Source organism: Streptomyces sp. NPDC001530, assembly GCF_042894545.1.
Classification (GTDB): domain Bacteria; phylum Actinomycetota; class Actinomycetes; order Streptomycetales; family Streptomycetaceae; genus Streptomyces.
Window position 1 is genome coordinate 282,632 of the sequence record NZ_JBIAVS010000011.1, and the last position, 56,341, is coordinate 338,972.

The 56,341-nt window shown below is 69.4% G+C and carries 49 protein-coding genes and 11 pseudogenes (1 of these 60 only partly in view); 31 read left to right on the forward strand and 29 right to left on the reverse strand.

All coding sequences use genetic code 11. The features are described 5' to 3' along the window. The 11 genes and pseudogenes from ACFY0T_RS24175 to ACFY0T_RS24225 all read left to right on the forward strand — a co-directional run. Nucleotides 1-1,931 carry the 3' portion of a maleylacetate reductase and hydroxyquinol 1,2-dioxygenase domain-containing protein gene (locus ACFY0T_RS24175; RefSeq protein WP_388874127.1) on the forward strand. It extends 10 nt beyond the left edge of the window, so only the last 1,931 of its 1,941 coding nucleotides appear in the window; its start codon lies beyond the left edge, outside the window; its stop codon occupies nt 1,929-1,931. Nucleotides 1,932-1,945: 14 nt separating this feature from the next. After that, nucleotides 1,946-3,709 (forward strand): FAD-dependent oxidoreductase, encoded by a 1,764-nt coding sequence (locus ACFY0T_RS24180; RefSeq protein ID WP_388874130.1) that lies wholly within the window; start codon nt 1,946-1,948, stop codon nt 3,707-3,709. 8 nt (nt 3,710-3,717) lie between these two features. Continuing rightward, nucleotides 3,718-4,476 carry a CoA transferase subunit A gene (locus ACFY0T_RS24185; RefSeq protein WP_388874133.1) on the forward strand — a complete coding sequence of 253 codons (759 nt, stop codon included), beginning with the start codon at nt 3,718-3,720 and terminating at the stop codon, nt 4,474-4,476. 88 nt (nt 4,477-4,564) lie between these two features. Then, nucleotides 4,565-5,212 carry a CoA transferase subunit B gene (locus ACFY0T_RS24190; protein WP_388874137.1) on the forward strand — a complete coding sequence of 216 codons (648 nt, stop codon included), beginning with the start codon at nt 4,565-4,567 and terminating at the stop codon, nt 5,210-5,212. Nucleotides 5,213-5,223: 11 nt separating this feature from the next. Beyond that, nucleotides 5,224-6,414 carry a thiolase family protein gene (locus tag ACFY0T_RS24195; protein ID WP_388874140.1) on the forward strand — a complete coding sequence of 397 codons (1,191 nt, stop codon included), beginning with the start codon at nt 5,224-5,226 and terminating at the stop codon, nt 6,412-6,414. Nucleotides 6,415-6,500: 86 nt separating this feature from the next. Beyond that, nucleotides 6,501-6,647, forward strand: coding sequence for a helix-turn-helix domain-containing protein (locus ACFY0T_RS24200; RefSeq protein ID WP_388874143.1), 147 nt, complete (start codon nt 6,501-6,503; stop codon nt 6,645-6,647). 415 nt (nt 6,648-7,062) lie between these two features. Beyond that, nucleotides 7,063-7,299 (forward strand): annotated as a pseudogene (locus tag ACFY0T_RS24205) (ArsR/SmtB family transcription factor); the annotation flags it as partial. A 4-nt stretch (nt 7,300-7,303) separates the two neighbouring features. Beyond that, nucleotides 7,304-8,025, forward strand: a pseudogene (locus ACFY0T_RS24210) (cation transporter). An 82-nt stretch (nt 8,026-8,107) separates the two neighbouring features. Beyond that, the gene (locus ACFY0T_RS24215) at nt 8,108-8,749 is read left to right on the forward strand and encodes a class I SAM-dependent methyltransferase (RefSeq protein WP_388874146.1); all 642 of its coding nucleotides are present in this window, start codon (nt 8,108-8,110) and stop codon (nt 8,747-8,749) included. Between the two features lie 385 nt (nt 8,750-9,134). Then, nucleotides 9,135-9,509: a hypothetical protein gene (locus ACFY0T_RS24220; protein ID WP_388874149.1), complete on the forward strand. Its 375-nt coding sequence runs from the start codon at nt 9,135-9,137 to the stop codon at nt 9,507-9,509. Nucleotides 9,510-9,927: 418 nt separating this feature from the next. After that, nucleotides 9,928-10,479 (forward strand): AAA family ATPase, encoded by a 552-nt coding sequence (locus ACFY0T_RS24225; RefSeq protein WP_388874152.1) that lies wholly within the window; start codon nt 9,928-9,930, stop codon nt 10,477-10,479. A 21-nt stretch (nt 10,480-10,500) separates the two neighbouring features. On the opposite strand, the pseudogene ACFY0T_RS24230 reads toward ACFY0T_RS24225, so the two are convergent. Next, nucleotides 10,501-10,608: pseudogene (locus ACFY0T_RS24230) on the reverse strand (AAA family ATPase); the annotation flags it as partial. A 322-nt stretch (nt 10,609-10,930) separates the two neighbouring features. Between ACFY0T_RS24230 and ACFY0T_RS24235 the strand changes: the two are divergent. Next, nucleotides 10,931-11,890 carry an NAD(P)H-dependent flavin oxidoreductase gene (locus ACFY0T_RS24235; protein ID WP_388874155.1) on the forward strand — a complete coding sequence of 320 codons (960 nt, stop codon included), beginning with the start codon at nt 10,931-10,933 and terminating at the stop codon, nt 11,888-11,890. Nucleotides 11,891-11,966: 76 nt separating this feature from the next. On the opposite strand, the gene ACFY0T_RS24240 is transcribed toward ACFY0T_RS24235, so the two are convergent. Further along, entirely contained in the window at nt 11,967-12,122 is a 156-nt protein-coding gene (locus ACFY0T_RS24240; RefSeq protein ID WP_388874158.1) for a hypothetical protein, read from the reverse strand. A gap of 237 nt (nt 12,123-12,359) precedes the next feature. Between ACFY0T_RS24240 and ACFY0T_RS24245 the strand changes: the two are divergent. Beyond that, a pseudogene (locus ACFY0T_RS24245) lies at nt 12,360-12,524 on the forward strand (IS5/IS1182 family transposase); the annotation flags it as partial. Here ACFY0T_RS24245 and ACFY0T_RS24250 read toward each other — a convergent pair. Continuing rightward, nucleotides 12,496-12,933, reverse strand: a complete 438-nt coding sequence (locus tag ACFY0T_RS24250; protein ID WP_388874161.1) for a hypothetical protein — start codon at nt 12,931-12,933, stop codon at nt 12,496-12,498. The pseudogene ACFY0T_RS24245 and the gene ACFY0T_RS24250 overlap by 29 nt on opposite strands. A gap of 1,357 nt (nt 12,934-14,290) precedes the next feature. Between ACFY0T_RS24250 and ACFY0T_RS24255 the strand changes: the two genes are divergently transcribed. Together ACFY0T_RS24255 and ACFY0T_RS24260 are read left to right on the forward strand one after the other, a co-directional pair. Then, entirely contained in the window at nt 14,291-14,479 is a 189-nt protein-coding gene (locus ACFY0T_RS24255) for a hypothetical protein (RefSeq protein ID WP_388874164.1), read from the forward strand. A gap of 198 nt (nt 14,480-14,677) precedes the next feature. Further along, nucleotides 14,678-15,150, forward strand: a pseudogene (locus tag ACFY0T_RS24260) (DUF5753 domain-containing protein); the annotation flags it as partial. A gap of 1,344 nt (nt 15,151-16,494) precedes the next feature. Here ACFY0T_RS24260 and ACFY0T_RS24265 read toward each other — a convergent pair. Beyond that, nucleotides 16,495-16,719 (reverse strand): hypothetical protein, encoded by a 225-nt coding sequence (locus ACFY0T_RS24265; protein WP_388874167.1) that lies wholly within the window; start codon nt 16,717-16,719, stop codon nt 16,495-16,497. Next, nucleotides 16,716-17,330 (reverse strand): hypothetical protein, encoded by a 615-nt coding sequence (locus tag ACFY0T_RS24270; protein WP_388874169.1) that lies wholly within the window; start codon nt 17,328-17,330, stop codon nt 16,716-16,718. Before ACFY0T_RS24270 ends, ACFY0T_RS24265 begins: the two co-directional genes overlap by 4 nt. A gap of 766 nt (nt 17,331-18,096) precedes the next feature. Here ACFY0T_RS24270 and ACFY0T_RS24275 point away from each other — a divergent pair. Together ACFY0T_RS24275 and ACFY0T_RS24280 are read left to right on the forward strand one after the other, a co-directional pair. Then, nucleotides 18,097-18,435, forward strand: coding sequence for a hypothetical protein (locus tag ACFY0T_RS24275; RefSeq protein WP_388874171.1), 339 nt, complete (start codon nt 18,097-18,099; stop codon nt 18,433-18,435). A gap of 1,006 nt (nt 18,436-19,441) precedes the next feature. Continuing rightward, complete coding sequence (locus ACFY0T_RS24280; RefSeq protein WP_388874174.1) at nt 19,442-19,729, forward strand: hypothetical protein; 288 nt, start codon at nt 19,442-19,444, stop codon at nt 19,727-19,729. A gap of 60 nt (nt 19,730-19,789) precedes the next feature. On the opposite strand, the gene ACFY0T_RS24285 is transcribed toward ACFY0T_RS24280, so the two are convergent. The 5 genes and pseudogenes from ACFY0T_RS24285 to ACFY0T_RS24305 all read right to left on the reverse strand — a co-directional run bounded on the left by ACFY0T_RS24285 (nt 19,790) and on the right by ACFY0T_RS24305 (nt 23,526). Further along, nucleotides 19,790-20,248 carry an SRPBCC family protein gene (locus tag ACFY0T_RS24285; RefSeq protein ID WP_388874177.1) on the reverse strand — a complete coding sequence of 153 codons (459 nt, stop codon included), beginning with the start codon at nt 20,246-20,248 and terminating at the stop codon, nt 19,790-19,792. A 277-nt stretch (nt 20,249-20,525) separates the two neighbouring features. Continuing rightward, nucleotides 20,526-21,143: a hypothetical protein gene (locus ACFY0T_RS24290; RefSeq protein WP_388874180.1), complete on the reverse strand. Its 618-nt coding sequence runs from the start codon at nt 21,141-21,143 to the stop codon at nt 20,526-20,528. Nucleotides 21,144-21,488: 345 nt separating this feature from the next. Next, nucleotides 21,489-21,638 (reverse strand): annotated as a pseudogene (locus ACFY0T_RS24295) (IS5/IS1182 family transposase); the annotation flags it as partial. A gap of 369 nt (nt 21,639-22,007) precedes the next feature. Then, complete coding sequence (locus ACFY0T_RS24300) at nt 22,008-22,916, reverse strand: GlxA family transcriptional regulator (RefSeq protein ID WP_388874182.1); 909 nt, start codon at nt 22,914-22,916, stop codon at nt 22,008-22,010. Between the two features lie 10 nt (nt 22,917-22,926). Next, nucleotides 22,927-23,526: an isochorismatase family protein gene (locus tag ACFY0T_RS24305; protein ID WP_388874185.1), complete on the reverse strand. Its 600-nt coding sequence runs from the start codon at nt 23,524-23,526 to the stop codon at nt 22,927-22,929. A 129-nt stretch (nt 23,527-23,655) separates the two neighbouring features. Here ACFY0T_RS24305 and ACFY0T_RS24310 point away from each other — a divergent pair. After that, nucleotides 23,656-24,223: pseudogene (locus ACFY0T_RS24310) on the forward strand (transposase); the annotation flags it as partial. Nucleotides 24,224-24,374: 151 nt separating this feature from the next. On the opposite strand, the pseudogene ACFY0T_RS24315 reads toward ACFY0T_RS24310, so the two are convergent. The 4 genes and pseudogenes from ACFY0T_RS24315 to ACFY0T_RS24330 form a co-directional block, all read right to left on the reverse strand. Further along, a pseudogene (locus ACFY0T_RS24315) lies at nt 24,375-24,500 on the reverse strand (transposase); the annotation flags it as partial. Between the two features lie 74 nt (nt 24,501-24,574). Beyond that, nucleotides 24,575-26,722, reverse strand: a complete 2,148-nt coding sequence (gene helR, locus ACFY0T_RS24320) for an RNA polymerase recycling motor ATPase HelR (RefSeq protein ID WP_388874188.1) — start codon at nt 26,720-26,722, stop codon at nt 24,575-24,577. Nucleotides 26,723-27,699: 977 nt separating this feature from the next. After that, a complete protein-coding gene (locus ACFY0T_RS24325) occupies nt 27,700-28,272 on the reverse strand; it encodes a hypothetical protein (protein WP_388874191.1) in 573 nt (190 codons plus the stop codon). A gap of 472 nt (nt 28,273-28,744) precedes the next feature. Beyond that, entirely contained in the window at nt 28,745-29,866 is a 1,122-nt protein-coding gene (locus ACFY0T_RS24330; protein ID WP_388874193.1) for a DUF418 domain-containing protein, read from the reverse strand. A 374-nt stretch (nt 29,867-30,240) separates the two neighbouring features. On the opposite strand from ACFY0T_RS24330, the gene ACFY0T_RS24335 reads away from it, so the two are divergent. The 3 genes and pseudogenes from ACFY0T_RS24335 to ACFY0T_RS24345 form a co-directional block, all read left to right on the forward strand. After that, nucleotides 30,241-30,909 carry a response regulator gene (locus ACFY0T_RS24335; protein WP_388874196.1) on the forward strand — a complete coding sequence of 223 codons (669 nt, stop codon included), beginning with the start codon at nt 30,241-30,243 and terminating at the stop codon, nt 30,907-30,909. Continuing rightward, complete coding sequence (locus ACFY0T_RS24340; protein ID WP_388874199.1) at nt 30,906-32,018, forward strand: sensor histidine kinase; 1,113 nt, start codon at nt 30,906-30,908, stop codon at nt 32,016-32,018. The genes ACFY0T_RS24335 and ACFY0T_RS24340 overlap by 4 nt, the downstream gene beginning before the upstream one ends. Nucleotides 32,019-32,136: 118 nt before the next feature. Further along, nucleotides 32,137-32,352: pseudogene (locus ACFY0T_RS24345) on the forward strand (selenium-binding protein SBP56-related protein); the annotation flags it as partial. Nucleotides 32,353-32,600: 248 nt separating this feature from the next. On the opposite strand, the pseudogene ACFY0T_RS24350 reads toward ACFY0T_RS24345, so the two are convergent. Beyond that, nucleotides 32,601-33,042: pseudogene (locus ACFY0T_RS24350) on the reverse strand (transposase); the annotation flags it as partial. 204 nt (nt 33,043-33,246) lie between these two features. Here ACFY0T_RS24350 and ACFY0T_RS24355 point away from each other — a divergent pair. Both ACFY0T_RS24355 and ACFY0T_RS24360 read left to right on the forward strand, forming a co-directional pair. Then, entirely contained in the window at nt 33,247-34,539 is a 1,293-nt protein-coding gene (locus tag ACFY0T_RS24355; protein ID WP_388874201.1) for an MFS transporter, read from the forward strand. Between the two features lie 428 nt (nt 34,540-34,967). Further along, complete coding sequence (locus tag ACFY0T_RS24360; protein WP_388874204.1) at nt 34,968-35,708, forward strand: alpha/beta hydrolase; 741 nt, start codon at nt 34,968-34,970, stop codon at nt 35,706-35,708. Between the two features lie 307 nt (nt 35,709-36,015). Here ACFY0T_RS24360 and ACFY0T_RS24365 read toward each other — a convergent pair. Both ACFY0T_RS24365 and ACFY0T_RS24370 read right to left on the reverse strand, forming a co-directional pair. Then, nucleotides 36,016-36,865: pseudogene (locus tag ACFY0T_RS24365) on the reverse strand (methyltransferase domain-containing protein). Nucleotides 36,866-37,352: 487 nt separating this feature from the next. After that, a complete protein-coding gene (locus ACFY0T_RS24370; protein ID WP_388874207.1) occupies nt 37,353-37,658 on the reverse strand; it encodes a DUF4158 domain-containing protein in 306 nt (101 codons plus the stop codon). A 542-nt stretch (nt 37,659-38,200) separates the two neighbouring features. Here ACFY0T_RS24370 and ACFY0T_RS24375 point away from each other — a divergent pair. Together ACFY0T_RS24375 and ACFY0T_RS24380 are read left to right on the forward strand one after the other, a co-directional pair. After that, a complete protein-coding gene (locus ACFY0T_RS24375) occupies nt 38,201-39,400 on the forward strand; it encodes an NAD(P)/FAD-dependent oxidoreductase (protein ID WP_388874354.1) in 1,200 nt (399 codons plus the stop codon). Nucleotides 39,401-39,654: 254 nt separating this feature from the next. Beyond that, nucleotides 39,655-40,551, forward strand: a complete 897-nt coding sequence (locus ACFY0T_RS24380; protein ID WP_388874210.1) for an RNA polymerase sigma-70 factor — start codon at nt 39,655-39,657, stop codon at nt 40,549-40,551. Nucleotides 40,552-40,697: 146 nt separating this feature from the next. On the opposite strand, the gene ACFY0T_RS24385 is transcribed toward ACFY0T_RS24380, so the two are convergent. Then, on the reverse strand, nt 40,698-41,165 hold the full coding sequence (locus ACFY0T_RS24385; protein WP_388874213.1) for a hypothetical protein: 468 nt from the start codon (nt 41,163-41,165) through the stop codon (nt 40,698-40,700). 275 nt (nt 41,166-41,440) lie between these two features. Here ACFY0T_RS24385 and ACFY0T_RS24390 point away from each other — a divergent pair, with 275 nt between their 5' ends. From ACFY0T_RS24390 to ACFY0T_RS24400, 3 genes are all read left to right on the forward strand, one after another. Further along, entirely contained in the window at nt 41,441-41,812 is a 372-nt protein-coding gene (locus ACFY0T_RS24390) for a hypothetical protein (RefSeq protein WP_388874214.1), read from the forward strand. 331 nt (nt 41,813-42,143) lie between these two features. Continuing rightward, nucleotides 42,144-42,344: a hypothetical protein gene (locus tag ACFY0T_RS24395; protein WP_388874217.1), complete on the forward strand. Its 201-nt coding sequence runs from the start codon at nt 42,144-42,146 to the stop codon at nt 42,342-42,344. A 172-nt stretch (nt 42,345-42,516) separates the two neighbouring features. Further along, nucleotides 42,517-42,921: a hypothetical protein gene (locus ACFY0T_RS24400; protein WP_388874220.1), complete on the forward strand. Its 405-nt coding sequence runs from the start codon at nt 42,517-42,519 to the stop codon at nt 42,919-42,921. 59 nt (nt 42,922-42,980) lie between these two features. On the opposite strand, the gene argS is transcribed toward ACFY0T_RS24400, so the two are convergent. The 3 genes from argS to ACFY0T_RS24415 form a co-directional block, all read right to left on the reverse strand. Next, nucleotides 42,981-44,642 (reverse strand): arginine--tRNA ligase, encoded by a 1,662-nt coding sequence (gene argS / locus ACFY0T_RS24405; protein ID WP_388874223.1) that lies wholly within the window; start codon nt 44,640-44,642, stop codon nt 42,981-42,983. Between the two features lie 41 nt (nt 44,643-44,683). Further along, nucleotides 44,684-44,890, reverse strand: coding sequence for a hypothetical protein (locus tag ACFY0T_RS24410; RefSeq protein ID WP_388874226.1), 207 nt, complete (start codon nt 44,888-44,890; stop codon nt 44,684-44,686). 433 nt (nt 44,891-45,323) lie between these two features. Then, a complete protein-coding gene (locus ACFY0T_RS24415; RefSeq protein ID WP_388874228.1) occupies nt 45,324-45,755 on the reverse strand; it encodes a cupin domain-containing protein in 432 nt (143 codons plus the stop codon). Between the two features lie 153 nt (nt 45,756-45,908). Between ACFY0T_RS24415 and nsrR the strand changes: the two genes are divergently transcribed. Together nsrR and ACFY0T_RS24425 are read left to right on the forward strand one after the other, a co-directional pair. Continuing rightward, a complete protein-coding gene (gene nsrR, locus ACFY0T_RS24420; protein WP_388874231.1) occupies nt 45,909-46,352 on the forward strand; it encodes a nitric oxide-sensing transcriptional repressor NsrR in 444 nt (147 codons plus the stop codon). Between the two features lie 70 nt (nt 46,353-46,422). Next, nucleotides 46,423-47,619 carry a globin domain-containing protein gene (locus tag ACFY0T_RS24425; protein ID WP_388874233.1) on the forward strand — a complete coding sequence of 399 codons (1,197 nt, stop codon included), beginning with the start codon at nt 46,423-46,425 and terminating at the stop codon, nt 47,617-47,619. 89 nt (nt 47,620-47,708) lie between these two features. On the opposite strand, the gene ACFY0T_RS24430 is transcribed toward ACFY0T_RS24425, so the two are convergent. The 6 genes from ACFY0T_RS24430 to ACFY0T_RS24455 form a co-directional block, all read right to left on the reverse strand. Then, nucleotides 47,709-48,008, reverse strand: coding sequence for a GNAT family N-acetyltransferase (locus ACFY0T_RS24430; RefSeq protein WP_388874236.1), 300 nt, complete (start codon nt 48,006-48,008; stop codon nt 47,709-47,711). Next, a complete protein-coding gene (locus tag ACFY0T_RS24435) occupies nt 47,954-48,178 on the reverse strand; it encodes a hypothetical protein (protein ID WP_388874374.1) in 225 nt (74 codons plus the stop codon). The genes ACFY0T_RS24430 and ACFY0T_RS24435 overlap by 55 nt, the downstream gene beginning before the upstream one ends. A 204-nt stretch (nt 48,179-48,382) precedes the next feature. Then, nucleotides 48,383-48,853, reverse strand: a complete 471-nt coding sequence (locus tag ACFY0T_RS24440) for an ATP-binding protein (protein WP_388874239.1) — start codon at nt 48,851-48,853, stop codon at nt 48,383-48,385. Between the two features lie 44 nt (nt 48,854-48,897). Continuing rightward, complete coding sequence (locus ACFY0T_RS24445) at nt 48,898-50,226, reverse strand: IS110 family transposase (RefSeq protein ID WP_388874242.1); 1,329 nt, start codon at nt 50,224-50,226, stop codon at nt 48,898-48,900. Between the two features lie 234 nt (nt 50,227-50,460). Beyond that, complete coding sequence (locus ACFY0T_RS24450) at nt 50,461-51,360, reverse strand: transposase (RefSeq protein ID WP_388874245.1); 900 nt, start codon at nt 51,358-51,360, stop codon at nt 50,461-50,463. An 82-nt stretch (nt 51,361-51,442) separates the two neighbouring features. Then, a complete protein-coding gene (locus ACFY0T_RS24455; protein ID WP_388874248.1) occupies nt 51,443-51,685 on the reverse strand; it encodes a transposase in 243 nt (80 codons plus the stop codon). Nucleotides 51,686-51,854: 169 nt separating this feature from the next. On the opposite strand from ACFY0T_RS24455, the gene ACFY0T_RS24460 reads away from it, so the two are divergent. Further along, complete coding sequence (locus ACFY0T_RS24460; protein ID WP_388874251.1) at nt 51,855-52,541, forward strand: hypothetical protein; 687 nt, start codon at nt 51,855-51,857, stop codon at nt 52,539-52,541. A 12-nt stretch (nt 52,542-52,553) separates the two neighbouring features. On the opposite strand, the gene ACFY0T_RS24465 is transcribed toward ACFY0T_RS24460, so the two are convergent. Both ACFY0T_RS24465 and ACFY0T_RS24470 read right to left on the reverse strand, forming a co-directional pair. Then, the gene (locus ACFY0T_RS24465; protein ID WP_388874254.1) at nt 52,554-53,480 is read right to left on the reverse strand and encodes a hypothetical protein; all 927 of its coding nucleotides are present in this window, start codon (nt 53,478-53,480) and stop codon (nt 52,554-52,556) included. 357 nt (nt 53,481-53,837) lie between these two features. Next, a complete protein-coding gene (locus tag ACFY0T_RS24470; protein WP_388874257.1) occupies nt 53,838-56,288 on the reverse strand; it encodes a SpoIIE family protein phosphatase in 2,451 nt (816 codons plus the stop codon). Nucleotides 56,289-56,341 lie beyond the last annotated feature (53 nt).

Genomic DNA, 56,341 nt, shown 5'->3' on the forward strand with positions numbered 1-56,341 from the left:
TCGTCTACACCTCCCGGCCGTCCCGGGTCGTCTTCGGGGCCGGCACCGTCGGACGGCTGCGCGAGGAGGTCGAGCGGCTCGGCCGCTCCCGGGTGCTGCTCCTGTCCAGCTCGCACCCGGCACAGGCCTCCGCCCGCGTCCGCGAGGCGCTCGGCGACCTGCTGGCCGCGGAGTTCGACGGTGCGGTGATGCACACGCCGGTGGAGGTGACCGAGCGGGCGCTGGAGCTGCTGCGGGACGCGCACGCCGACTGTCTCGTGTCGGTCGGCGGCGGCTCCACGACGGGCCTGTCGAAGGCCCTCGCGCTGCGCACCGGCCTGCCCCAGGTCGTCCTGCCGACCACGTACGCCGGCTCCGAGGTGACCCCCGTGCTCGGCGAGACCCGCGACGGCCAGAAGGTCACCCAGTCCTCCCCGGCGATCCTGCCGGAGACCGTCGTCTACGACGTCGACTTCACGTCAACCTTGCCCCTGGCCCTGTCGGTCACAAGCAGCATCAACGCGCTCGCGCACGCCGTGGAGGCGCTGTACTCCGCCGACGCCAACCCGGTCACCGACCAGCAGGCCCTCGACGCGATCTCCCGTATCGCCCGCGCGCTGCCCCGACTCGCCGCCGATCCGGGTGATGCGGACGCGCGCGTCGATCTGCTGCACGCGGCCTGGCTCGCCGGCACGTGTCTGGCCACGGTCGGCATGGGCCTGCACCACAAGCTGTGCCACACGCTCGGCGGCAGCTTCGACCTGCCGCACGCCGAGACGCACACCGTCGTCCTGCCGCACGCCATGGCCTACAACGCGCCCGCGGCTCCGGACGCCATGCGCCGTATCGCCGAGGCCCTCGGCGCACCCGACGCCCCGGGCGGCGTGTACGACCTGGTCGCCTCCCTGGGCGGGCCCACCTCGCTGCGCGATCTCGGCATGCCGGCCTCCAGCCTTGAGCACGCGAGTGAGCTGGCCACCAAGACGCCGTACCCAAACCCGCGCGAGGTGACCTCCAAGGGCATCGCGGGCCTGCTGGACGACGCCTGGCACGGACGCCGACCGGCCCCCATGGCACCTCAACTCCCTTCCCCCGACCCCAAGTTGGCACGCCTGACCGAACAGGTCGTTGCCAGCCTCGCCCAGGCCCCCGATCCCCGCGTACGGGAGCTCCTGTCGGACCTCGTCCGCCATCTGCACACCTTCGTCGCCGCCAACGACGTCACCGAGTCCGAATGGCAGTACGCGATCGACTTCCTGACCCGCACCGGGCAGCTGTGCAGCCCGACCCGGCAGGAGTTCGTCCTGCTCTCGGACACCCTCGGCGTCTCCAGCGCCGTGGACCTGCTGACCAACTCGCGTACGCCCACCACCACTCCGTCCGCCGTCCTTGGCCCCTTCTACGTCGAGGGCCCGCCCGAGACCGCGCACGGCAGCGACATCGCCGCGGGGCTGCCCGGCACCCCGCTCTGGGTGGACGTGCGCATCACGGACACGGATGACGCGCCCGTCAAGGACGCCGTCGTCGACGTGTGGCAGTCCAACGAGGACGGCTTCTACGACGTCCAACTCCCGGATCTGGAGGGGCCGGTGCTCCGCGCCCGGCTGCGCACCGATGCCGAGGGACGGCTCACCTTCTGGTCGATCCTCCCCTCGGAGTACCCCATCCCCGACGACGGGACGGTCGGGGGGATGCTCGCCGCGGTCGGCCGCCACCCCTACCGGGCACCTCACCTCCACTTCATGATCGACGCGCCCGGTCACCGCAGGCTCGTCACCCAGCTGTTCGTGTCGGGCGGCGCCTACCTGGACAGCGACACCGTCTTCGGGGTCAAGGACGAACTCGTCGTCGACTTCACACCCCACAGCGGCCCCGCCCCGGGCGGCCGCCGCGTCGACGGCGACTGGCGCCGCCTCGACTACACCTTCCGCATCGCCCCCCAGGCCGACTGACCGAGGAGCGCCTCATGACACGTACAGACACCTACGACACCGACGTCCTCGTTGTCGGCAGCGGCCCCGCCGGCGGCTCCGCGGCCCTGCTGCTCGCCACATACGGGATACGCACCCTGCTGGTGACGAAGTACGGCTGGCTCGCCAACACGCCACGTGCACACATCACCAACCAGCGCACCATGGAGGTCCTGCGCGACCTCGGCGTCGAGGCAGAGGCTTTGGCCGCCGGCAGCCCGTCCCACCTCATGGGCGACACGGTCCTGTGCACCTCGCTCACCGGCGAGGAAATCGGCCGGATCCGCAGCTGGGGCACGGGGCCCGGCTCGGCCACCGAGTACGCCTCGAAGAGCCCGTGCCAGATGATCGACCTGCCGCAGACATATCTGGAACCGATCCTCGTCAACAACGCCGCGGTCCGCGGCGCCAAGGTCCGCTTCGACACCGAGTTCCTGAGCCTCACCCAGGACGAGGACGGCGTCACCGCGCTGCTGCGCGACCGGGTCCGCGGCGACGAATTCACCGTACGGGCACGCTACTTGATCGGCGCGGACGGCGGGCGCAGCACGGTCGCCGAGCAGATCGGGCTCCCCATCGACGGGCGCATGGGCAAGGCCGGCTCCATGAACGTCGTCTTCAAGGCCGACCTGTCCCGCTACTGCGCCCACCGGCCCAGCGTCCTGTACTGGGTACTGCGGCCCGGCGCCGAGACCGGCGGCATCGGCATGGGCCTCGTCCGGATGGTACGGCCGTGGAACGAGTGGCTCCTGGTGTGGGGATACGACATCGAGCAGCCGCCGCCGGACGTGGACGAGGAATCCGCACGGCAGATCGTGCGCGACCTCATCGGCGACCCGGAGCTGCCCGTCGAGATCACGTCGACCTCACTGTGGACCGTCAACCACAGCTACGCCACGGCATATTCGTCGGGCCGGGTCTTCTGTGCGGGCGACGCCGTGCACCGTCATCCGCCGTCCAACGGGCTCGGCTCCAACACCTCGGTCCAGGACGCGTACAACCTCGCCTGGAAGCTGGCCATGGTGATCCGCGGCGAGGCGGGAGCCGCGCTGCTCGACACCTACACGGCCGAACGGGCCCCCGTCGGGCGGCAGATCGTGGAGCGGGCCAACCTCAGCCGCGACCAGTTCGGCCCCATCTTCGCGGCACTCGGCGTCGGCGGCGGCCTCGATGAGGAAGCCATCGCCGAGGGGCTCGCGGCCACGCGCGCGAAGACCACCGAGGGCGCCAAGCGGCGCGGCCTGCTCGAAGAGGCCATCCAGCTCAAGAACTACGAGTTCAACGCGCACGGCGTCGAGATGAATCAGCGCTACGCGTCGGCCGCGGTCCTCGCCGACGGCTCTCCGACCGAGGCCTGGGAGAACGATCCCGAGCTGATCCACCAGCCGACGACACGGCCCGGCGCCAAAGTTCCGCACGCCTGGCTCGTCGACGCACAGGGACAGCGGATCTCCACACTCGACGTCGTCGGCAAGGGCAGCTTCACCCTGGTGACCGGTCTGTCGGGCGTCGTGTGGGATACGGCCGCGAAGGCCTGTCGGGACGAACTCGGCGTCCCGCTGAGGCTGGTGCGCATCGGCGCCGAGGACTCCCGTGACGCGTACGGCGAATGGAGCCGCGTCTGCGACATCGCCGAGGACGGTGCGCTCCTTGTCCGCCCGGACGGTCATGTCGCCTGGCGCCGGACCGCGGCCCCCGAGACCGCGGCGTCGGCGCAGGACGAACTGCTGGCCGCCCTGCGGCACGTGCTGCAGCGATAGGGGAAGCGATGGACAAGCAGGTGGCCACGGCCCAGGAGGCTCTGGCGGACGTGACGGACGGACAGTCGTTCGCTGTCGGCGGCTTCGGGCTCAGCGGCGTCCCGGACACCCTGATCAACGCCCTGTACACCACCGGGGTCTGCGGGTTGAGCGTCGTCTCCAACAACTGCGGCGTCGACGGCCGTGGCCTCGGCATCCTGCTGGCCGCGGGCCGCATCGCCCGGGTCACCGGCTCGTACGTGGGCAACAACAAGGAGTTCGCCCGCCAGTACCTCGCGGGCGAACTCGAGGTCGAGCTGACCCCACAGGGCACCCTCGCCGAGCGGCTGCGCGCGGGCGGCAGCGGCATCCCCGCCTTCTTCACCCCGGCCGGTGTGGGGACACAGGTCGCCGAGGGCGGGCTGCCCTGGCGGTACGCCGCCGACGGCAGCGTGGCGGTGGCGTCGCCGCCCAAGGAGGTGCGGGACTTCGACGGCACGCCGTACGTGCTGGAACGCGGCATCACCACCGACTACGCCCTGGTCCGGGCCGCGCGCGGGGACCGGCACGGCAACCTCGTCTTCAACCGCGCGGCACGCAACTTCAATCCGCTCGCCGCGATGGCCGGACGGATCACCGTGGCCGAGGTGGAGGAGCTGGTCGAGCCGGGAGTGCTGGATCCCGACGAGGTCCATCTGCCGGGCGTGTTCGTGCAGCGTGTCGTGGCGCTCACACCGGAGCAGGCGGCCGACAAGCCCATCGAGCGCAGGACGGTACGACAGCAATGAACCCGCACAGGGCCACAGAGATGAACTCGAACAGGGCCACAGAAATGAACCTGAGCAGGGCCACAGAGCAGAAGGCGGCGTGCACGTCATGAGCTGGAGCAGACACGAGATGGCAGCACGGGCCGCGCGTGAGCTGCGCGACGGCGACTACGTGAACCTCGGGATCGGACTGCCCACGCTGGTCGCCGACTTCCTGCCGCCGGGCGTGGATGTCGTGCTGCACTCCGAGAACGGGCTCCTTGGCATCGGCCCCTACCCGGCGCCGGACGAAGTCGACGCCGACCTGATCAACGCCGGCAAGGAGACCGTGACCGCAAGGCCGGGCGCGTCGTTCTTCGACTCCTCGCTCTCCTTCGGCATGATCCGCGGAGGCCACATCGACACCGCGGTCCTCGGCGCGATGCAGGTCTCGGTCCGCGGCGACCTGGCCAACTGGGCCATCCCCGGCAAGATGATCAAGGGTATGGGCGGCGCGATGGACCTCGTCCACGGAGCGCGCCGCGTCGTGGTCGTGATGGACCACACGGCCAAGGACGGCAGCCCGAAGATCGTCGAGGAATGCACTCTGCCCCTCACGGGCCGCGCGTGCGTGGACCGGATCATCACAGACCTGTGCGTCCTCGATGTCACCGCCCACGGACTCACGCTGGTCGAGACGGCACCCGGCGTGAGTGCGGCCGAGGTCCTCGCCCTCACGCCGGGTGCCGTCGACCTCCCCTCCCAGACGAGTACGTGAAGGAGCCCCTGATGATCGAGCGACCCCGCGACGTCTACATCGTCGACGCCGTCCGCACCCCCTTCGGCCGATACGGCGGCGCCCTGTCCGGCGTACGTCCCGACGACCTCGCGGCCGGCGTCCTACGCAGCCTCCTTGACCGCAGCCCGGAACTCGACCCGGCACGCATCGACGACGTGCTGCTCGGCAACACCAACGGCGCCGGCGAGGAGAACCGCGACGTGGCCAGAATGGCCGTACTGCTGGCGGGACTTCCCGTCAGCGTGCCCGGCGCCACGGTCAACCGGCTCTGCGGCTCCGGCATGGAGGCCGTCATCCAGGCGGCCCGCGCCGTCGCGCTCGGCGACGCGTCCATCGCGATCGCGGGCGGCGTCGAGTCCATGAGCCGCGCGCCCTGGGTACTGCCGAAGCCGGACCGGGCCTACCCCGCCAAGGACCAGCAGCTGTACTCGACGACACTCGGCTGGCGGATGGTCAACCCGCGCATGCCCCAGGAGTGGACGATCCCGCTGGGCAACAGCGCCGAACTGGTCGGAGCCAAGCACGGCATCACCCGCGAGGCCCAGGACGCGTTCGCGCTCGCGAGCCACCGCAACGCCGCCCGCGCCTGGCGGGATGGCCTGTACGACGCCGAGACCGTCCCCGTCGAGGGCGTCGAGCTGCCGCGCGACGAAGGCATCCGCGACAACACCTCTCTGGACGCTCTTGCGCGGCTCAAGCCGGCCTTCGCCCAGGACGGCACCGTGACCGCGGGCAACGCGTCACCGCTCAACGACGGCGCCGCCGCGCTCCTGCTCGCCGACGAGGAGGGCCTCGCGGCGATCGGCCGCGAACCGCTGGCACGGGTGCGGGCCGCGTCGGTGACCGGCATCGAGCCGCAGTACTTCGGCCTCGGCCCGGTGGACGCGATCCGTAAGGTGCTGGCCAAGGCGGGAGTGGACGCGGCCGACCTGCACACGGTGGAGCTGAACGAGGCCTATGCGGCGCAGGTGTTGAGCTGCCTCGCCGCCCTGCCCGAAATCGACCCCGCCGTCGTCAATCCGCGCGGCGGCGCGATCGCGATCGGCCATCCGCTGGGCGCGTCGGGCGCGCGGATCACCGCAGCCGTGGCCCACCAGCTTGCCTCGGCGGGCTCCGGGACGGGCCTGGCGGCCCTGTGCATCGGCGTGGGTCAGGCCCTGGCACTGATCCTGGAACGCTGACGAAGCCGTATCGCTTCTGTCTCTGTCCCCGCCGCTTGAGCTGACATCTTGAGCGCAGGTGCCTCCCTTCGCCTGAGCAGGCGGACATGTGCGAGGAGTACGGGGATGTCTGCCGGGCGGTGTGGAACACCGCCCTTGAGCGGCGCAGGCAGTACCGGCGGCGGGGCGGGTGGACGACTACGCCCCGCAGTGTGCCGAGCCGGCGGAGGCCAAGCGTGAGCACCCGTGGCTGAAGGCCGCGCCGTCGCATGCGTGCAGCAGACGTTGAAGGACCTGGACCGGGCTTGCCGGGAACACTGACGGCAGCCGGCCAACGTCTCTCGCACCACATCCCGCAGCTTCGGCTGCCCTCACGCACAGTCGCCGCTCGTATCACGGCTGGCCAGCACACGACCTGCGCCGCCGCGGGCGCTGCCCCAGCGACACCAGCCCCAGGCTCTTCCCCGGCGCACTGCCAGGACGTCCGATCAGCACGTCGATGCTCGCCCGACAACTCACCCGCCTCGGCATCACCGTCCGCCCGGCGCGGAACACCGCCCTGATGAACTGGCGGCAGAACTCCCCACGGTCGTCTGCAGCCGCCTCCTCGGCCTGAGCATCGAAGCCGCCGGACGCGAACCTCCGGTGCCCACCAGGCGGCATACGCGGCCGACCTCGCCCGCCGACAGTTCAGGATTTCCTGAATTCAAGAGCACCCGCCTGTCGAACCACCTGGCGTGCCTGCGCGACTGCGGCCTGGTCGTCACCGCGCCGGACGGCCGGCGCACCCGTTACGAACTCGCCGACCAACACCCGGGACACGCCCTGGACGACCTGCGCGCCGTGGTGATCGCCGTCGAGGCCGACCGCACTTGCGCTCATGCCGAGGAGAAGGGGTGCTGCTGAATGACTGCGACGCCCCAGCCCGGCCCGCCGTGACACACTGTCCCGGCGCATACGGCTGCTGGTCGCCGCGACCATCACCTACACCGCGCGACCATCACCTACAACGTCATTGAGGCGATCGTCGCCATCACCGCGGGTACCATCGCCTCCTCCACCGCGCTGATCGGCCTCGGCCTCGACTCCGTCGTCGAGGTCTCCTCCGCCGCAGCCGTCGCCTGGCAGTTCTCCGCCCGCGTCCACGCCACCCGTGAAGCCAGGGAGAAGCGCACGCTGCGGATCATCGCCATCTCCTTCTTCGCCCTCGCGCTCTACGTGACCATCGCCTCCATCCGAGCCCTGACCGGCACGGGCGAATCCGACCAATCGGTTCCCAGCGTCGTGCTGCCGCCCTCTCCCTGGTGGTCATGCCCTTCCTGTCCGCTGCACAACGCCGCGCCGACCGCGAACTCGGCCCCGCCTCCGCCGCAGCTGATTCCAAGCAGACCATGCTGTGCACCTACCTCTCCGCTGTGCTGCTGACTCGGCCTGCTCACCAACCTCGCCCTCGGCTGGTCCCGGGCCGACCCGATCGCCGCCCTGGTCATCGCCGCCGTCGCGGCCAAGGAAGGCCGCGACTCCTGGCGCGGTGACTCCTGCTGCCCTGCGCTGTCCACCGCATCCACCGTCGCGCCCACCGACACCCGCCCGGGTGCCTGCGGCTGCCGATCCGGCTGCGCCTGCCGCTGACGCGGCCGACCACCCGCAGCGGTCGCCTCCACCCGCACCGGGCGCGATGCTGAAGGCGAGGCGACGAGTGAAGAGGATGGCCATGGCAGACAGCCGCGACGAGAACGCGCGCATGCGCCGGATCTGGGAACGCGATGCGCCACGTTATGACGGATGGATGCGCCACTTCGACCGGTTCATGATCCGCGACGGCCGTAGCTGGCTGTGCTCCCAGGTCCGCGGCCGAGTGCTGGAGGTTGCCATCGGGACCGGCCTGAACCTCCCCGCCTACCCCAAGGACGCCGACCTGACGGGCGTCGACCTGTCCCCGGCGATGCTGGACCGCGCCCGCCGACGCGCCGCGGGCCTTGGGGCGGATGTCAGGCTCACCGAGGCGTCCGCCACCGAACTGCCCTTCCCCGACGCCTCCTTCGACACGGTGGTGTGCACGCTGGGGCTGTGCTGCATTCCCGACGACAAGGCGGCGGTCGCGGAGATGCGCCGGGTTCTCAAGCCCGGCGGCACTCTCCTGCTCCTGGACCACATCATCAGCGACCGCTTCGCCGTCCGCATGGGCCAGCGTCTCCTCGAACCGCTGACGGTCAAGCTGGCCGGAGACCACCAGATGCGCCGCCCGCTGCACCTGGTGCGACAGGCCGGGTTCACGATCACCCGCCGTGAACGGTCCCGCCTCGGCACGATCGAGCGGCTTGCCGCCGTCAAGCACCGCGCGCCCGCCACCTGACCCTCCGACCGCCGAGTGGCAGCATCGGCCGCCGCAACCCGTCACGTGGCGGAAGTGGGACGAGCGGCGGGAGACACCATGCAGCGCGAGGACAGCGACCTCGCCGACGCCAGCAAGACCACTGGCAGCACACACCCACACCGCCCACCCAGGCATGTACGGCGAGCAGCCTTCCGCCCGGCCGTCCACGCCGGAACTGTCTTCCGCGCGGCGGGAGTGAAGACCCGCACCTGGATGTCGACTTCAGCCCGCTGCGCGGCGACGGCCCGCCCCGAGCCGGCGGCTATGGCCAGGCAGCCTGACCCAGTCCTTCGGGTCAGCGCAAGGTAATCAGCCGTTAGCTTTCGCGCGGTCAGCCCCCCGGCGGATTCCGCACCTTCTGGCCGTGGCCGGCGATGCTGTCGGCGTACCTCGCCTGACCGGGGAACGTCAGCTGGAATCTCGGCAAGTACCACACGGCACGCTTCCAGCTCGTCCCCGCACCCCGCACTCCGCGCTGCACGTCGCCACCCCGGCCGTACGGCATCAGGAGACCGCCCGCACGAAAGGCACAGCGATCGGCGGCGTCAAAGTCTGCGACGAGGACATGCTCGCCACCGTCCTGCGCCTGCGCGACAACGAGCACCTGTCACTGCGTGAGGCCGCTTCCCGCCTTGTGATCCGCACCGGCAAGAAGCGCGGCCGGCATCCAGCCCTGGCGACGGTCATGCGCATGCTGCGCGAGCACGACGAAGCCGCCGCGCTGAAGTTGAATCCGTAAGCAAGATCATCCCATGATGGGTTTCTGGCGTATCTGGGTCATGCCCCGTGGCTGCCCGGAGTTCGGCGGAACTGAGGCTGCTTCAGGCTGAACTCCGGCCGCCGCGGGGGCTGAGCAGGCGCTAGAGGCGGGAGTTCCGGGGAGCGGGCTGCGCGGTGCGGAGGTCGGGGACGGGCCGAACGGGGCGTTTATCGGGGTCGTGAAGGTCAGGGTAGAGGCATTGGGTTCGTGCGATGTGCGCATTTCCTGGCTTCGACAACGTGAGCCGGCTCCGCTCGGCAGTGGGATTCGGCCCCACTTAGCGATCTTTCGGGCATGATCTGGCAATGGAATTTGGTCCCACCCAAACCGCGCGGCATGCTGATCCGACATGCCGGGCCCGGCCTGCGGGCATGGCAACGGGGCGGGGAGGATCGCGTTGATCGTCTGGGTGAACGGTGCGTTCGGCAGCGGAAAGAGCACGCTGGTGGACGAGTTGCGTCCGCGTTGGCCCGAGGCATTGGTCTATGACCCGGAGATGGTCGGATATGTGCTGCGGGAGATCGTGGAGGTGCCGACCGGCAACTTCCAGGATCTTCGACTGTGGCGGCGACAGGTCGCCGACCTGGCGGTGGGGCTGGTCGAGGAGTACCGCCGTCCGGTCCTGGTCCCCATGACCTTGGTCAACCCTGGCTATGTCGGTGAGATCTTCGGTGCGTTGAAGGACGCGGGCATTGACGTTCACCACTTCTTCCTCAAGGTCTCCCGAGAAGTCCTGGAGAAGCGGATCGACGGACGGAGCTTCACCCCGGACAACCCTGAGCAGGACGAGCGGGTTCGGCGCTGGTGCAAGGACAGGATCGCGCCGTGCATGGCCGCGGCCGACACCCTGCCCAGCGACACGGTGTTCCTGGACGGCGAGCTGACCCCGCAGGAGTTGGCCGACCAGGTGCTGGCCCGGGTCCGAGCCGGCGGGACATCCGGGGTGTGATCGCGGTGGTGGCGGCTGCGGTCAGCCGACGTCCTGCTCGGCCTTGGCGTGCGCCAGGCGGTAGAAGTCGGTGCCGGTTTCGATGATGTTGCCGCCGAAGGTGAGCCGGTCCACGATGGCCGCGAAGAGATCGACTTTGGACCTCGGCCGCATCGACGCCTCCTCCCGACGGAGAGCACATCGATGCTCCCACGCAAGAAGGGCGGTGGGGCCAAAACTCGCTCACATCACCCTGCTACCAACACCGGTGGAGCCAGTCCTGACCGTCAAGTGGAGCCACGAACCGCTGTCAAAGCCACTTTTCCTGAGGGTGTTGGTGGTCTGTTGTGATTCGCCAGTCATGGCCACCTGGCGGGGAGGTGGCTGGTCGCGGACGTCAGAGCGAGTGAGCTGTGCGGCAATGGTTCCTGGCTGATGGCCCAGAGCGCTGGCGGGGGCGATGATGACAGCTATGGCATTGTCGACGGCGTTCACGAAGTTGTTCGGTGTGCGGCATCCGATTGCTTTGGCGCCGATGGGTGGGTCGGCCGGCGGCGCGCTGGCTGCGGCTGTCTCCCGCGGCGGCGGGCTGGGGTTGCTGGGGGGCGGGTACGGGGATCGCGATTGGCTGGCCCGTGAGCTGCCGATCGTGGCCGGGGGCGGGAGGCCGTGGGGAGTTGGGTTCCTGAGCTGGGCGGCCGGTGTCGGCGCGGTCGAGCAGGCGCTGGAGTACGGCCCCGGGGCTGTGATGCTGTCCTACGGGGATCCGAGCCCGTTCGTTGAGCGAGTCCGTGCAGCTGGTGCGGCGGTGATCGTTCAGGTCACCGATCTGGAGGAGGCCCGGAGGGCGGTTGATCTGGGGGCCGACGTCATCGTGGCGCAGGGCACTGAGAGCGGCGGGCATGGCGCCCGACACGGGTGGTCCACGCTGCCCTTCGTGCCGGTCGTGGTGGACCTGGCGGCGCCGGTGCCGGTGCTGGCGGCCGGTGGGATCGCCGACGGCCGCGGCGTGGCCGCTGCCTTGGCGCTGGGGGCCGCTGGTGCGCTCATCGGCACCCGCTTCCAGGCCACGGCCGAGGCACTGGTCGATCCCTCGATCACTGAGGCGATCCTTCGTGGGCGCGGGCAGGACACGGAACGCAACAGCGTCCTCGACATCGCCCGGGGGTCCCCATGGCCGACGAAGTACACGGCTCGCTCCCTTGGCCATCCCTACCTTGATCGCTGGCGGGGCCGGGAGGCGGAACTCGCCGCGGACTCCGGGGCCCGAGATGCCTATCAGGCCGATGTGGCACGAGGCGATGTGCCACCGCTGCCGGTGTGGGCCGGCGAGGGCGTCGACCTCGTCAACGACGTGCCACCCGCAGCCGAGCTCGTCGCCACACTGGCCGCCCAGGCCGACAACGCCCTGGCGCGAGCAGGAAGGTACTGACAGGAGCGCCCCAGAAGCATGCACGCCGGGTCGCTTCTGTAACTGGCCGTCCGTTGGGGGTTCTTGGTGGTCGCTGTCAGTGGTCAGGGCGTTGTTGTTTTTGGTCATGTTCGAGGAGCGAGCGCGCCGCATGCGCGTGGCGGATGGCAGAGCCGGTGCTGATACCGAAGACAGCGGCCAGGTGCAGCGCGTCGGGCCCGCGGTTGAGAGCTTCTTCCAGCCGGCGGTCCACGCGGAGACGGTCGAGGGTGGCGTTGTGACCGCGGAACATGTTGGAAAGGAAGTAGCGCGGAGGTAGCGGGACAGGGAACGCAGCGAGATCAGGGCTTGCCGGCGGGCAGTGAGGCCAGTGATTCTCGGACGTCGTCGGGAGTGATCTCGCGCAGGTGGTCGTGGTGCGTGACCGCATGATGAGGACGGGCGCTGCGGTGCGGAGGTATTCGGCGTGGAACTCCGGGGGACTGACGCAAACCGGTCCCACGCGAAGGTCCGGGCGCTCGGCGAAAAGGCCGTGGCCACGCTGAACCCCTGGCGACTTGTGGGCAAGCTACGGTGCAGCACCACTCGCATCACCGGCTTGGTCCAAGCCGTCCTCGTCCTCCGCCTCAACGCCTCAACACGCGGGTGTACGTGAGTGACTCCCCATTGTCGTCGTTGTCGCGCCGCAATTGGTCGTCGCCTACGGGAACCACCGTCGTGGGGTCGCCCGGCACGCAGCTGTCAGCCGGGTGCGCTGCGGTCACCGTCGACTTGCCCAGCCGGATGCTGCCGAACTCGACGGAGACTAGTTTTGCCTGGAATGCGCAGTGGTACCCGGGCCCGTCCGCAGTCAGGGACATCACGACGTCTCCCACGCGGCCTTGTTTGATGACGAGCCTTCTGTTGTGGTCGGCGTTGATGGTGGTCTTCCAGGTGCCCACATACTGCCCCGGCACGTCGCCACTGACCACGCGTGACGGTGGCTGCTTGTGGGTGAAGGGGGCCATGCCGTAGACAAATGCGCCAAGGGTAATAGCCAGTACAGCAGCCGTTGCGGCCAGCACGAGTCCACGGTGTGGCTGTCGTCTGTGCGCAAGAACGCCACTTGTACCGATGAGCACAGGTGGCGGCGAGGTGGAAGCGACGGCTCGTCGAGCCGACTGGCCCGGGAGAGCGCTCCCTCGTGATGACGGATGGTCGTGGGATGCAGCGTCTTCTTCGCCCTCTGGTACCGGCGTCCCGGCCGCAGGTTGGCGCATGACGACATCCCGTCGGCGACTCACTTCCCAGACCCTCCTGCGCGAGGGGCAGTTGCTGGCTGGGCTGGGCGTGCCGGCCCCGGTTGTGTCGGCATATCGGTACGAGCGGACACCGATGACGGCAGCTGCGGCCCTCCGCGCCATGCTGAGTTCTCGAGGATGGGTCAGGACACTGGTTCGGGCGGGACGCTGATCCACTCCGATCGCAGCCGCAGCAGCCCGACGCAGCAGGTGGGGCCGTGTCATACGGCACCGTCCTGGTCCGCGGCCGGCCTCCGTAGGCCTGGGGAAGGCTCAGAATGACGAGACGGCCTTTGGCCGTGTGGAGATTGCGGCAACGGTCCTGTGCCGACGGGACGCTCCGGTGCCATGATCTCGCTCGAAATTCCCGGCACCTGATCGTTTGCCATCCCATTGGCCGGATGCTGGGCGCCTGACGGGGGATTGGGCTCGCCAAGGATGACTTCGGCCAGGCGAGAGTTCTTGAGCTGAACGAGGACCAACGGCGCCGAGGCTCCTGCGGCAAACACCGCGAAGCCACCACTGACTTGGCCCGAGACCCCCAGGAGCACTGCCACCCCGGCCCCCAACACGGTGTGCACCACAGCCGCGATGCACTCGCCCCCGACGTCATAGAACGCGCTGAACGCAGGAGGCCCCTCGGCTGCGGGATCTGCGGAGAGCCGATGCTGCCGCCGCCCGGCGAGCCATTCGGTCATACAGTCGTACGCATGTACGATCCCGCGCACTGTCCCGCCTGCGGCGCCGAGCAGAAGCACTGTCGCAGTGTCCACGTTTCCTCAGCCAATGCAGGGAAGACTTCACTGAGTTCCATCTCGAAGACTACGGACCTGTTCACTGCATCGCGGTGAGTTTGTCGAAGACGGCCCACAACCCGTGCTCGCTGTTGTCCAAGGGCTTGTCGAAAACCGTGAGCCTGTCCAACGGACGGTGTAACCAGGGTGGTTGGGGTGCGGTTGCGGCGTGTCACACCAACTGGGCGTCCATCGCAAGGGGATGGCCACGATGAATCCCGCACGTCCTGCACCTGCGCGCGCCCGCGAGCCATCACTCGGGCGCACCAGCGCTGCAACGGGGCCGTAGACTCGAACACCGCCTCCGTGCTGGGCGTGAGGCCGCCGACCAGAAGGGTGTGTTGTCTGTGTTCGAGGATGCCCCGATCTACCAACGCCTCGTTGCGGAGCGCGGTGACATTCCGGCGCAGGTGCGTGGCGAGGCCGAGCGGATCCGCAACGACCTTCAGCGGGTGATGCGGCCGCTGCAGGATCCGTACTTCACCGGCGGCCGTTCTGGTGCACCCATTGGTCCGGCGTTGCCGCCGCCACGCTGACCCCCCTCCCGTCCAGGCACGATGCCCGCCGACGGCACCCGACAACAGCCGACGGACCGTCAGAACCGTTGCCATCGTGCCGAACTGCCGTGCTCGCCCGCACAGTCGGCGGGCGGGGTCGCGGCAGGCCGGTCAGACGACGACTGACACCACCTCCCAGATCTTCCGCACGGAGCTCTCTGTCACCGCCGTGTACGCGGCATCCTGCAGACTCCGGACTACGCCCGGCACCTCTTCACCCGGTACGCCGAACTCCAGCAGTCGCCCCGGGACACCGACGAGGCCGTACGCTCCCGCATCAAGCGCCAAGAGGCACTGTACGTCCCCGCTAAGCCCTGCCGCCTGCTCCTGTGGGAGGCCGCACCACGCGCTCTGATCTGCCCGCCGTGTGTCCTGGCCGACAGCTCGACCGACTGTCCGGCGCCGTCGGCCTGGACACGGTCGAGTTGGGGATCATCCCATTCGGCGCCTCGCTCAAGATCCCGCCCGCAACGGCCTTCCGGGTCTACGACGACAGCCGGGTGATCGTCGCGACATGGCACTCCGGGCTGTGGATCGAGGGCGAGGCCAGCGTGAGCACCTACCTCCGCACCTGGAACACACTGCGGGAATCCGCCGGGCACGGCGCCGACGCGCACCGGGTCATCACTGCCGCAGGCCGCGCCCTCAACGTCGCCCGACAGCGGGAGCACTCCGTCCGGCGGGACACGCTGCGTGCGGGCCTCCGTCTCGAGAATTCCGCGAGCCGGGACGGGGCCCGCTCACAGGATGCCGGTGTCCCGCATGCCAAGGGATGGCGTCGTCGGCGCCGAGGAGTGCGGGGAACATTCGCCGGGTGCTGGTGGTTGAGGAGGGCGTGGTGGTGAAGGGGACAGTGTCCCCGGGCCTCACCTCTTGCCTATGAGGACGATCGTTCGGCTGAAGCCTCATGGAGCCTTTCGCCGCGTAGGCGACCGCCCTTCACGACCACACGCTCGTGCAGCCCCGGCCGGGACCCCGGTCGGGGCTGTGTGCGTATCAGTCTTCGGCGGGTCTGCTGGGCCAGCCCGTGGAGAGGCTGGGCGAACTGTCTGCGCCAGAGTTTTGCCTATCGTGGGGTCGGCGTTGCGCACGCGTGGTGGGGGCTGTGGTTGGCCCGACCACAGCCCCCACCACCTACCCGAGGGAGAAGAGCCTGTGTCGGCGGGGGCGGACCTGCTGTCGCGGGAGATCGCGGCCCGGATCCCGTCGGAAAACTGACGGTCTCGGGGCTGAAGTGCACAAGGCATTGGGCGTGATTGACCGTGAGCAAGGTGGTACCGATGCCCTCGCGGCCGAGGGCATCCGCCTGTTGTCGCTGCTGAAGACCAAGGATCTGTGGGCTGCTCCCGCCTTGACTGGCAGAGCTGACAGCCAGTCCGCCGCTTCCTCGGCGTAGGGGCGTGTCCGGTCCCGTGCCGGCGTCGACCAGAGCCTGACGGGGTGGGGAGATCTGGCTCCGCTCGTGATCGCCCGGACAGGCCGTAGGTGCGGTCGCCAGCGCCCTGGGGGCAGCGTCTCAAGAACGGTGGCTAGAGCGTCTGGCCTTCGCCCGTGTGAGCCAGTACCGCGTCGGCGTCGGCGGGTTGGTCCGGCCCTGCTGCTGCACGCGCTGTCGCTTTCAGACCAGCAGCCTTGGGGGCGAGTTCGCGGGGCCTGTCTTCCCGCAACGACCGGTCACCGTCCTCAATGGCCTGGGCGCAGACGGAGACACAGGTGAGCAGCGCGGCGTACGCGACGGCGAGCTGCTGCTCCGTGACCGTCGGAACGCTCCACCCCGCGCAGCTTGGCGGCGCGTCCGGCCTGAGTGCCCGGACTCCCGGCATGTAGCGGGTGGCCGGGACGGCAGGACGAGCTAGCTACCCCGCACAGCTCTGCACGGGCGCAACCCCCGGAGACCAGGAACCAGGAATTGACCCGGAGCATGCGGCCCCCACACCGTGGATCACACGGTGTGGGGGCCGGGTTGAAAGAATTCGCCGCATGCGTCACCCGGCTTACGGGGTGCTTCTGAGGGGGCGCAGTACAGCGGCGCCGGCGCGCAGGAGCGCGGATACGGGTGGGCCCACCCATCGGGTGAGGTCGCGCGGCAAGTCAGGGTCGAGCTCGATGGTCACTCGGACGTAGCGGGTACGCAGCTGAGTGACCTTGCGGTGACGGGGCGGCGCGACGTCCGGTTCGCGCTGCAATGCGGCTCGATAGGTGTCCTTGCGCTGATTCACACCGTGTCCTGACGCTTGATGAGCTCGTCTGCGAGGTCCATGTATGCCGAGCCTTTGACCTCGACCGGGCTGCCGAATGACTGGGCGTACAAGTCGAGCCGTGGAATATGGGTGGACAACACGTCGAAGCCCCGCTCGGTGAGAGCTTCGCGGGCGTCGGCATCGGGACCGGTGCGCGTGGCGTCGGGACGATTTGTGCGGTTCAGCAGGACAGCGGCGCGGGCCGGCCGGGCGCGCAAGGACTGTACGTCGCCCATCTCGCCGCCGATGGGTGCCATGCGATCCAGCTCAATGGGGGCGGGGGTCACCGGCACGATCCACTCGCTCGCGTACCTCATGATGCTCCGGGCGATGTGGGCGTGGTCCTCCATTTGCGGGGCGTCGAACACGACGGCCTGCCGGTTGCCGAGGAAGTCGTTCACGCGCCGGTGCACGTCGCCCACTGGAAGGGCGATCACAGGAAACGGGAAGCCGCCTGCCAATTCGCTCCAACGCAGCGCGGAGGAGGCGGGGTCACTGTCCACCAGCAGCGGTGCGATGCCGGACTCGTGAAGTGCGTGAGCCAACCAGACTGCGCTGGTCGTCTTTCCCACTCCGGGTTTCAGGTTCACAAAGGCATGACTCATCGACACAAGAGCCGACGCTAATGGTCGCGAGCGGCTGGCTGCCGTCGGCGCGGGGCACACAGCCTCACCGTTCACCCTCTGGCTCTGGTGAATCATTCGTATGGCCCAATGCGCAAGTCGCCAGGCCACGAGGGGGCCTTGCGCAGCGGCGGGTACGGCACGAGGACCCAGGGGTCACCGTCCCGCCCCTGGCGTGGTGGTCGCGGAGGACCCGGGGCACAGGCGGCACCGATGGCAGGGCCTTCGGCCGGCGTGACGGTCCGCCAGCCGGGCACCACGGCTTCCGCTGCTGGCCGGCCAGGTCCCGCCGCGCGCTCACAGTGCGATTGCATTGCCTGCGACGCCGGGCCAGTTCCTACCACGGTCAACGTCGAACGCAGCCTGACCAAAGGACCGCATCCGACGAGGCGAGAGCCCGTGCCGGCACCGTCCGCCGCTACCGGCGGGCTCCTCGTCTGGTCGCGCTTGCCGGGCGATCAGGCGGCCTTGAGTCCCTTCGCAGCCAGCCGGGCCGCGGATCGCCTGCCCGATGCCGCGCGATGCTCCGGTCACGAGAGCCGGCACTCATGTCCACCACCCCGCATTGGTAGTCACTACCACCTTGGTAGTGACTACCACTCCGGTAGGGAAGGAGGACCTCGTGCTCGTCGACCAGAACGGTCGGCTCGTCGCCGAGCGGATCGTCGCGTCGTCCGCCGCGTAGCCCCTGGTCCGCCGCATCGGCAGCGCGCTCATCGACTCGGCCGCGACGTTGACCAGTGGCGGCCACGGAGATGACCTGACGGCGAACGAGCGGTTCCTGCTCGCCCGACTCCGGGTCATGGTCTCGACGCCGGCCTTGCGGGCCAGGCGCCTGGACAACCACTACGCCCTTCAGCAGGCGATTGTCGACGCCCTCGGGGCCGATGCCACCGATCCCTACACGGCGTTCCACGCCCAAGCGGCGGCCAGCGCCTGCCTGGCCGCCATGCACACGGCATTGGTGCGCTGGGCCGAGGACGACGGACGGACCGAGCAGCCCGGCCTGATTGCGAAGGAGCTTGCCGCCGCCTTCGGCGAAGACATCGTCGACACCGGCCCGGACGCGTGAGAAAGACCTTCCGAGCACTCGTCCGAATCGACCGACGCCGGCCAGGTCGATCCTGCAGCCGCGCCCCACGACGCCTCGGCGAGGGCGAGATGGCCACCGCGACCGTCCCTTCCAGTACCTTCCGGATCACATGGCCCGGGTGGCGGCCAGGAAGCTGAAGAAGACGCTCAGTCAGCTGTCTGCCATGACGGTTATTGCCGAACGAACGAACTGTGCGGGCGGAGCGTAGAGGCGAGTGTGGGCGGCCTGGTGTACGTCTCGCATTTCAGGTAGGCGCCGTTCCCGTCCCTGAGGCAGACCAGGGTGTAGAACGCGCCGCCGGGGACGTCCGCAGGCACGGTGAACGAGATCGGGGCGGACGTACCGCACACGCGGCTGCTGCTTCTTTCCCCGAGGAGGTACTCGGCGCTGTCGAAGGTACTGACCAAGGTTGACCGGCAGGAGGTGGTGCTCACAGACCTCTGGGTCCCGCTCACTCCCACCGACCGGTTGGCCCAGGTCAAGGTGCCTCTTACATAGGTCTGGCCGTAGGTGACGTCGAAGGGGGTGGTGGGGTAAGCGGTCGTGGCTGCTGCGGCAGGAGCTGCCGCAGCAGGCGCGAGGAGAGCTCCGGCCGCCATGATTGTGGCGCCGAGGCTCGCAGCGACCTTCGTACGCATGCTGTCTCCAAACGGTGGGGAGCAAGCCGAGAAGCGGTCGCCCTAGTCTTCTCAGAAACCCCCGAGAGGTCTATGCCCCCACCACGGTTACTGTGAGGGCCCCTCGCCAGGCCAAGAAGGAGCCATCCCTTCGTCTTGCGCGCCGTCTGGCCAATCGAGTCATGGCTCCCTGGGCCGCGCCTCTCCAGTACGGCGTAGGGATGGCCGCGCCGGGTAGAACGAGCGGGGCACGTCCTTGCTCGGGGCGGTCATGGAGAAGGCGGCTGCCGCGACGACCCACGCCCCCCACGGGGAACGGCGATGTATATCGGAGGAGCCGTCAGCCGCGTGCGCGCTAGCGTGTATCAATGATCGACGTGCGGGTTCGGCATGCGTCTGGGACGGTCCTGGCGAGATCCCGCGGTGTGTCCTGGGACGAGTGGCTCATGGACATCGACGCGTCACAGTTCCCCCTGCTCGCCGGCGTGTGTCCCTACGCGGACACGGTCTTCAATACCTGGCAGACACCCATGCTGCTGGAGGAGTTGGCTCGTCTGCCCGTGGAGCGGATGGGGCCGTGGGTGGATGAGGTGCGGGAGCTGTGCCGGATAGCGGAGGAAGGCGCTCACCGGTACGTATGGTTCGTGGGCGACTGATCCGCATCAGCCCGTGGGCTGGCTCAACTGCGCCGGGCGGTGACAGGGGCCGGGTGAGGATCAGTCGCGCTCGACCAGGCGGGCGAGGTTGTCCAGAGCCATCCGCGTGCCCAACTCGTTGTCCTCGCGGGGCACTTCATCAGGAATACCCTCGTGCACGATGACGACGTCCGTCGCGTCGTCCACCGGGGTGAGGGAGGTGGTCATCGTCATCGTGCCGCGCAGCGCATCGTCGGACGTCTCGAACTCGAACACCTCCACCACCAGCTCGTTGGGAACGAGTCGCGCGAAGTGGCCGCGGTAGGTGTCCGTGTGGGCGTCCGACTTTCCTGAGCCGGCTGCGTCGTTGTAGGTGAGCGAGACGCGGAAGGTGCCCCCTTCGCGAGGGTCGAATGCGTGGACATGGCTGGTCATGCCGGCGGGCACTCGCCATGCCGCCACCGCGTCCGGGTCTATGAGCGCCTGATAGACGGCTGCGGGGGCCGCCTTGACGCGTCGCGAAACGTGCGTGGCATACATACCAGGCAACGTACTGCCTCTGCGGCCAAGTTGTGGCCGCTCGGGCAGGCGTGTTCGGCCGGTCGGGTCCAGGCACCGATCGGCGGCAGGACGCCGCTGGAGGACTCCTCGACGCCATCGCGGCGTCTGCGGCGATCCAGGGCGCCGGGCCCGGCTAGGCCTGTCGAACAGGAGCCCGGCAGCTCAGGCCCGGAGCCGGTCGCCTGGACTGCGTGGGCGGGTGCCGCGCCCTTTCGATGAGAAGCGGGCGCGGTCAGCGGGCGCCGTGGCGGCCAGGTCAGCTGGCTGCTGCCTTGGGTTGCGGCTCGGCCGCCGTCGGCTCCGCAGCGGCCGCGGAGGTGTAGAACACCGACGAGCCCTGCTTGGTGCGCTGAACGTGGCTCTTGGCGACCAGCCCTTCCACGGTGCTGCGCACGACCGTGGTCTTGATGCTGCGGTCGGGGTGGGCCTGCGTGAGTGCGGCGGTGATTTCGGCGGCGGAACGCGGCTCGCCTTCACGCTCCAGATAGCCGCGGATCAGGTCGACGAGGGACGGCTTGGCTGCTGCTGTGGGTGCCTTCGCGGAGGAGGTCTTGGCGGCGGGCTTGGCTGCCGTGTCCTTGGCGCTCGTGGCGGCAGCCTTCCTGGGCTTGCGCTGCTTGGGTTCGGCGGAGGCCTGGGAAGGCACGGTCGGCCTGGCCTGGGTGTCAGCCTCGACGGCGGTGCTCGCGCCGCCGAGCGTCTGCTGCAGGGCAACCAGTACGGCGTGGTCGCTCTGCAGGGCGCGCAGCTGCTCCTGCAGCACTTCGAGGTCCGCGCTGATACGTTCCTGCTCCTTGATGTTGCGTTCCAGATCGCTCGTTACCTGGGCGACGTACTGCGACTTCAGCTCTGTGGTGGCCTGGACTTCCGACATGACAGGGGCCTTTCTATCGGTGCGGCGGTGAGGGCCGGAGCCGTATCCGCGCGGGGAGGGAGGAAGGTGCCCCGTCCATGATGGCTGGGGAGCATCCTCAGGACACAACGGCCGCATTGTGTAGCAGTCTAGAGAGGGTACGCACGAGCGGAACAGAATTACTCACGGTGTCACTGGCCTCTGCTTCGCTGGACGATCTGGGACGGGAGGACGCGGAGGGCGAGGCAGAACTCCTGGTGTCGGCTGAAGACATCGAGCGGATGCGGGAGGTGCTCACCCGAGTACTGGCCTGTGGGCGGCAAGAAGCTTGTCCCCAGTGCGTCGGTCTGTAGATCCCTGCCCGCGTCACAGTCGCCGGTAGGCGATGAGGACGGCAGCGTTGCCGACGAAGGCGAGATGGTGTTCAGGCTTGCGTTCGTAGCGGCGATGAAGGCGGCGGCAGCCGGCCAGCCAGGACACTGTGCGCTCAACTACCCGACGATGTCGACCGAGTCGTTGCGCGTCGGCCGCCGCCCTGCGGGCGCCTGATCTCTCCGGACGGAACACCTAGGCACTCGCGATGGTGGGCCGGACCGGGCCCGCTTGCGTGGCCCTCCCGCACGGTCGTCCCTGCGCGGACCGATCGACTACGTCGCGGCCTGCCTCGCCTATGTCGCCATCACCCGCGCCCGTCACCGCCTCGACCGTGCGGGTCTGGCCTGGATCGACCACCGCACTGACGCAGCTCCAGAGTTGATCGAGAGCCCTTGCTTCTCTGTGCTGGAGCGGACTCCCCGTAGCGAGAGCATCGAACGTCGAGGCTCTGCCGGGAGGAGGCACGGGAGTCAGGTGCCCTGCCCAGGGGCGTTCGGTCGCCTGATGCGGTCAGGCGGTGCGGGCGCGGAGGCGCCGCAGCATGCGTGGGTCCGCGAAGCCGACTGAGTGGGCGGCGGCGTCGATCGTCGCGCCGTGGCTGATGAGGTGTTGGGCGCGTTCGAGGCGGAGGGTCTGCTGGTAGCGCAGGGGGGTGAGCCCGGTGGCGCGGCTGAAGAGGCGGGTCAGGGTGCGTTCGCTCACGCCGACGGCCGAGGCCAGGGCGGGCAGGGGGAGTGGTTGGTCGAAGCGGGCGTCGATGAGGTCCTGGGCGCGGTGGACGGTGTCGTCGAGGTGGGACCGGTGCCGGAGCATCGCGCTGGACTGCGGCTCATGGCCGTTGCGGCGGGCGTAGACGACCATGTCCCGGGCCACCTGGCCGGCGACGCCGGGGCCGTGCCGGGTCGCGACCAGGTGCAGGGCCAGATCGATGCCGCTGGCGATGCCGGCCGAGGTGATGACCCGGTCGTCGGTGGTGAACAGGACGTCGCGGACGACCACGGCCCTGGGGTGGCGCAGGGCCAGCTCGTCCTGCACGTCGTGGTGGGTGGTGCAGTGGCGGCCGTCGAGCAGGCCTGCCCGGCCGAGCGCCTCCGCCCCGGCGCAGACGCTGGCCACCGTCCCGCCCCTGGCGTGGTGATCGCGGAGGACCTGGAGACAGGCGGCACCGATGGCAGGGCCTTCGGCCAGAGTGACTGTCCGCCAGCCGGGCACCACGATCAGATCCTCGGGCGTGAGCTCGGGCCAGTCGAGCCCGGCCACCAGCGGGAGCCCCTGGGCGGTGGAGACCTGTGGCTGCTCGGCGACGTAAGCGAGCGTGTAGGGGTGCCCGAAGTCGGCGGCCGTGGAGAAGACCTGCGCGGGGCCGGCCAGGTCCAGCAAGTGGACTCCGGGCACCAGGAAGAAGACGACGTGGCTCACGATTCGGTCATCATGCCTGACGTCCTGCCGCGGCCTCCAGCTGGTCGACCGTCGCGATGGTGGCGAAGCGCCCGGCGAGCGCGTACTCGGTGCGCCTGATGACCTCTTCGGCAGGCAGCGTACGGGGGTCGGCCAGCAGCTCCTCGACGCTCTGGTCGGCGGGAGCGTCGCGGTGCGGGATGGGATTGGTCGCGGTCGCGTCGATGACGAAGGTGACCTGGTAGCCGAAGTCGCTGGCGACGCGGGTGGTGGTCTCCACGCACTGCTCGGTGCGGATGCCGCAGACGGTGAGCTCGCGGATACCGCGCTCGGTGAGGAGTTGCTGCAGGTTGGTGGTGGTGAACGCATTGTGGGAGGTCTTGTGGATCAGCGGCTCCCCATCCGCTCGCTCCAGCTCCTTCATCAGCCGGACATGGCCGAGGGCCGGGTCGAAGACATCGCCGGTGCCGGGCTCGCAGTGCAGGACCCACACCACCAGGTCCCCGGCCTGACGGGAGAGTTGGACCAGGCGGTTCACCTGGTCGGCGATCTTCAGGTCGGAGGTGGTTGTCCAGAGCGGACGGGCGCGGAAGGACTCCTGGACATCGATGACGATCAGTGCTCGGGTCATGTCACCAGCCTGAACCGCGCGGGCGGGACGGCGACAGGCCGCATCGGGTCCGGCAGCGGACCGATTCGGTCATCAGTGGGTCAGGCAGTTGAGCAACCGCGCCCCTTCGCCGAGTCCGGCATGGAGCGCACCCTCCCGATCGTCGAGGAGACGGTGATCCGCCTGGACATCGATCACCTGCCAGCGGAGCAACCCCAAGCCGGTCTGGCTAAAGCGGTGAGGCACCGACGCCGCCCCGGCAGGCACCGACCACCTGCGGCAGGCATACCTGCGGCGCTTCGGCATCGAGCACACCTTCCGCACCTGTTCAAACAGACCCTCGGCTGGACCTGCCCGAAGATCCGCACTCCAGAAAGCGGCGGACCGCTGGACATGGCTGATCCTCGCCGCCTACACCCAACTGCAGCCCGCCCGCCCGCTGGCAGCCGACCTGCGACGGCCATGGGAGAGGCCCGTCACACCGGACAGGCTCACCCCCGCCCGTGTCCGCCGCGACTTCCGGCACATCCGCCCCAAGACCGCCTGCCCGGCCAGAGCACCGAAACCCTCCCGCCCCGGCCCCGGACGACCTCCAGGCCGAAAGAACACCCGGCCCACCCCACGACGTGCACACACCCCGAAGACACAGTCAGCACAACAGCGAGCGAAGAGGCCGACCACCCCACGGTCCCGCCACACAGGTCAAAGATCAAGCTAGGGCGTGTTGTGAAAGTGCTGGTCGCAGCCACTCGTTGAGGACCGTGACCAGCACGGTCGCCTCGTAGCGGACGGCGAACTGTCGTATCGGGTGGCCATGGCCCGTACTCGGCGGGGAGGTCGCGCCACGGCGCCCCGGTCCGAGCCCGCCACCGGATCCCATCGATCAGTTTCCGCCTGCCGGTTGCCGGCCTACCCGCCCCGGGAACCGACAACAGCCGTTCCAGCAGCGCCCATTGAGCATCCGACAGGTCCCCACGTGCCACGAACCTGATCATCCCAGGCTGACCTCACCCAGGCCAGCCAGTTCCAAAACCCGAGTCGGGCGGCGATCACGTTGTCGTGGCCGACGTCAGGAGCTCGTGAGGATGACGAGTTGCTGGGTCGCTCGCGTCATCGCGACATAGCGGTCGACCGCTCCTTCGATACCCTTGCCGAACGCCTCTGGGTCGATGAGGACGACCAGGTCGAACTCGAGCCCCTTCGACAGCTCCGGGGTCAGCGACCGGACGCGAGACGTCGCCCGGAACGTGGGATCGCCGATGACGCAGGCGATCCCGTCGGCATGCGCAACGAGCCAGGTTTCGAGAATCGAGTCCAGTTCCGCAACAGATCCGTGTACGACGGGGACGTCGCTGCTGCGGATGGAGGTCGGCACATTGGCGTCCGGGAGCACGGTTCGGATGACCAGCTCGGCTTCCGCCATGACCTCTTCCGGCGTCCGGTAGTTGATGCGCAGCGAGGCCACGTTGATCCGGTCGAGCCCGATCCGATCGAGCCGTTCCTGCCACGACTCTGTGAACCCGTGCCTGGCCTGGGCGCGGTCCCCGACAATGGTGAAGCTCCGGGACGGGCAGCGGAGCAGCAACATCTGCCAATCCGCGTCGGTCAGTTCCTGAGCCTCGTCCACGACGATGTGCGCGAACGGGCCGGCGAGCAGGTCCGGTTCGGTGCCGGGCAGTGCGGTCTCGTCGATCAGGCTGTTCTGCAGGTCCCGTCCGCGCAGCATCGTCACCGCACCTTCGCTGTCGTCATCGGCCTCGAGCAGGTTGTCGATGACGCCGGCCATGCGCTCGCGTTCGGCGGCGACAGAGGCGTTGTGGCGACGCTTGCGCAGTGACGCCTCCGGGTCGCCGAGCCGCTGCCGTGCCGCGTCCAGGAGCGGCAGGTCGGACACCGTCCAGGCCTGTGCGTCCTCGCGCTGCAGCCTCTGAACGTCATCGGGGCTGAGCCAGGGAGCGCACATCCGCAGGTAGGCGGGTACCGACCACAGGTCTCCGACGAGGTCAGCCGCTTCGAGCAGCGGCCACGCGCGGTTGAGGGTCCTGTTCAGCTCCTTGTCGTGCAGCAGCGACCTCCGGAACAGGTCGGGCGAGACGTCGCCGTCGTGCTTGTCCATCAGGATCGTGAGCAGCTTCTCCCAGATCTGGTCGCGCGCTTCGTTGTGCGGAGTACCTGGTTCTGGTGCGTCGAACGCCTCAGCCCAATCGTCGGCGCTCAGCCAGATGTCGGACCAGTCGATCGTGACCGTCATCCCCTCGGTGGGCGGCTCTTCGTAGAACCTGACGGCTGTCTCGATCGCCTTCACCATGTTCGCGGACGACTTCAGGAGGGCCACGTTCGGGTCGGTCTCGATCGCTGCTCCGGCTCCCTCGGCGACGAGGTGACGCAGGGTGCAGGTCTGCACGCCCTCCTCACCGAGGCTGGGGAGGACGTCGGCGACGTAGGCCAGGTAGGGCTGGTGCGGACCGACGAACAGCACGCCGCCCCGACGGTGACCGAGGCGAGGGTCGGAGTAGAGGAGGTAGGCGGAGCGATGCAGAGCGACGACGGTCTTTCCCGTACCCGGACCGCCGTCGACGACGAGAGCGCCGCGGGATCCCGCCCGGATGATGGCGTCCTGGTCGGCCTGGATGGTGGCGAGCACGTCTCGCATCCGGGTCGACCGATTGCTGCCCAGGCTGGCGATGAAGGCGGACTGGTCGTCGAGCGCGGCGTGCCCTTCAAGGCCGTCATTGGTGAACACTTCGTCCCAGTAGTCGCTGATCCGGCCGCGGGTCCAGCGATACCTGCGGCGGCTTGCCAAACCCATCGGGTTGGCGTGGGTCGCTGCGAAGAACGGCTCAGCCGCGGGGGCGCGCCAGTCGAGCAGCAGCCGACGACCCGCGCTGTCGGTGAGGCCAAGTCGTCCGATGTACACGGGCTCGGGGTTGTCTGCGCTGACGATGTGTCCGAGGCACAGGTCCAAACCGAAGCGGCGCAAGGCGCGCAGGCGACCGGTCAGCCGGTGGACCTCCATGTCCCGGTCCATGGCCTGCCGGCCCATGCCGCCGGGCGCCTTGAGTTCGGCATCGAGGCGGTCGGACAGTTCGGCGATCGCCTGCTCGAGGCTCTCCGCGATGGCCGCGAAGTGCTGCTCGTCGCCGGCGATCAGCGTCGGGTCGGCCTTGGGGGAGAGGCTGTCGGGAAGGTCGAACGCGCTGGTAGTCAGGGGGTTCATGTCACCAGCTCCGATCCGAGGTCGCTCCTGCGAAGTCCGGCGGCGCGCACGCCCGCACTTCGGCGCCGAGTGCCCGCAACCGCAGCGCGAGTCCCACCACCGGCTCGACGTCACCACACGACCCATAAACCGACAACAACATACGCACTTCGTGAATCTCCCATTTCCTCAGGTTCTGGCCTCGGCCTGCGATTCTGCGGCACGACCCGGGTCTTGCCGCAAGCCCCCCGGTGCGCTATAAGTTGAGAGTGGCAAGGAGTGGGTGACCTCCTTGCCTTTGCCTTTTATCGCCCGCGGTGGACGGACAAGCCCTTCGCGAGGCGGCGCCACGTACGGCGCCGTCGGCAACCTCAACGAAGACGCCGAACGGGACCAGCTTGGCGACCTGCCCCCGCAACGTCTGGCCCACCTTGATGCCGTCGGCGAAACGTCTCGAAGGGGTCCGGCTGAGTCGCTCGCAGGGACAGCCCGGCTTCTCCGTTCCATGCCCAAAGTTCCGGGTTCTCGGTGGCGGACAGGGACAGCCAGACGGGGCCCTCATCCAGGTCAATAGCGGCCACTTCGGCGGTGATTAGTTCGCCGACCTCAACCGTGGCAGCCGTCCCATGACGCCAGGACAGGTCCAGCGGTCCAACCACCCCCGGGAAGCCTGGTCGTTCGACACTCCGCCCATGCCGTCCAGCCTCTCGTAAGGAGCCGTGCGTCAGCCCGGAGCTGCGCTTATGCGTGCACTGCCTGGCTCGCGAGCGTCGGCGTGACGGCGAGGGGATTGAAGTCGGGCGTCAGGCACCGACCGCTGTCGCGGCCGGTGCTCGGGCCGATCGCACCGCTGACTTTTGGGTAAGGCGGCGGGTCTTCAGGGTGACTGATGGGGCCGCCTCACCACTGGCGGGGAAGTTGGAGGGCGCCGGGCGTTGCAGTGGCGGCGGTCTGGGTGCTCACTCACTCGGGTTGCCGGCGATGGGCGCCTCCCGTTGTTATGCCGTGGGCACAGCCCACTCGACGGGGTCGCGGCCTTCGACGTCGTAGATCACCTGGTTGGGGCGGGTGCCCCGCTCAAGGGAGAAAGTGATCTTTCCTCGGAGGCAGGAGCCGGGCCTCACGGCGGCGCTATCGGTGGGGTACTCGGGTTTGGGCACGCCGGATCCGCTGATCAGCGGGGCTTGGATGCGGGTGGAGTCGGGGAAGCCGAGGGACCAGGGCGTCTGGGAAGACATCACCGTGGTGCTCGTCGGGTCGGCGCAGAGTCTGACATCGAGGGTGGCCCACACGGGGTGCGGGAAGTCGGAGACCTTGTCGGAAAGGCCGACGTCCTTCGCCGGCTGGGCGTAGCCCATGACGGTCGTGGTGCCGCTGATGTGGCTGCCGTCGGTGTCGGTGTCGCTCCAGTGGTGTCCGGCGCCGATCTTGAGCATCCGGGTGCTGGCGGCAGGTGTGGGCTTGGCTGCGGTCTTCTTCGGTTTGGCGTCTGGCTCGTCGGTGTGGCCGGGGCCTGAGCAAGCGGTGGCTGCGAGCAGCAGGATGGCGCAGAAGGCGGTGCGGGCGTGCATGGTTCCCCCAGGACTGACATGTGCTGAAGGTGCATCATCCGTAACGCGAAGGCTGTACGGGGGAGATGTGGCCTTCTTGTGACTCGTGGGGTGTGCTTTGGGTCCGCTCGCGGCCGACGGACGGTCCGGATCGCCTCCGGCAGGGGGCGGCCCTGTTGCGGGTGGGTAATGGAAAGTTTGGTCAATTCCAGCGACACGGGAAAACGCTCTGGAGTCCTCTGGAGACAACTGCCTGATCCATGGTTCCGCGGGCACCGCTGGTGCCGAGTATCTGTGCGTGCCCGCCGATGCGTCCGACATCGTGGTGTGCGTCATGGGTGGCGCAACAGCCGGGCCCAGTCGCTCACCACCGCGTGGAGGGCTGCCCACGATCCATCGAGCTCACCCGAGACGGGCTTGCGACCTCCGGCTCGGCGGCGCCGGCATCGCCCGTCCGTCGCCTCGGCACCGGGCCCGGGTCAATGCCGGCCTCCTACTTGACGTGCCGCGCAGGCTGTGTGGCGAGGTGGAGCAGGTGCTCCAGAGGGCCACGCCGGAACAGACGGGTCCACACGATCGCCAGCAGCGTGGCTGCCGCGATGAAGCCAAGCAGCGCGGGCAACGCGGACATGGTTTCGCCCTCGATCGCCGGTACGTACCAGACGTCAGTGAAGAACCACAGGGCGACGATGTGCAGGACGTACGCGGTCAGCGCCATCATGCCGACCGCCGCGATGGGCCTGGCCAGGCTCATAAGGCGCGGCATCCGGTCAGCGATGGTCAGGCACCCCGCCACCACCACAAGGGCGACGCCCGTGTTGCCGAGGATGGAGAAGGTCGTCTGGCTGTGCGGCGCCGCCACCAGCAGCCAGGCGAGCGGGGTGCGGGTCTCGGGTTCGCCGACGGTGTCGGACCACCAGGCGGACGACGCCGAACCTCCGTCCGTGGTGGCCGCGATGGTGGACAGAGCGTTCGGGACCAAGCGCAGGGCGAGCCAGGAGCCACCGTAACCGAGGAGTGCGAGTGCCCCGCCCACAAGAGCCAGTCGGGATCGTATGCCGGGCCGAGCGAGGTCGACCCGGGCTACTGCCATCCCCGCGACCAGGAACGGCATCCAGGTGAGCACCGGATACTCGCCTGTGAACAGCAGTTCGACGAAGCCGTCCGTGCCGCTGATCCAGGCCAGCGGATCCCGGGCGGTGACGGCATCAGCCCAGGTCCCTCCCTCGATCGAGCTTCTGATCACGTAGAGCAACGCAGGCATGATCAGCGCACCCGCGGCAGCGATCACCGCGAGCGCCTCCGCTCGCAGCCGGCACAGCGGGAGAGTGGTCAGGAAGAGCAGCCCGTAGAAGCTGAGGATCACGTCCACGCCGGTGCCCAGACCGGTCAGGATAAAGCCGAGCGCTGCCAGGGCGACGGCGCGGATCATGATCCTCGCTACGGACTGGCGGCCAGCGCGCCCCGTCCGCGGATGCGGACGCCCGGTGATGATGGCGAGCGAGAAGCCGGCGAGGAGCGCGAAGAGGGCGGAGGAGCGTCCCCGTGCCGTTTCCAGCAGGAATCCCACGGGGCCGCCCACGGTCACGTCGGGGCCGACGTGTGCGGAGTACATGCCGAAGACCGCGAGCCCGCGGGCGAGATCGATTCCGACAAGCCGCCCCGCCGACGGTAGGCCGGCCGGAGCAGCGGCAGGAGTGGGGGAGGGCTTACCGGCCGAGGCGGAGGGGCGTTCCCTCCAGCGCTCACCCGACACGTCTGTCGGCACAGCCGACGGTGCGTTCTGCATCATGTCTTGAGATGTGACCGGCCAACCGCCTTGGCCCACCCCGGCAGCTTTCCGAAGGCACCCCGCCAACCGGCCGAAGTAACCCCCGCCAACCGGCTGGGGCAAGCCCGCCAACCGGCGGGAACCGCAGGCGGCCCGCCGACGGTCGGCCCCCGAAGTGGTACGGATTCACCGGCGAACTTGCGACGAGTGGAGCGCACGTGATCCAGGTCCTGGTGGTCGACGACGAAGCCCTGGTCCGCGAGGGCTTCTCACACATTCTCAACGCGGCGGACGACATTGAGGTTGTGGGCGCGGTTCCGGGCGGCGAGGCCATCCGGACGGTGCGGGAGCTTCGGCCTGACGTCGTCCTACTCGACATCCGCATGCCGGACGTGGACGGACTCACCGTCCTGGCCGACCTCCGCCGCATCCAGGACCCACCAGTGGTGGCCATGCTCACCACGTTCGACACCGACGAATACGTGACGACCGCACTGCGCTCGGGCGCCGCCGGATTCCTGCTCAAGGACACCGACCCCGAGCAGCTGCCCCATCTCGTGCGTACGCTGGCCGAAGGCGGCCCCGTGCTGTCGTCCAAGGTCACCCGCACGGTGGTGGACGGCTACCTCGACGCCGGCCTGCGTGAGCCATCCGCCGTCCGCCTCACCGACCGGCTCACCGGCCGCGAGCGTGCCGTCCTCGTGCTCATGGCCGAGGGTCTGGCCAACACCGACATCGGCGACCGCATGCACCTGAGCACCGGCACCGTCAAAGGCCACGTCAGCGCCGTATTCAGCAAGCTGCAGGTCAGCAGCCGCGTCCAAGCGGCGTTGATCGCCGAGCGCGCGGGCCTGCTCACGCCGCCGAAAGACGAGGACGCCGGATGACCCCCCGAAGGCAGCCGGCTCTGCTCCTGGACGTCTCCCTCGTCGGGGTCTCACTGGCGGACGCATGGGTGCACATCGACGTCGGAGAGCAACCGGCCATGACCCTGGCGCTGCTCGCCGCCTTCGCACTCATGCTGCGTCGCCGACTGCCACTGACGACCTTCGTCCTCACCCTCCCCACCGCCCTGATCTCCGACGCCGCGTTCGCCACCACGGCCGCGCTGTACACGCTCGCCTCGCTGAGCCGCCACCGCCTTCTGCTGGCAGGGTGCGCGCTGTTCTTCGCGGTCGGCGACTTCCTGCCGTGGCCGTGGTCGTCCCTGAAGGTCACCGAACTCACCGGACCCGACAATCTCTTCCACCTCAGCTACACGCTGGCCACCGCAGCCGCCCCCGTCTTCCTCGGCCAGCTCGTACAGGCCCGACGCGACCTGTCCCTGCGGCTCGCCGAGATCTCCGAGGCCCGCGAGCACGAACGGCTGCTGACCGCCCAAAGCGTCCTCGCGAAAGAACGCGCACAGCTCGCACGGGAGATGCACGACGTGGTCTCCCACCAGGTCAGCCTCATCGCCGTACAGGCCGGGGCACTCCAGGTCGCCAGCCGGGACGCCGAAACCAGACAGGCCGCGGCCACGATCCGGCGGCTCAGCGTGCAGACCCTGGACGAACTACGGCACATGGTCAGCGTGCTGCGCGCCTCCGGCAGCCGACCCACGGAACTCACCCCCCAGCCCTCCCTCGCCGACCTGCAACGACTGGTCGACGCCAGCGGCATCGAAGCAAAACTGCACACGGACCTGCCGGAAGACCTCCCGCCAACCGTCCAGCGCGCCGTCTACCGCACCGTCCAGGAAGCCCTGACCAACGTCCGCAAGCACGCCCCCGGCGCCACGGCCACCATCCGCATCCACCACAGGGCCGGCACCGTCCACACCACCGTCGCCAACACCGCCCCCACCCGCCTCGCGCTCACCCTGCCCAGCTCCCACCACGGCCTCGCCGGCCTGCGCCAACGCGCCGAACTCCTCGGCGGCGCCGTCACATCCGGCCCCACGCCCGATGGCGGATACGCACTGCACCTGGAACTGCCCGACGAGCCGCATCAATGAGCGGCCGGGAGTTGGTCGCAGCAGGTACGTCCTCTGCCAGCCGGACATGACAGGACGGCACCGCTTCAGGCGCAGATCCCGAGGGCACATCCAGGGCACATGAGCCTGGGGAACCAGTGAGCTGTTCCAGTATGAGGTGAGTGATCCGTTGCGTCCGAGGCGGACTGCGTCGGTGCGTCTTGGTGGCATTGTGGGCCGGCAGCCGCATCCCGCCGAGCCGGACATTCCACTGACCGGCGGAGCGCAGATGGTCGAGGTCAGCCGCTACGGGCGGCACGTGGGACAGGTCCGTGGGCCGTCCGTACTCCCCAAGGCGAAGGCACGCAACGTGTGAACGCGTCCTGTGCCTTCGTCCGTGCTCCCCATTTTGTGCACGGGCCGCAGCAGTTGTTCGAGGACGCCCAGGCCAGCCGTGTGCTGGTCTCGGTGGAGTCGAGACAGGAGATCGACGGGGAGCGCCACCACCGTGTCATCGACGGCGACGGCGCGCTCATCGGCACGATCCGCAGAATCCCGCCGTCACGGCGGCCGCTGAAGCACACGTGGCGTATCGACCAGCCCGGGAAGCCGGAGGTTGTCGGCCCGAACACGTGGGCCGAGGGTCTGCTTCATCAGCGGAACGTGTGCTCCAGATCGAAGCGCCTCAGGAATGCCTGCCATCGGACATCGACGTCGGCGGTGGTCATCCCAGTCTTCGAGGACCACAGCCAAACAGCCAGCGGCTCGGCGTCGCCGGGCAGGCGGTCGACCTGGAGGCGGATCAACATGCCCTCGATGATCGGGAGTTCGCTGTCGTGGTCGATCCAAGCGGAACGGGTGGTGAGCCGGGGGTGGATCCGGTCCCAGGCCATCGTGCGGGCGGGGCCGTACCAGTCGGAGACCTGCACTGTGGCCGCGTCCGGTTCGCCCCAGGTCGACGGCCTGGCGAAGCGGGACTCCTTGCGGTGCTTCGGCGGGCGGCCCTCTGCGGCGGCGAGATGCACGGCATGGGGACGGGCCTGCGCATGACCTGATCCGACCGCAGCCCGGGTGCTCTCGGCCCTGAGCGACAAGTGGTGTCAGATTCCACGAACAAAGCCACCGCGGAGTGCACTTCCGCCGCGGGTCTGGAGAGACAAGGCCGTCCTGGGTATCGGCCCGGTGCTGTTGGGCCCCGCCCCGGAAGCGATGCGACCGCTCTGCGAAAACCACTTGAGGCGTCCTGCATGCGCTGGCACGGTGGCCCCTTGTGCCTGCAACAGATGCGCCAGAAAATCGAGATCCTGAACCACCTGAAAGCGACGCATTATCGGTATCCAGTACCGGCCTCGCGTCCGGGCAACCGCTCCGCTCCGCTCCCTTCCGGTGGTTCCTGGCCGGTCAGTCGATCTCCATGGCTGGCAGTGCCATGTCGCCTGTCGCCCTGGCCTTCGGCGTCTTGGAGGTCACCAACAGCGCGGCCTGGCTGTCCGCGGTCACCACTGCGGCCTTGGTCCCGATGGTCGCGACGCTCCTCCTCGGCGGCGGTATCGCCGACCGCTACCGGCGCGACACCGTGCTGTGCCTCACTAGCCTGGGCGCCGGCCTCACTCAGGTCGGCGTCGCGTTCCTCCTCCTGGCCCACCAGCACCCGGTGTTCCTGCTGCCGCTGTCTGCCCTCAACGGCATTTTTCAGGGACTGACCAAGCCCGCGTTGCGCGGCATCGTTTCGAATCTGGCGGCGGGACGCGGCCTCCAGCAGGCCAGTTCCCTGCTGGCGTCCGTCAGGAACGCCACTCGGATCCTGGGCCCGACCGCAGCTGGCCTGCTGACCGCCTCCGTCGGAGGCGGCTGGGCGATCGCCGCGGACGCCGCGTCCTTCCTCCTGGCGGCCGCCTTCTTCGCTCGGATGTCGCTGCCCGACCTGCCACCGCGCACCGAGGGCGGCCCGACGATGCTCGGCGAACTGAGGGAGGGCTGGAGCTACTTCAGCTCCAAGCCGTGGATTTGGACGGTGACGTTGGCCTTTGCCGTCTTCAACGCCGTCAACATGGGTGTCTGGCAGATCCTGGGCCCGGTGATGGCGAACGGCACGATCGGCGCTGAGGGCTGGGGACTGGTGCTGAGCGCCCGCGGCGTGGGGGCGCTGCTGGCCAGTGTGGTGATGGTGAAGCTGACGGTGCGGCGGCCGATGGTGCCGGCGCTGTCCTCGATGACGATGGCCGCCATTCCGCTGATCCTTCTCGGCGCCGGCGCGAACACATTTTGGCTGGCTGCGGCGGCGTTCGTGGCGGGAGTGGTCTCCGAGTTCTTCACCGTCGTGTGGGAAACGGTTCATAACACCCACGTCCCGGAGCGGCTGCTCTCCCGGGTCGGCGCCCACGACGAGTTCTGGTCCTTCGTGCCCATCCCCATTGGCCAGCTGTCCACGCCGGTCCTCGCCGCGGCGTTCGGAACGGCGGCGGTCGCAGTCACCGGCGGCGGGGTGGCGGCGGTGGCGATGCTGGTGCCGCTGCTGGTGCCGTCGCTTCGGCGGATCGAGATCAACCGGAAGGGCGATTGAACCCCAGTCGTAGAAGGGCGGCAGCTCATGACCGCCGCCAGCACGGCTGGATTCCGGTGCGGTACCGGTAGATGATCCCTTCGACGATGCGCTGGTGATCGGCGAACGGGCGCCCTGTGGCTTTGTTCACGAGAACTGACAGCGCCCCCAGCGCGCTTCGCCGTCGCAGGGCCTCGCCTCGGGAAGCCGCGATGAGGCCCCAAGTAGCTCTGCGTAGTGTTCCGACTCCTTGGCATCCGGCCACGGAGCCCGCGCAAGAACCCGTTTGGCGGACCACGGCGGCCCCTGCTACTTTCGCGGAGGCCGTGCGAGAGAACGAGGAGGTGGTACCCGTGAACGTATCGACATGGGTGCTCTCCTCCGGGGTCACGGTCGGGCGATAGGTCGTCCGGGAGCGCCGTTCAAGAGCACTCCCGAAAGGCACGACCATGGCCCTTCACTTCACTTCCGAACAGCGCCTCGACGACGGCGTCCTCGAACGCGCATTCACCCTCGGCGAGATCCCCGGCATCCTGTGGACGCCCGGATCCGCATCCGCACCGGCGCCGCTGATCCTGCTCGGCCACCCCCCGCTCGGACTGCACAAGATGTACCCCCGGCTGGTGGCGCGGGCCCGGCACGCCGCGGCGGATGGCTTCGCCGCGGCCACCATCGAGCTCCCCGGGAGCGGTGAACGTCCCCGTTGGGCCGCCGCCGAGCAGGCCCGCGCCGACCTGCGCCGGGCTATGGAAGCCGGCGAGCCGGTCAGCGACGAGATCATCGACGCCCTCATCCTCCCGCTCGTCGACAAGGCGGTCCCGGAATGGCAGGCCGCCCTTGACGCCCTCCTGTCGCTGCCCGAGATCGGCGGCCCGGTCGGGTACTCGGGGGGAGTGATCTCCATCGGCGTTCGCCTTGCGGTGGTCGAGCCGCGCATCGTGGCCGCCGGTTTCTTCGCCGGGAGTTTCGTGCCTCGCGCCATGTTCGAGGAGGCCCGCCAGGTCACCATTCCGCTGCACGTCCTGCTGCAGTGGGACGACGAAGGGAACGACCGGCAGGCGGCCCTGGACCTGTTCGACGCCTTCGGCTCCAAGGAGAAGTCCCTGCACGCCAATATGGGCGGGCACACCGGCGTCCCGCAGTTCGCGGGGGACGCCGCGGCGCAGTTCTTCACCCGGCACCTGAAGTGAGGCCGGGCCGTCAGGCCACCAGCAGACGGTAAGCCATGTTGGCCAGGATGCTGCTCGTCGAGGGCAGGTCCCGGCGCTCCTCTGCTGTTTATGCTGCGGGCCCCTGCCAACTCGGCAGGGGCCTGCACTGCCCGAAGCCATGAACTGTTCGATTTCTGCAGTGCTTCGGGTGCTGCCCAATCTCGTGTCCAGGTGCTGTCGGTTCTCGTGGACAAAGCCAGCCCTGCCTTCCCCGTGTTGCGGGGAAGGCAGCGCGCCAGGCGAGCCCGCTGTTCATCGGTCAGCAGGCGCATGCGCCCGCTCGTGGTCACCGAGGCTGGTAGGCGGTGGCCAGCACAGAGACGGTGACCTGATCGGGCAGGAGGCCGTCATCGTTCGTCTGCACGGCTCACATGGCGCGCGCTCGGCGTCATCGCCACTAGGTCCAGGGCATCTAGCCTGGATAGGCTGGCAAGGTACTCCACCTCTTCGGTAACGACGGCATCGAAGAAGGGGTCCAGCGCCTGGTGCAGGCGCTGTTCCTTGACCGGGTCAATCGTGACCATGGCAGGCACCCGGCCGCGCAGCTCGGCCAGGTGCCGCCTGGTGGGCCGGACCACGATCAACCGGCCGGTCGGGCGCAGCACGCGGTGGAACTCGGCCGGGTTGCGCGGGGCGAACACGTCCAGCACGACATCGGCAACCTGGTCGGCGAGCGGGAAGGGACGGAAGACGTCCCAGGTCGTCGCGGCGGCTCGGTCGTGGGCTCGGGCCGCCGAGCGCAGCGCGCGCACCGATGTGTCCAGACCCAGACCACGGGCGCCGGGCAGCCGGTCGAGTACGCCGGCCAGGTAGTAGCCCGTGCCGCACCCCACGTCCACAACCGTGGCCTGTTCAGACACGGCGTCGGCCGCCAGGCCGGCCACGGCCTGGCGGATGGGCGCGTAGGTGCCGGTGGACAGGAATCGGTCCCGAGCCCGAGCCATGGCCGCGTCGTCGCCGCTGGTGCCGCGGGTGCCCGTCAGTAGGCCGGCGTAGCCGTGGCGGGCGATGTCGAAGGTGTGGCCCACCGGGCAGCGCAGTGCGCCGCGGTCGGGATGCAGGTGGCGCGTGCGGCACGTTGGGCAGCGCAGCAGGTCGAGGGACAGTTCGAGGGCAGGTGGAAGCGACACGGGCACGAGGCACTCCTGGCAAGGGTGAAGGGAAGAGACCGTGCCTGCACGCGCGCTCAGAGCGTCACTGCCTCAGGAAGGAACGGGCAGCGTCGGGAACGTGGTTCACGCAGCAGGCACACCAAGGAGGGCGACGCCGTCCGGCATCGCCCTCAACGTCTTCCGGTCACAGGAAGCAGCAGTGCGGGGTGCTCATGAATGCCACATCACGAGTCTACGAGTATCGGCGAAGCCCCCTATGTCCGCCGAAGTTGAGAGACACGGCCTTGAGGTGGGGGGCGGTACACGGCCAGAGAACGGCTGCGAACGGCGCGGGTGTTAGCTTCTTCCCCGTGGCGGAACACCAGGACGAGACCAGGGCGGCCTACGACGGGGTCAAAGCGGCGAAACCGGCCGGGGACGCGAGTCATGCTCAAGGACGAGCCGGCATCCCAGCTCCTTCCGCGCTTCAGCGTCGTCCCAGGAGGTGGGGTCTGGTTGCTTCGTCCAGCTGTTAGTGCGGGGGCCCTTTTCGGGGCAGGCGCCGGGTCATGCCCCGGTGCCGCTGGATCGCCTTGCTCTGCCAGTCGTAGTCCGCCCACGCCTCCGCAGGCACCTTCACCTGCTGGGCCACGTACTCGACCGCGGCGTCCGGCACCTCCTTGGCCGACTCCGGGAACCGGGCCTCCGCCTCAAAGAACTTCAGCAGCAGCGCGAACCCGAGCCGGGTCGCCCCGGACTTGGTCCGCACCCGCTTCATGTCGTCTTCGAGCAGCGTCCAGACCTCGATCAGGTCCTCCGGCTCCCAGTCCTGCCGCACCCGTACCCCTCCGCCCCACCCGAGATCACTCGTTCAGCTCAACGAAACGCCCAGCGAGGGGAAACGACGACCACAGCAGTCACACAGCGCTACATGTCCGTTCGCCGTAGCGATACGAGAACAGGGCCGACTCGGCGGAACGCAGCCTGTTCCCCTTTGAGTTGCCTGACACGACCCCGCAGGGGAGGCTGCCGGGCAGGTGACCGTGGCCGATGCCGGTCACGGCCGCAGCGCCGCCCCGGCTCAGGCTGAAGGAACGGGGCCGGCACCACGTCGTGCCCGTCGGTCGGCTCCATGGATGTCGCCCGCGCGGTCACCACCGAGCCGTGTCAGGCCGAATACAGCGGGCTGGGCTCCACTCGCCCACTACCGCGAGAATCCCCGGCCCCTGCCCGACCTCGTCAGGGCCGCGTTACGCCACTCGCGGCGGAAGGGGCGGCGTTTCCGCCGCGTCCGATGTGCGCTACGTCTCATCCGCGAGCTGTTACACCGGATGGGCGGCTGGTGTCTCCATGCCGAGTCCATAACGCAAGGGAGACATGATGAACGGGAACGTCGAGGTAGTCGTGATCGGCGGCGGGTACGGGGGCGTGACGGCGGCCAATAGCCTGGCTCGGCGCGATGGCGTGTCGGTGACCCTGGTCAATCCGCGTCCCAACTTTGTCGAGCGGATCCGCCTGCACCAGCTCGTGACCGGCTCCGATGACGCGGTCGAGGGCTTCGGTGAGGTTCTGGGCGGGAACGTCCGGCTGGTGGTCGACACCGCGACCCGGATCGACGCTGCCGCCCGCCAGGTGTCGCTGGCGGGCGGTGGCACGGTCTCATACGACTACCTCGTCTACGCGGTGGGCAGCGGCGCCGCCGATCCCGGCGTGCCCGGAGCGGCGGAGTTCGCTCATTGGGTGTCGGACCTCGAGGGGGCGGAACGACTGCGGTCAGCGCTGGCCGCGACGCCCGCGTCGGCTCCGGTGACCGTGGTCGGGGCCGGCCCGACCGGCCTGGAGACCGCTGCCGAGCTGGCGGAAGCGGGTCACAAGGTCACCCTGGTCTGCGGCGACGTGCTCGGCCCCTCCCTGCATGCCCGGGTCCGCCGCCCGGTCGCCCGCCGGCTCGCCAAGCTGGGTGTGACCGTCCTCGAAGGTCCCCGCACGCGGGTGACGGAAGTGACACAGGACGCCGTACAGCTCGACGACGGCCGCGAGCTGCCCAGCGCGGTGACGATCTGGACCGCGGGATTCCGTGTCCCGGACCTGGCCGCCCGCAGCGGGCTGCGCACCGACGCCGAAGGCCGTCTGGTCACCGACGCGACGCTGACCAGTGTGGACGACGTGCGCATCGTCGCCGCTGGGGACGCGGCGGTGATGACGGACCAGCCGTTCCGGATGAGCTGCCAGGCCGCCGTGCAGCTGGGCCCGGCGGCCGCCGACACGATCCTGCGCCGGATCGCGGGGAAAACACCCGCTCCCGTCCGGATGTTCTTCGCCGGGCAGTGCCTCAGCCTCGGCCGAAACGAGGGCGTCACCCAGTTCTCCTACCCGAACGACAAGGTGAACGCGCTCCGCATCAGCGGGCGGCCCGGTGCCGGCGTCAAGGAGATCGCCTGCCGGTTCACCCTCAATAAGTTGGTGTCCGGGGCACGCAAGGCCAGTTCCCGCGGATCCCACGGCGACAGCACCGACCGCCTGGAAACGCCTCAGCCGGAACACCCCACGACGCCGCCCGACACCCGGCGCGCGGCCTAGCCGCCAAGTCCCCTTCTTGGGCCGGACCGACCGGTCCGGCCCAAGAAGGACTGAGCCGGAGTGACAAGCACCCAACGCCGCGGCCTCGTATGCCATGGCCGGGCGCCGGGGCGCCATCCCACCAGCCCCCCACCCCACGTGGCCTGATCAGTGGGGAGGTTGCTGCCGACAACCCCGTCATCGGACCGGGTACATGTTCTTTACGGCCTGCTTCCGGCACATGGGGCCAACCACGAGAAAGTGAAGCGCACGACATGAACGACCACGTCACCGACCCCGCGACCGAGGCCTTCGTCGCCCACCGCGACCTGCTGTTCACCGTCGCGTACGAGATGCTCGGATCGGCGGCGGACGCCGAGGACGTCCTCCAGGAGGCCTGGCTGCGGTGGGTCAAGGTCGACCTGGAGCAGGTGCAGGACCAGCGCGCCTACCTGGTACGGATCACGACCCGGCAAGCACTCAACCGGCTACGCACCCTCAAACGGCGCAAGGAGGCCTACGTCGGCTCCTGGCTGCCCGAGCCCCTGCTCACCGCGCCGGACGTGGCCGAGGACGTCGAACTGTCCGAGAACCTGTCGCTGGCACTCATGTTCATCCTCGAAACCCTCTCACCGACCGAACGCGCCGTCTTCGTGCTGCGCGAGGTCTTCGACATCGGCTACGACGACATCGCGGCCGCGATCGACAAGAGCCCCGCCGCCACACGCCAGATCGCCTACCGCGCCCGCCAACACGTCGACGCCCGCCGGCCGCGCACACCGGCTTCCCCAGAAGAAACCCGGGCAGCGTTGAATTCGTTCCAGTCCGCGCTCGTGACCGGGGACCTGCAGGGGCTGCTCGACGTACTCGCCCCGGACGTTGTTTTCGTCAGCGACGGCGGCGGCCTCAAGCTGGCGGCCTTGCGGCCGGTCGTCGGCGCCGACAAGGTGCTCCGTTACATGGCCGGCAGTGTCGACAAGGCCGGCGGCACCTTCACCAGTGAGCCCACGACGGTCAACGGCAACCCCGGACTCATCCTGCGCGTGGACGGCGTGATCGACGGCGTGCTGGCCTTCCGCGTGGAGAACGCCCGCGTCACCGGCCTCTACTACGTCCGCAACCCCGAAAAGCTCACCCGCGTTGAGTCCGAAACCCCCCTCACCTCCCGCTGACCCCCGCCGCGACACGGCCGACCGAGGTGCGCGGTAGCGCAGGCGTCGCGGAACAAGCCGCTGACCGCCGCCGAGAAGGCCAGTGAGCGCTTGGACTGGCCAACTGAGTGATCGTTGGAACCAGCCACTTGGGAATCCCGGGCAGGTCAGAAAGAGAAGTGCTTGGCCACTGCCCAGCCCCGTTCCGCGGATCTGCCGTAGAAGGACCGTAGGTCCTCGTGGTACTGAGCCAGGCGCTCCCGCAGCTCCTCATCCGGCTCTGACGAGGGCAGTTGCCGCCACTCCTGCCACTGGTCGGGGAACGACACCCTCTCCAGGTACGCCGCCGTGCGCGCCACGTCCGGTGGGTCGAGCGCCACATGGCCCGGGCCGCCGCCAGGTTCCGGTATGTGCCGGCCACCGAAGACGGGGAGCTCTCGGTCACCACCCGGCTCCGACCGGGGCCAGTAAAGCTCGTTGAGCTGGAAGAAGCCGCTCTCCAGCCATACTGCCTCACCTGCCCGGACCCGCCGGCGCAGCTCGTCGAACTCCACGTCGAATAGGGCCTCAAAGCCCTCCGCGTTCTCAGGCAGCTCGGAGGATTCGAGTCCTTGGAAGTAGATCCACATACTCACGCCCGGCACGCTACCCGGCACCACCGACGCCAGCCCCGCCAACGCACGGTTTGCCGACTGAAGTGCTCACTCACTCACACCGCCGTAGGGCGCGACGTGACCAGCACCGTTGGCGGGACTATGAAGGATGTCGTTGGACCGGAACCCCACCCCCACCGCTCCGAAGCCGAAGCCGTGATCCACCACACCGTGAGCGACCTGATGAGCCGCAGGCTCATCCACGCATCGACTCCCCACTGGCGTGATGCATAAGCCCGGCCCGGTCCCGGCAGTTGATGTCCACTCCGGGGTGGGCGGCCAGCCATGCGACCGGACGCCGCGTCAACGAGGTGCTTCAGGTGCGCTACGAGTGCATCTCCCGGCTGAACGGGCTGGCGCTGTTTTGGCACGACCAGACCAAGGTCGGCAACTACGATCAGGCCATCCGCATCCCCGACCGGCTCTCCGCCCGCATCGAGCAACGCCAGGCCAAGACTCGTACCCGCTTCGCCGGGCGCTACGGCCGCCCCCCAACCGCCCAGGAGCGCCGCCGGCTGGTGCTGTTCCCCAGCCGGATGCGCAACCCGGGCCGGCACACGGGCGTCAGCTACGAGTGGTTCGCGGATTCCTTCCGGGAGTGGATGGAAACGCTGCAGGTCGGACCGTAGTGCTGCACCAGGCCCGCCACACGCTGGCGACGAACCTGTTGAAGAACGGTGCCGACCTGGTGCACGTCAAGCGCTACCTGGGCCAGCTCTCCCGCGAGATGGCCGAGCACCACGTCCACCTGGCACACAACAACCCCAGACTGAATGCGGCTCTGGAGGCGGTATGGGTGGCCGGCCCCGGCTCCGCCGAACCCGGACTCCTGCTTTCCGGCGGCGAGCCCATGCCCCGTGTCCGGCGCCGACCTCGTCTACTGGCACCGCAAGCGCGAGCAGTGGCGCCTGCTAGCCGAGCGCGCCCCCGAACAGCACGACCGCCGACTAGCTGCACCAGGTGGTCGAGCCGACCGCCCGGGCGGTCGACGGCTTTGAGAAGGCCCTCGCGGCGGTCGGCCTGCTGGAGGAGGCCCGAGCCTTGGACCTGCGCCGGCCGCAGGACTTCTTCGGCCGCGTGTGGAGCTCTGCCTTTCGCGCTGCGGAGCTGGCCCAAAGCCAGGACGACCCGGAAGAGCCCGAGGAGCCAGAGGAAACATGACCACGGCCGCCGCCCTCGCCGCCCGCCAGGAGCAGACTCGGCACAAACTCGTCCAGGTCGAGGCCGCCATCGCGCAGCTGCGCCGAGAGCGCGGCCGACACGCCGCGCCATCGCTGCCCGGGCTGGTGTCTTCGCCACCTTCCTGTACGAGAACTCGAAGGCGCGCACCTGCATGCAGGCCGCCATCGCGGACAGCAGGAGCCGCCACGACCAATCCGCCGTTGAGACGCACGAACGGATCGAGGCGGCCTGGCGGGAACGCGCGTTGAACGCCGAGGCCGAACTCGCCCGCGCCCAGAAGGAGATCTTCACCGAGCGCCAGCGGATCGGCGAGTTGATGGGATGCCTGCGGGACTTCGGCCAAACGGTGCCCGGCGAGTCCGTCCAGGCCCTGGTGAGCGAGAACACCAACCTTGAGCACCGAGTCCAGCAACTCACCCGCGAGCACCGGCTCCCGCAAGAACGCGTCGAAGGCTCCCGCAGCAACCTCCGGTTCGCCGACAAGCGAATCGCCGACCTGGAAGCTCAGCTCCTGGAACTGCGGCCGCCCGCCTCCGACACCACTGGCCAGCCGTAGCGGGCGCGCGCCCGCAGGAGGTGACTGAGCGCGCTACTGGGTGGTCAGCGGTCGTCCGCTCACATCCGTTCCGGTGCCGAGACCCCGAGCAACTGCAGCCCGTTGCGCAGCACCAGCCTGCTGGCGTCCGTCAGCCACAGCCGGGCCCGGGTGCGGTCGTCCGGGGCCTCGCCGGCCCGCGGCAGGACCCGGCAGGCGTCGTAGAAGCGGTGGTACGTGCCGGCCAGCTGCTCCAGGTAGTGCGCCACCCGGTGCGGCTCGCGCAGCGTGGCCGCGGTGGCCACGACCTGTGGGAACTCGGTCAGCATGCCCAGCAGGTCGGCCTCCCGCTCGTGGGAGAGCAGAGAGGGGTCGAAGTCCTCCGGCGCGCCCTTCCCGATCCCGGCTTCCTCCGCCCTGCGCTGTACGGCGCACGGCCGCGTGTGCGCGTACTGGACGTAGTAGACGGGGTTGTCGTTCGACTGCCGGGTGAGCAGGTCGATGTCGAGGTCGATCATTGCGTCCACGCTGGCCCGCACGAGCGCGTACCGCGCGGCGTCCACGCCGACCGCCTCGACCAGGTCGTCGAGGGTGACGACCGTGCCCGCCCGCTTGCTCATCCGGACCGGCTCCCCGTCCTGGACCAGGTTGACCAGCTGGCCGATCAGGATCTCCAGGTGCGTGTCCGGGTCGTCACCGAAGCAGGCCGCCATGGCTCGCATCCGGCCCACATAGCCCGCGTGGTCGGCGCCGAGCATGATGACGACCCGCTCGAAGCCCCGGGACCGCTTGTTGAGGTAGTACGCGCAGTCCGCGGTGAAGTACGTCCAGGACCCGTCGCTCTTCACCAGGACCCGGTCCTTGTCGTCACCGAAGTCCGTGGTGCGCAGCCACACCGCGCCCTCGTCCTCGAAGACGTGACCGCCCTCCCGCAGGCGGGCGACAGCGGCGGCCAGGTCCCCCTGGTCGTGCAGGTCCTTCTCGTTGAAGTAGACGTCGAAGCGGGTACCGAACGCGGCGAGCGATGTCTTGATCTCGTCGAACATCAGCGCCGTGCCCTCAGTCCGGAAGACTGCGAGGGCCTCGGACTCCGGCAGTTCCAGGGCCCCGGGCTGCCGACGCAGCACCGCGGCGGCGATCTCCTCGATGTAAGCGCCGCTGTATCCGTCCTCGGGCACCGGCGAGCCCTGCGCCGCGGCGAGCAGCGAGCGGGCGAACCGGTCGATCTGCACGCCGGCATCGTTGAAGTAGTACTCCCGCGATACGTCTGCGCCCGCTGCCTCGAGCAGCCGGGCGAGCACGTCGCCCACGACCGCCCACCGGGCCCCTCCGATGTGCACCGGCCCGGTGGGGTTCGCCGAGACGAACTCCAAATTGAGCCGAAGGCCGCCGAGCCGGTCCGTACGGCCATAGGCGTCACTGGCCAGGACGATGTCGCGCGCCAGGGCGCCGATCGCCGCGCTCTCCAGCGTGATGTTCAGGAACCCAGGGCCCGCGACCTCGGCCTTCGCAACTCCGGCGGCCGCGCCCACCAGCGGGGCCAGCACCTCGGCGATGGCGCAGGCGGGCAGACCCGCGGACTTGGCGAGTTGCATGGCGACGTTGGTCGAGTAGTCGCCATGGCGGCGGTGGCGGGGGCGCTCCACGCGGATCTCCTCGGGCACCTCTGCTGAGATGCTTCCGGACTGGATGGCCGTGTGTACGCCGTCGGAGATGACGGCCGCGAGATCTGCTGGAGTCACGGCGGCGACGCTACCGGGGCGGACGCGATCGCAGACACCGATTATTCAGGTGGAGCCCAGCCTCCTCGAACCGCTCCGTGGCTCATCGCGATCCCCTCCTCGGTGCGGGCGGTAGCCCCGGTGGGCAGCGGGATCAGCCGCCCCGGGCGCAGGCGGCGGCGCTGCATGCGGCGGCGTCGCCAGATGGTGGCGGTGACTCCGGTGGCGAGCAGGGCGGAGCCGAGGCCGGCACACACCGGCTGCGGCACGCCGGGTGCGCTGCCGCGCTCGTGACCGCTGGCAGATGCGGATCCGTCGACATGGGCCGTTGGCGAAGAGGCTGCGGTGGGCGGCAAAGCGGATCTGCCTGCGGCAGGAGCAAGCGACTTGAGGGCCGGGTGGCCGACGGCCCCGGCTGTGCCGTGGAGTCCTGGTCTCCGCAGGGGTCTCCACCGCTGACAGCCGCGCCCCGTTCGCCGTCTGGGCACGTCACGGACGCGTACGTGACGTGCCGGCTACGGTCGCCCCCGAAGCGTACGGATCCAAGGTCGGTAAAGAACGGGATTCCACGTTGAGTCGGCCAAAGACTCCCAAAGCCGCCGAAGTGCCCGACTTCTTCGACTTCTTCGACGACATCAGGGCACTCCGAGCCGTTCACCATCGTTGTCGGTCTCGTTACCCCGCTACGGGGGCTGGCCCGGTTCAGGGCTGGCGCCGGCCGGGGGCGGGATCCCGGCTTCCGACGGGCTGGATCTGCATGCCGGGCCGGCGCTGGTGGACAGTCAGGTACGACATGCCCCGCTCGCCCGCGACGAGGGCGCGGGTGGAGCCGTGCGGCAGCCAGGTGAGGGTGCCTGCGCTCAGGGGGAGTGGTCCGTCGGAGGTGACCAGGATGCCGTCTCCGGTGACGACCAGCAGGAGGACGTCGAGGTCCGGTTCGGTATGGGTGTCGACGCGCCGCTCGGGCGGGATGCGGACGACATTGGCGTCGAGTTGCCGACCGGGTTCGGCCAGCCGCCACACCGCACCGGCTGATGCCCAGTCCAGCGCCTCCAGCGTTTGGGTGTCGAACAGAGCCCGGGGGACCGGCGCGCCGCCGTCCGGAGCCGGACAGCCGCTGTCTTCCACATTCATCAGGTGCCACCGTCCGATGTGCGTCGTCCACCGCTGGAGGGCGGGATTTTCGGGGGAGCCAACGCCGTATCCGGCACGTCCGTGACGCATTCCACTCGGCCACAGGCGTCCCTTAAATAGGAATCTAACATGCGTATTTGATAGCGTTCGGCTGTGCGATTGACCAAGTTCACCGACCTGGCGCTGCGTTCCGTGATGCGCCTGGCGGTTTCTGCCGACGGCGACGCTTTGACCACGCGCGAGGTGGCCGAGGCCATGGATGTGCGGTACGCGCACGTGGCCAAGGCGATCACGCGCCTCCAGCACCTGGGAGTGGTGGAGGCCCGGCGAGGCCGCGGCGGCGGACTGGCCCTGACCGACCTCGGTCGGCGGGCCTCGGTGGGCTGGCTGGTGCGGGAGCTCGAGGGTGAGGGCGAGGTCGTCGATTGCGAGGGTGACCCGCCGTGTCCCCTGCGAGGAGCCTGCCGCCTGCGGCGGGCACTGCGCGACGCCCAAGAGGCGTTCTACGCCTCCCTCGACCCGCTGACCGTCTCCGACCTGGTGGCCTCGCCCACCGGACCTGTGCTGGTCGGACTCGTCGGGCGCCCTCCGGAGTAAGCCACCCGCACCCCGGCGTGCGCCGGCTCGCACTTAAATGCGCAAATCATCTACCAATTAAGGAGGCGTTGTGCTCTCCGAGCAGTCCACCCCCGTCATTCGGACCACCCTTCCGGTGGTCGGCGCCGCCATCGGCGACATCGCCGAGCTCTTCTACCACAAGCTGTTCGACGCTCACCCAGAGCTGCTGCGCGACCTGTTCAACCGCGGCAACCAGGCCAACGGAGAGCAGCAGAAGGCACTCGCCGGGTCCATCGCGGCGTTCGCGGGACTGCTGCTGGAGAAGCCGGACGCCCGCCCTGACGCGATGCTGGCGAGGATCGCGCACAAGCACGCCTCCCTCGGCATCACCTCCGACCAGTACAAGATCGTCCACCGCCACCTCTTCGCGGCGATAGCCGAGGTGCTCGGCGAAGCGGTCACCCCCGAGGTCGCCGCGGCCTGGGACGAGGTCTACTGGCTGATGGCCAACGCCCTGATCGCCATCGAGGCGCGCCTCTACCAGGAGGCGGGCGCCGCGGAGGGCGACGTCTGGCAGCGCATGGAGATCGTGGAACGGCGCCAGGAGACGCCCGACGTCGTCTCGTTCCTCCTGCGGCGCGCTGACGGCCGCCCGGCCGCGTCCTTCCGGCCGGGGCAGTACGTCAGCGTCCAGGTGGATCTGCCCGACGGCGCCCGACAGATACGCCAGTACAGCCTCTCGGCCGCCCCCGACCAGCCGCACTGGCGGATCAGCGTCAAGCGCGTCCGCGACGCGGCGAAGCCGGACGGCGAAGTCTCGTCGTGGCTCCACGAGCACGCGCGGTCGGGCGACGAGCTCACCGTGTCCGCGCCGTTCGGCGACCTGGTCCTGCCGGAGAGCAACGGCCCGCTGCTGCTGGCGTCCGCGGGGATCGGCAACACACCCATGCTGGCCATGCTCGACCACCTCGCCTCCACTGGCTCGGGTCGCCCCATCGTCGCGGTCCACGCCGACCGCTCGCCGGCCGACCATGCGCACCGCGATGAGCAGCTCGGGCTGGTGCGGGCGCTGCCGGCCGCGCGGTTCCACCTGTGGTACGAGGTGCCCGGCGACCAGGTGCCGGAGGCGGAGACCGGTCAGGCGAACGTGGGCGGCCTGGAACTCCCGGCGGGGCTGACCGCCTACCTGTGCGGTCCGCTGCCCTTTATGCGCGCGGTCCGTGGCGACCTGTTGCGCTGCGGCGTGCCCGCGGAAGCGATCCACTACGAGGTCTTCGGCCCCGACCTCTGGCTGGGACACCCGTAGGGCCGCATCCGCGGAGAGGGCCTGAAGGGCGCGCGACGTAGGCACTGAGGGGAAGGGAGTGAGGGGGCGCGCCCGAAGGTGTCGATGTCTTAGGACGTCGGCACCCAGTAGCGGCGCTTGTCACCGACCCTGTCGTTGAACCGGCCCCCGTTCGCTTCGATCACACACTGGGACGGGGAATTCGTCTCGTCGCAGGTCACGAGGGCCTGCCTGATGTCGAGCGAACGGGCGATCGGCAACGCTGCGGCGAGGGCCGCGGTTGCGTGTCCCTGGCGCCGCGCGCTGGGTCGCACGTCGTAACCGATGTGGCCGCCGGTCTTCTCCAGGGCCGTGGTCAGATGGTGGCGGATGGTCGCCTGCCCAGCATCTGTTGGCCCTCGGCCCACCACAGCGTCGTCATCGGCACGAACCAATCCGCTCGCCCGGCTGTTTCGTCCCGTTCGCTCAGCACGCTTGCCACGTAGGCGGCGAAGGCTGCGGCGTCTGTCAGGGCTGGTGCGTCAACGTCGGTGACAAACCATGGTGTTGGGTAGTCGTGATCTGCGTGGAACTCGCTCAACGCCGCCAGGAAACGACGTCCGCAGGCTGACGGTCGCATCGATCAGCTCAGGCCCCCGTCATGGTGCCCGTCCTGCTTGTCGTGGGCCCGGCCGTTATTCAGCAGACGGCCGGGCCCCGTGCTCGATGGTCAACTTGCCCCGGGGAGTCTCCCGTTGTCCGGGAGTCGGTTTCCCCGGGGTGTCGTCGGATGAATCGAGGCGGTCTAACTGGTGGGAGTCCTGCGGGGTTTGTCGGGGGGAGTCTTGGGGTGCTTGTTCGGCCGGTAGCTGGGGCCGTTCAGGATGACCTGGTGGCTGGCGTTGATCAGCCGGTACAGGAGGGACTCGGCCATGACGGGGTTGAGGTTGCGGGGATACCAGTCGCTGGGCGCCCGGTTGCTGGTGACGATCAGGGACCGGCCCTGCCGTTCAGAGACGAGTTCGTAGAGGTCGTCGGCCTGCGGTGCGATCAGCCGGCGCATGGCGAAGTCGTCGAGAATGAGCAGGTCGGTGCGGCTGAGTTCGCGCATCCGCCGGTCCCAGGTGCGGTCCGCATGGCCGCCGGCCAGCTCGGCCAGGATCTGGCTGGTCTTGGCGAAGCGGACATTCGCTCCCTGCCGGATGGAGAGGTGCCCGAGGGCCTGGGCAATGATGCTGATCGGAAAATCGATCTCCTGGTGGGCAGGCGGCAGCATCCGGGCCGCTTGCGGACCGGATGTCGGGATCGGACGGGGGTCGGTCAGACGGTTGTGGGGGCGAGGGTGACCTGGTGGCCGAGGGCCTGGAGCTGGCGGACGAGGTCACGGGTTCTGCGGGCGGGGTTGAGGCGGCGCTGGTGCCAGTCGGCGCCGAGTTCCTGGTAGGAGGCGTCCGGGTCGTTGATCAGATGCCAGCTGATGACGAGTATCGAGCGGGCGACTGCGACCAGGGCTTTGGCGTGGCCGCGGCGTTTGACGATGCGGCGGTAGCGGGCGCCGAGGAAGGTGTCTGTGCGGGCGGCGGCGTTGGCGGCCTCGCCGAGGGCGCCCTTGAGCCAGGGGTTGCCCTGCCCGGCCGGGCCCGTGGTGTTCTTCGCCCCGGACTGGATCGTCCGCGGGCATAACTTCGCCCAGGACACCAGGTGTTCAGGGGTGGGAAAGCGGCTCATGTCGGTGCCGATCTCGGCGAGAATGATCTGCGCGGAGGCTGGCCCGATACCGGGGACAGCGTCCAGTTTCTCGGCCACGATCCGCGCACTCGCACCAACCGTGGGCCCCGTTCCCGTTCGCGGGCCGTCGTGCGGGGTGGTGATCTCTTGCAGGGTCTGGACGATGAGCCGGTCGAGAGCGTCGATCTGTGCGGTGAGATGGTCAACGGTGCCCAGCAGTACCCGCAGCAGCCGGGCGTGGTGGTCCTCGAACTGCCCGGTCAGAGCCTCCGCGAGGGCGGCCTTCTTCTTGACCAGGTTGCCCTTGGCGAGCTCCGCCAGGGTGCGGGGGTTGCGTTCGCCGGCGACCAGGGCGTCGAGCATGGCCCGGCCCGACATGCCGAACAGGTCCGAGACGACACCGGACAGCTTGATCTGCGCGTCCTGCAGAGCCTTGTCCACCCGGTGCTTGTGCCGGGTGCGTTCCTGGACGAACACGGTGCGGGTGCGGGTGAAGTCCCGCAGCTGCCGCACGGGTTTCGGTGGCACGAACGAGGCGCGGACCATGCCGCGTTCGGCGAGTTTGGCCAGCCAGACCGCGTCCAGCTTGTCGGTCTTCGGCCGGCCGGGGACGTTCTTCACGTCCCGCGCGTTGACCAGCCAGCACTCCAGGCCCCGGGCATCCAGCAGGTAGAAGAACGGGCGCCAGTACGAGCCTGTCGCCTCCATCACCACCCGCTCGACACCCTGGCAGATGAGCGTGTCGCCGAGTTCGAGGATCGCGTTCGTGGTCGAGGCGACGGTCCAGACCTTCTGGACGCGGCGGCCCTCGATGGTGTCGTGCGGGACGCGCAGGCAGACCATTCCGGATGCCTTGGCGATGTCGATCGCCGCGACCCGCGCGACCGTTCCGTCGTCGTGGTCTTCTCTCAACTCCTCCATGATGTGCCCCCTGTTGCAGTCGTGCGGGCGGGGCTGTCCGGGGAGCCTTGAGGGGAACGGAGAAGCTGATCGGCGTGCTCGAGGCGACAGTGTGCGGCCCCTCGGACGGCTCCCTCACCAGACTCCTATGCGGGCTCACAGCCCAAACATCAAGCGGCGTCGGCAGACAGCCCCCTACCGATTTTCACGCCTGCGAGGCGTCACCGCAGGTGAACGGACGACTCCTATGGTCTGTCAAGAGGTGGGAGTGGGGCGGGGAAGGTCCCTCACGAGTCCTCGAGGGACATGATTCTTTAGGTCAGACGCCTGGGGCGTCGACAGAGGCGGCCTTCCCCGCTGTTGTGCATGCTGGTCGTGTGGAAGCACGGGGTCAAGTCGGGGTGATCTGCTGCATGCGGGCGGGGGCGGGGTAGCGTCGGAACCGGGTGCGGCGGACACGTGAGGTTGGGCACGGTCGTCTGGCTGAGGGTCTCCTGCGTCCTGAGGTGGTGCGGTGGACTCGAGCAGACGGAACACTTGTCGCGCGACGGCTCGTTTCAGGCACCGTTTGATGTCGCGGGCGGTTTTGCCCTCGGCTGTGCGGCGGGCCGCATAAGCCCTGGTGGGGGCGTGGTGCTGCAGCCGGGACAGCACGATGGTGTGGAGTGCCCGGTTCAGCTGGCGGTCACCGGAGTGGTTCAGGCGGTGTCGGGTGATCTGACCGGAGCTGGCGGGGATCGGGGCTGCCCCGGCCAGGGACGCAAACGCGGCTTCGCTGCGCAATCGCCTGGGGTGGGACCAGGAGATGATGATCTGTGCAGCGGAGACGACGCCCACGCCGGGTTGTTCCAGCAGCGCCGGCGCCGCGTCCAGCACCAGTTCTTCCAGCTCGGTCTCGAGGTCCGCCGCTTGGGCCTCGAGGAACAGGGCCTGGCGGGCGCTGATGCGCAAGGCCCGGACGGTGGCACGGTGTTCGGCGCTGTGGCTCGGCACGGTGCGAAGCCGTGTGCAGCGTTCCAGTTGTTGGTCGGTGGTCATGCCGCGGAAGTGCTGCCGCAGCTGTTGCGGCGCTCCGACGAGAAGAGCCTTGAGCTGGCAGATCGCCTTCGTGCGTGCGACCACGGTGCCTTGACGGGTGGTCAGCAGTACCCGCATGGCTTCACGGTCGCCGCGGCGGCGGGGCTGGGCCAGATGTTCCCGGGCCAGGGCCTCGCGGCCGGCGCGGACCGCGTCCAGCTCATCGATTTTGGCGCCGTTGCGGCGTGCCGGTCGCTTGGGCCGGTCGATCTCGACCGCGCTCGCCCGCGTCGACCTCGGCCTGACTGACCCGCAGCCGCAGCGCGGTCTTGGTCAGGTCGAAGTCTTTGGCGACCTGGCCGACCGAGCGGTCGCCGCGCCGGCACAGCTCGACGATCTCGGCCTTGAACTCCGGCGTGAACGAACGGCGAGGCCGAGGCTTCTTCTTCCCCGTGCTCTCCATTACGGACATCCTTCCGGGGCAGAACCCCTGATCTCAGGTGTCCGCCAAAGCGGATCAAGCCCAGGCCTTTCGAGTGATCGCGCTGTGTCACCGAGCGGCGCCCGCGGCTTCCCGTGATTCGTATGCGAGGTTGAGGGCCGAGCCGACCGGGAATGGAGGTGCCGACGCCATGACGTCTGCGATGGCCCGTGGCCTTGCCGCGGCAGCGGTGATCGTCGCGCTGGTGGCGACGGCGGCATGTAAGAACGATGAGACTGGCGGTGGATCGACACAGCAGACCGCTCCGCAGCCGACCGGCACCGAGGAGACCGGGTCCCAGGAAACCGGGTCAGGGGAGACGACCCCGGCCGATGCCGGCGCCACGCTGGCCTCGCTGTTCCCGGGCAGCGACTCCGGAGGGGGATCCGCTTCGGCGATCCACGTGCCGACCGCGAAGGTGGGCGAGCCGGCCGGTGGGAAGGTGGACTTCGTCAGCACCACCAATCAGCCCATGACCCTCCAGGACATCGTCGCCACCACGGACACCGGGGAGACATCGATCACCCAGGACGGCTGCTCCGGCGTCGAGGTGCCGCCCGGCGGCAGCTGCCAGGTAGAGCTCGAGCACACCGCATCGGAGCCGGGGCCGTTCACTGGGCAGCTGACCGCCGTGACCTCCGAGGGAAGCACGATCACCGCGACCATCTCGGGGGAGGCGGTCGGTTCCTCGACCACAGGCTCGTACACCCCGGAGTCCACGACCCCGCCCGCGCCTACGACCTCGAACCCCGTGCCCAGCGATTCCGAGACCACGGAGCTGCCGACACCCCTGCCCGATGACACGAACACCGACACACCCGAACCCGACATCTCCTGAGCGCCGCCGTCCTCACGACCGGATCTCCACCCGCAGGGTGTCGTCGTCGGGCAGCACCACCACCATGCGGTCCTTGTAACGCGACGCATATGAGACCAGATAGAAGCGGGTCGGCGACTTCGCGAGCATACGGAAGCCGCGGTACTGGTATCGGTACGGCCCGGTCCCGCTGCCCAGGTCAGTGAACCCGATGCTCTGGGCATGCTGGGAGAGGGGCACACGCGAATGGATCAGCACCTGCGGGCTGTCCAGATAGCCCCCCTCCGCGTTCCTGACGGCGTCGGTGCGACCTGCCTCCGCCGTGTACCACGCCACCTCGAAGAACAGGCTCATCGTCAGCAGCCCGATGAGCAGGGCACCGCTCGCCAGCCACAGCCGGTCGCCGGTGCGGGCCTGCCGGTTCCGCACGCCCCTGCCCTGCCCCAGGCGCAGCTGGACGGCGAAGAAGGCCAGCGTGGCGCCCAGGGCCACCACCAAGGGCGACAGGAACTGACGCCACCAGCCTCCCGGGAGCGAGGACAGCAGCTGGTCCCAGAAGAAGATCGGAAAGCCCAGCAGCACCAGGACCAGGCCGACGGAGAGCAGCCAGCGGATCACCGTACGGCGCCGGGCCGCGTGCTCCGGCACGGCCAGCGCCTGTCCCACCCAGCCGAGCACCAGCAGCACGATCAGCCCGCAGACCAGCAGGAACCACAAAGGGAGGAAGATTGCTTTCGGGCTCTTGGCCACGATGCCCTGGAAGGAGAACTGCAGATCCTGGGAGGGCACGCCAAGGGTGGCGTAGTACGCCTGGGTGTAGGTGCTGCCGAAGTAGTAGAGCAGACCGATGACGACGGTTCCTGGCGCCGCGATGTATGCCGCCTTCTCCAGGAACGCGGACTTCGGTGGGCGTGGAGGCGGAGGCTGTGGGTCGGGCGGCGGCTCCTGCGGGGCGGGCATGGCCCCAGTCTGTTTGCCGGTGACCCGGCCCGCACGCGAGGCGGCTCCGTCCGACTGACCGGGCGCAGTCTGTTGTTGGTGGTGGTCGTTGTGGGGCGGGGAGGGTTTTGTTCCGATACCCGGGGTGGTGGGGGTGCGGGGTATCTGTGGGTGGTTGATGTTCCGTGGGCGTCTGGCCTGCGGCTGTGAGGTCCTGTCGGGTTGTTCCGGTGCCGTGGTGTGTCGGGTCGTGACTGGCTCTGTGGACGGCCGTCTTGCTGGCGGGTCACCGTCTCCGGCGCGAGCCGGTGTCGTCTGGTGTGGCTGGGGGTTGGTGGGGGTCGCGGGGTGAGGCTCGGGAGGGGAGCGGTGTTTGTCTTAGGTGGGGGGGAGGGCTTGTTCGGTCCAGACGGTTTTGCCGGTGGGGGTGTGGCGGGTGCCCCAGCGGGTGGTGAGTTGGGCGATGAGGAGGAGGCCGCGGCCGCCTTCGTCGTAGGTGCGGGCGCGTCGCATGTGGGGGGCGGTGCTGCTGGAGTCGAAGACTTCGCAGATGAGGGTGTGGTTTTCGTGGATGAGGCGGAGTTGGATGGGGGGTTTGCCGTAGCGGATGGCGTTGGTGACGAGTTCGCTGACGACGAGTTCGGTGATGAAGGCGGCGTCGTCGAGGTGCCAGGTGGTGAGCTGGTCGGTGGCCTGCTGGCGGGCGTGGGCGACGGTGGCGGGGTCGAAGGGGAGGTCCCAGGTGGCGACGCGGTCGGTGTGGAGGGCGTGGGTGCGGGCGATGAGGAGGGCGACGTCGTCGTCGGGGCGGTGGGTGAGCATGGAGGTGAGGACGCGGTCGCAGATGGTGTCGAGGGTGTGGGCGGGGCGGGCGAGGGCGGCGAACATTTTGTCGAGGGCGTCGTCGATGTCGTGGTCACGGGCTTGGAGGAGGCCGTCGGTGTAGAGGGCGATGAGGCTGTTCTCGGGCAGTTCGGTCTCGAAGGCTTCGAAGGGCAGGCCGCCGAGGCCGAGCGGCGGGCCGGCGGGGACGTTGAGGAAGCGGACGGTGTGGTCGGGGGTGACCACGGCGGGTGGGGGGTGGCCGGCGCGGGCGAGGGTGCAGCGGCGGGTGATGGGGTCGTAGACGGCGTAGAGGCAGGTGGTGCCGATGCCGCCGGCGGTTTCGGCGGTGGTGTCGGGGCTGGTTTCTTCGGCGGCGAGGTGGATGACGAGGTCGTCGAGGTGGGTGAGGAGTTCGTCGGGGGGCAGGTCGACGTCGGCGAGTGTGCGTACGGCGGTGCGCACCCGGCCCATGGTGGCGGAGGCGCGGATGCCGTGGCCGACGACGTCGCCGACGACGAGGGCGACGCGGGCGCCGGAGAGCGGGATGACGTCGAACCAGTCGCCGCCGACGCCGGCTTGACTGCCTGCGGGCAGGTAGCGGGTGGCGATGTCGAGAGCTGTCTGGTCGGGCAGGGTTTGGGGGAGCAGGCTGCGCTGCAGGGCCATGGTGGTGGTGTGCTGGCGGGGGGAGTCCCGCAGGGAGCGGTGGGCGGCGCGGATGCTGGCGGCGGCTTTGGCGGTGAGGTGCTCGGCCAGCCACAGGTCGTCGTCTTCGAAGGGGTCGGGGTGCTGGTGGCGGGCGAAGAGGGCGACGCCGAGGGTGGTGCCGGCGGCGCGCAGCGGCACCACCATCAGCGAGTGGGTCCCCGTCTGGCGGATCCAGGTGGCCTGGGGGTCGGTGGCCGTCCAGTGGGCGAGGGTGGAATCGCCTGCCTGGTAGAGGGCGCCGTGGCCCTGGGCCAGGCACTGGGCCACCGGGGAGTGCGCCGCATAGAGGGATTTTCCTCCTGCGGCCAAGGGAGCGGGCCGGGTGCCGGGGAGTGAGCGGACGGCGGTGCGGTCCAGGGTGAGGGGCCGGCCCGGCAGCGGGTGCGGCTCGCCGCGCGGGGAGGCCGGCAGTAGGTCGACGGCGCAGGCGTCGGCGAGGCGGGGGACGGCGAGGTCGGCGAGTTCCTGCGCGGTGCGCTCGCTGTCCTCGGTGGTGGCGATGCGGGCTGCGGCGTCGCCCAGCAGGAGCATCCGTTGCCGGGCGGGGCGGTCCGGCAGCGCGGGGTGGGCTGCCAGGCACACGGCGCGCGCCCGGCCGGTGGGGTCTGTGACCGGGGCCAGCGAGGCCTGCTGGCCGCGTTCGGCGCCGGCGCCGGTGGGGCCGAGGCAGACCTCCGCGTGCTGTGCCTCACCGGTTTGAAGGGCCCGGCGCATGGCCGTTTCTGCCTGGTCGCTTGCGGGGTGCGGTGCGATGTCGGGCAGGCGCAATCCGCGCATCTGGTCCTCGGTGAGGGACAGCGCACGCTCCATGCCGGCGCTGGCGCGCACCAGCCGCAGGTCGGTGTCGAAGAGGGCTTGGACGCCGGGGGACTGGCGGAACACCCATTCGCCCAGTGCCTCGCCGCCGGGCGGGTGCGGCCTGCCCGGCACGGCGGACACCACCAGCCACTCGGCGGCCGGAGTGGCCGGGCCGCCCGGAGTGTTGGGCGTGCGGCGGTGTGCGAGCAGGGCCTGCTCGAGCCGGCGGCCGTCCCGATGGCGCAGTGCCACGGTGCCGCTCCACCGCTCCCGCCCGGCCGCCTCGCGCCGCGCCGTCTCGCCGGTGTCATCGGCGAGCAGGCGGGCGGCGGCCTGACCGACGACCTCCTCCGGTGCGTAGCCGAGCAGGCGCCGGGCTCCTTCGCTCCATCCCGTCACGATGCCCTGCTCATCGACGGTGGCGGTGGCCGTCAAGGCCGGCCCGGGCAGGGCGGCCGCCTCCGCCTGCTCGCCGGGAGGGGTGGGAAGTCGCTCCATCGCCGCTCATCTCGCCCTTCGGGAACCTACGGCCGGGGGCCCTCCTCACAAGC

Bases quoted from the DNA above. Each gene is read 5' to 3' on its own strand.
- ACFY0T_RS24440 (WP_388874239.1), bottom strand. From the start codon at position 48,853: ATGCTGCCGCCTGCCCACCAGGAGATCGATTTTCCGATCAGCATCATT.
- ACFY0T_RS24450 (WP_388874245.1), bottom strand. From the start codon at position 51,360: ATGCGGGTACTGCTGACCACCCGTCAAGGCACCGTGGTCGCACGCACG.
- ACFY0T_RS24445 (WP_388874242.1), bottom strand. From the start codon at position 50,226: ATGGAGGAGTTGAGAGAAGACCACGACGACGGAACGGTCGCGCGGGTC.
- ACFY0T_RS24375 (WP_388874354.1), top strand. From the start codon at position 38,201: ATGAACGGGAACGTCGAGGTAGTCGTGATCGGCGGCGGGTACGGGGGC.
- ACFY0T_RS24390 (WP_388874214.1), top strand. From the start codon at position 41,441: ATGTCCACTCCGGGGTGGGCGGCCAGCCATGCGACCGGACGCCGCGTC.
- ACFY0T_RS24470 (WP_388874257.1), bottom strand. From the start codon at position 56,288: ATGGAGCGACTTCCCACCCCTCCCGGCGAGCAGGCGGAGGCGGCCGCC.
- ACFY0T_RS24190 (WP_388874137.1), top strand. From the start codon at position 4,565: ATGAGCTGGAGCAGACACGAGATGGCAGCACGGGCCGCGCGTGAGCTG.
- ACFY0T_RS24235 (WP_388874155.1), top strand. From the start codon at position 10,931: ATGGCATTGTCGACGGCGTTCACGAAGTTGTTCGGTGTGCGGCATCCG.
- ACFY0T_RS24305 (WP_388874185.1), bottom strand. From the start codon at position 23,526: ATGACCCGAGCACTGATCGTCATCGATGTCCAGGAGTCCTTCCGCGCC.
- ACFY0T_RS24280 (WP_388874174.1), top strand. From the start codon at position 19,442: ATGATCGACGTGCGGGTTCGGCATGCGTCTGGGACGGTCCTGGCGAGA.
- ACFY0T_RS24185 (WP_388874133.1), top strand. From the start codon at position 3,718: ATGGACAAGCAGGTGGCCACGGCCCAGGAGGCTCTGGCGGACGTGACG.
- ACFY0T_RS24455 (WP_388874248.1), bottom strand. From the start codon at position 51,685: ATGGAGAGCACGGGGAAGAAGAAGCCTCGGCCTCGCCGTTCGTTCACG.
- ACFY0T_RS24360 (WP_388874204.1), top strand. From the start codon at position 34,968: ATGGCCCTTCACTTCACTTCCGAACAGCGCCTCGACGACGGCGTCCTC.
- ACFY0T_RS24380 (WP_388874210.1), top strand. From the start codon at position 39,655: ATGAACGACCACGTCACCGACCCCGCGACCGAGGCCTTCGTCGCCCAC.
- ACFY0T_RS24330 (WP_388874193.1), bottom strand. From the start codon at position 29,866: ATGTACTCCGCACACGTCGGCCCCGACGTGACCGTGGGCGGCCCCGTG.
- ACFY0T_RS24400 (WP_388874220.1), top strand. From the start codon at position 42,517: ATGCAGGCCGCCATCGCGGACAGCAGGAGCCGCCACGACCAATCCGCC.
- ACFY0T_RS24325 (WP_388874191.1), bottom strand. From the start codon at position 28,272: ATGCACGCCCGCACCGCCTTCTGCGCCATCCTGCTGCTCGCAGCCACC.
- ACFY0T_RS24200 (WP_388874143.1), top strand. From the start codon at position 6,501: ATGTGCGAGGAGTACGGGGATGTCTGCCGGGCGGTGTGGAACACCGCC.
- ACFY0T_RS24180 (WP_388874130.1), top strand. From the start codon at position 1,946: ATGACACGTACAGACACCTACGACACCGACGTCCTCGTTGTCGGCAGC.
- ACFY0T_RS24415 (WP_388874228.1), bottom strand. From the start codon at position 45,755: ATGAATGTGGAAGACAGCGGCTGTCCGGCTCCGGACGGCGGCGCGCCG.
- helR (WP_388874188.1), bottom strand. From the start codon at position 26,722: ATGAACCCCCTGACTACCAGCGCGTTCGACCTTCCCGACAGCCTCTCC.
- ACFY0T_RS24215 (WP_388874146.1), top strand. From the start codon at position 8,108: ATGGCAGACAGCCGCGACGAGAACGCGCGCATGCGCCGGATCTGGGAA.
- ACFY0T_RS24285 (WP_388874177.1), bottom strand. From the start codon at position 20,248: ATGTATGCCACGCACGTTTCGCGACGCGTCAAGGCGGCCCCCGCAGCC.
- ACFY0T_RS24340 (WP_388874199.1), top strand. From the start codon at position 30,906: ATGACCCCCCGAAGGCAGCCGGCTCTGCTCCTGGACGTCTCCCTCGTC.
- ACFY0T_RS24465 (WP_388874254.1), bottom strand. From the start codon at position 53,480: ATGCCCGCCCCGCAGGAGCCGCCGCCCGACCCACAGCCTCCGCCTCCA.
- ACFY0T_RS24460 (WP_388874251.1), top strand. From the start codon at position 51,855: ATGACGTCTGCGATGGCCCGTGGCCTTGCCGCGGCAGCGGTGATCGTC.
- ACFY0T_RS24195 (WP_388874140.1), top strand. From the start codon at position 5,224: ATGATCGAGCGACCCCGCGACGTCTACATCGTCGACGCCGTCCGCACC.
- ACFY0T_RS24290 (WP_388874180.1), bottom strand. From the start codon at position 21,143: ATGTCGGAAGTCCAGGCCACCACAGAGCTGAAGTCGCAGTACGTCGCC.